49 protein-coding genes, 1 tRNA gene and 3 rRNA genes (2 of these 53 cut by a window edge) are annotated in these 57671 nt (G+C 50.9%); 28 read left to right on the top strand and 25 right to left on the bottom strand.

Going from position 1 to position 57671, the window contains the following annotated elements; translation table 11 throughout:
* From gmk to KKH3_RS20275, 7 genes are all read left to right on the top strand, one after another.
* Positions 1–592 carry the 3' portion of a guanylate kinase gene (gene gmk, locus KKH3_RS20305; RefSeq protein ID WP_039363859.1) on the top strand. It extends 32 nt beyond the left edge of the window, so only the last 592 of its 624 coding nucleotides appear in the window; its start codon lies off the left edge, out of view; the stop codon is at positions 590–592.
* A gap of 53 nt (positions 593–645) precedes the next feature.
* Positions 646–921: a DNA-directed RNA polymerase subunit omega gene (gene rpoZ, locus KKH3_RS20300; protein ID WP_005968230.1), complete on the top strand. Its 276-nt coding sequence runs from the start codon at positions 646–648 to the stop codon at positions 919–921.
* 18 nt (positions 922–939) lie between these two features.
* Positions 940–3039, top strand: coding sequence for a bifunctional GTP diphosphokinase/guanosine-3',5'-bis pyrophosphate 3'-pyrophosphohydrolase (spoT, locus tag KKH3_RS20295; RefSeq protein ID WP_010281663.1), 2100 nt, complete (start codon positions 940–942; stop codon positions 3037–3039).
* Between the two features lie 5 nt (positions 3040–3044).
* Positions 3045–3737, top strand: coding sequence for a tRNA (guanosine(18)-2'-O)-methyltransferase TrmH (trmH, locus tag KKH3_RS20290; protein ID WP_039363856.1), 693 nt, complete (start codon positions 3045–3047; stop codon positions 3735–3737).
* Positions 3737–5818, top strand: coding sequence for an ATP-dependent DNA helicase RecG (recG, locus tag KKH3_RS20285; RefSeq protein WP_039363853.1), 2082 nt, complete (start codon positions 3737–3739; stop codon positions 5816–5818). The genes trmH and recG overlap by 1 nt, the downstream gene beginning before the upstream one ends.
* Before the next feature lie 207 nt (positions 5819–6025).
* Positions 6026–7414: a nucleobase:cation symporter-2 family protein gene (locus KKH3_RS20280; RefSeq protein WP_039363850.1), complete on the top strand. Its 1389-nt coding sequence runs from the start codon at positions 6026–6028 to the stop codon at positions 7412–7414.
* Positions 7415–7571: 157 nt separating this feature from the next.
* Positions 7572–9263 (top strand): AsmA family protein, encoded by a 1692-nt coding sequence (locus KKH3_RS20275; RefSeq protein WP_039363846.1) that lies wholly within the window; start codon positions 7572–7574, stop codon positions 9261–9263.
* Between the two features lie 288 nt (positions 9264–9551).
* Here the strand turns inward: KKH3_RS20275 and fabY are convergent, their stop codons facing one another.
* The 4 genes from fabY to typA form a co-directional block, all read right to left on the bottom strand.
* Positions 9552–10493: a fatty acid biosynthesis protein FabY gene (gene fabY / locus KKH3_RS20270; RefSeq protein WP_039363843.1), complete on the bottom strand. Its 942-nt coding sequence runs from the start codon at positions 10491–10493 to the stop codon at positions 9552–9554.
* A gap of 138 nt (positions 10494–10631) precedes the next feature.
* On the bottom strand, positions 10632–11069 hold the full coding sequence (gene dtd / locus KKH3_RS20265) for a D-aminoacyl-tRNA deacylase (RefSeq protein ID WP_010281657.1): 438 nt from the start codon (positions 11067–11069) through the stop codon (positions 10632–10634).
* A gap of 64 nt (positions 11070–11133) precedes the next feature.
* Complete coding sequence (gene yihX / locus KKH3_RS20260) at positions 11134–11745, bottom strand: glucose-1-phosphatase (protein ID WP_039363840.1); 612 nt, start codon at positions 11743–11745, stop codon at positions 11134–11136.
* A gap of 162 nt (positions 11746–11907) precedes the next feature.
* Positions 11908–13731, bottom strand: a complete 1824-nt coding sequence (typA, locus tag KKH3_RS20255) for a ribosome-dependent GTPase TypA (protein ID WP_039349771.1) — start codon at positions 13729–13731, stop codon at positions 11908–11910.
* 369 nt (positions 13732–14100) lie between these two features.
* Here typA and glnA point away from each other — a divergent pair, with 369 nt between their 5' ends.
* The 4 genes from glnA (at position 14101) to KKH3_RS22375 (ending at position 18447) form a co-directional block, all read left to right on the top strand.
* The gene (gene glnA / locus KKH3_RS20250) at positions 14101–15510 is read left to right on the top strand and encodes a glutamate--ammonia ligase (RefSeq protein ID WP_039363837.1); all 1410 of its coding nucleotides are present in this window, start codon (positions 14101–14103) and stop codon (positions 15508–15510) included.
* 201 nt (positions 15511–15711) lie between these two features.
* On the top strand, positions 15712–16761 hold the full coding sequence (gene glnL / locus KKH3_RS20245) for a nitrogen regulation protein NR(II) (RefSeq protein ID WP_039364392.1): 1050 nt from the start codon (positions 15712–15714) through the stop codon (positions 16759–16761).
* A gap of 7 nt (positions 16762–16768) precedes the next feature.
* Positions 16769–18181 carry a nitrogen regulation protein NR(I) gene (gene glnG / locus KKH3_RS20240; protein ID WP_010298133.1) on the top strand — a complete coding sequence of 471 codons (1413 nt, stop codon included), beginning with the start codon at positions 16769–16771 and terminating at the stop codon, positions 18179–18181.
* A gap of 143 nt (positions 18182–18324) precedes the next feature.
* Positions 18325–18447, top strand: a complete 123-nt coding sequence (locus KKH3_RS22375) for a YshB family small membrane protein (protein WP_015842303.1) — start codon at positions 18325–18327, stop codon at positions 18445–18447.
* A 57-nt stretch (positions 18448–18504) separates the two neighbouring features.
* On the opposite strand, the gene hemN is transcribed toward KKH3_RS22375, so the two are convergent.
* The 3 genes from hemN to yihI all read right to left on the bottom strand — a co-directional run bounded on the left by hemN (position 18505) and on the right by yihI (position 20759).
* Positions 18505–19878 carry an oxygen-independent coproporphyrinogen III oxidase gene (gene hemN, locus KKH3_RS20235; RefSeq protein ID WP_039363835.1) on the bottom strand — a complete coding sequence of 458 codons (1374 nt, stop codon included), beginning with the start codon at positions 19876–19878 and terminating at the stop codon, positions 18505–18507.
* 146 nt (positions 19879–20024) lie between these two features.
* On the bottom strand, positions 20025–20201 hold the full coding sequence (locus KKH3_RS22370; protein ID WP_167371727.1) for a hypothetical protein: 177 nt from the start codon (positions 20199–20201) through the stop codon (positions 20025–20027).
* Between the two features lie 3 nt (positions 20202–20204).
* A complete protein-coding gene (yihI, locus tag KKH3_RS20230) occupies positions 20205–20759 on the bottom strand; it encodes a Der GTPase-activating protein YihI (protein ID WP_039363832.1) in 555 nt (184 codons plus the stop codon).
* A gap of 203 nt (positions 20760–20962) precedes the next feature.
* Here yihI and yihA point away from each other — a divergent pair, with 203 nt between their 5' ends.
* On the top strand, positions 20963–21598 hold the full coding sequence (yihA, locus tag KKH3_RS20220; protein WP_072034578.1) for a ribosome biogenesis GTP-binding protein YihA/YsxC: 636 nt from the start codon (positions 20963–20965) through the stop codon (positions 21596–21598).
* 197 nt (positions 21599–21795) lie between these two features.
* Here yihA and spfP read toward each other — a convergent pair whose 3' ends face one another.
* From spfP to KKH3_RS20200, 5 genes are all read right to left on the bottom strand, one after another.
* Complete coding sequence (gene spfP, locus KKH3_RS22645; protein WP_071892919.1) at positions 21796–21843, bottom strand: small protein SpfP; 48 nt, start codon at positions 21841–21843, stop codon at positions 21796–21798.
* Between the two features lie 162 nt (positions 21844–22005).
* Positions 22006–24795 (bottom strand): DNA polymerase I, encoded by a 2790-nt coding sequence (polA, locus tag KKH3_RS20215; protein ID WP_039363826.1) that lies wholly within the window; start codon positions 24793–24795, stop codon positions 22006–22008.
* 377 nt (positions 24796–25172) lie between these two features.
* Complete coding sequence (dsbA, locus tag KKH3_RS20210) at positions 25173–25796, bottom strand: thiol:disulfide interchange protein DsbA (RefSeq protein ID WP_039363823.1); 624 nt, start codon at positions 25794–25796, stop codon at positions 25173–25175.
* A gap of 24 nt (positions 25797–25820) precedes the next feature.
* Positions 25821–26807, bottom strand: a complete 987-nt coding sequence (locus tag KKH3_RS20205) for a serine/threonine protein kinase (protein WP_039363820.1) — start codon at positions 26805–26807, stop codon at positions 25821–25823.
* 78 nt (positions 26808–26885) lie between these two features.
* Positions 26886–27155 (bottom strand): YihD family protein, encoded by a 270-nt coding sequence (locus tag KKH3_RS20200; protein ID WP_005968263.1) that lies wholly within the window; start codon positions 27153–27155, stop codon positions 26886–26888.
* A gap of 212 nt (positions 27156–27367) precedes the next feature.
* Between KKH3_RS20200 and mobA the strand changes: the two genes are divergently transcribed.
* Both mobA and mobB read left to right on the top strand, forming a co-directional pair.
* A complete protein-coding gene (mobA, locus tag KKH3_RS20195) occupies positions 27368–27946 on the top strand; it encodes a molybdenum cofactor guanylyltransferase MobA (RefSeq protein ID WP_039363817.1) in 579 nt (192 codons plus the stop codon).
* Positions 27936–28457 carry a molybdopterin-guanine dinucleotide biosynthesis protein MobB gene (gene mobB / locus KKH3_RS20190; RefSeq protein ID WP_039363814.1) on the top strand — a complete coding sequence of 174 codons (522 nt, stop codon included), beginning with the start codon at positions 27936–27938 and terminating at the stop codon, positions 28455–28457. Before mobA ends, mobB begins: the two co-directional genes overlap by 11 nt.
* Before the next feature lie 190 nt (positions 28458–28647).
* Here the strand turns inward: mobB and rrf are convergent.
* The 11 genes from rrf to KKH3_RS20135 all read right to left on the bottom strand — a co-directional run bounded on the left by rrf (position 28648) and on the right by KKH3_RS20135 (position 40614).
* Positions 28648–28763 (bottom strand): 5S ribosomal RNA (gene rrf, locus KKH3_RS20185).
* Between the two features lie 124 nt (positions 28764–28887).
* A 23S ribosomal RNA gene (locus tag KKH3_RS20180) occupies positions 28888–31789 on the bottom strand.
* A 227-nt stretch (positions 31790–32016) separates the two neighbouring features.
* Positions 32017–32091 (bottom strand) — tRNA-Glu (locus KKH3_RS20175).
* A 140-nt stretch (positions 32092–32231) separates the two neighbouring features.
* Positions 32232–33769, bottom strand: a 16S ribosomal RNA gene (locus KKH3_RS20170).
* The 16S, 23S and 5S rRNA genes sit together here with 1 tRNA gene alongside, the layout of an rRNA operon.
* A 426-nt stretch (positions 33770–34195) precedes the next feature.
* Entirely contained in the window at positions 34196–35191 is a 996-nt protein-coding gene (rbsR, locus tag KKH3_RS20165) for a ribose operon transcriptional repressor RbsR (protein ID WP_039363811.1), read from the bottom strand.
* A 3-nt stretch (positions 35192–35194) separates the two neighbouring features.
* A complete protein-coding gene (rbsK, locus tag KKH3_RS20160; protein WP_039363807.1) occupies positions 35195–36121 on the bottom strand; it encodes a ribokinase in 927 nt (308 codons plus the stop codon).
* Between the two features lie 71 nt (positions 36122–36192).
* Positions 36193–37080, bottom strand: a complete 888-nt coding sequence (gene rbsB, locus KKH3_RS20155) for a ribose ABC transporter substrate-binding protein RbsB (protein ID WP_005976509.1) — start codon at positions 37078–37080, stop codon at positions 36193–36195.
* 25 nt (positions 37081–37105) lie between these two features.
* Positions 37106–38074: a ribose ABC transporter permease gene (rbsC, locus tag KKH3_RS20150; protein ID WP_039363804.1), complete on the bottom strand. Its 969-nt coding sequence runs from the start codon at positions 38072–38074 to the stop codon at positions 37106–37108.
* A 7-nt stretch (positions 38075–38081) separates the two neighbouring features.
* Positions 38082–39587, bottom strand: a complete 1506-nt coding sequence (rbsA, locus tag KKH3_RS20145; RefSeq protein WP_039363802.1) for a ribose ABC transporter ATP-binding protein RbsA — start codon at positions 39585–39587, stop codon at positions 38082–38084.
* Positions 39588–39594: 7 nt separating this feature from the next.
* Entirely contained in the window at positions 39595–40014 is a 420-nt protein-coding gene (gene rbsD / locus KKH3_RS20140; RefSeq protein ID WP_039363799.1) for a D-ribose pyranase, read from the bottom strand.
* Positions 40015–40218: 204 nt separating this feature from the next.
* Positions 40219–40614, bottom strand: a complete 396-nt coding sequence (locus tag KKH3_RS20135; RefSeq protein WP_039363796.1) for a YgiW/YdeI family stress tolerance OB fold protein — start codon at positions 40612–40614, stop codon at positions 40219–40221.
* Positions 40615–40872: 258 nt separating this feature from the next.
* Between KKH3_RS20135 and qseB the strand changes: the two genes are divergently transcribed.
* Entirely contained in the window at positions 40873–41535 is a 663-nt protein-coding gene (gene qseB / locus KKH3_RS20130; protein ID WP_039363793.1) for a quorum sensing response regulator transcription factor QseB, read from the top strand.
* The gene (qseC, locus tag KKH3_RS20125; RefSeq protein ID WP_039363790.1) at positions 41532–42881 is read left to right on the top strand and encodes a quorum sensing histidine kinase QseC; all 1350 of its coding nucleotides are present in this window, start codon (positions 41532–41534) and stop codon (positions 42879–42881) included. Before qseB ends, qseC begins: the two co-directional genes overlap by 4 nt.
* Before the next feature lie 151 nt (positions 42882–43032).
* On the opposite strand, the gene kup is transcribed toward qseC, so the two are convergent.
* Positions 43033–44901, bottom strand: a complete 1869-nt coding sequence (gene kup, locus KKH3_RS20120) for a low affinity potassium transporter Kup (protein WP_039363787.1) — start codon at positions 44899–44901, stop codon at positions 43033–43035.
* Positions 44902–45432: 531 nt separating this feature from the next.
* On the opposite strand from kup, the gene ravA reads away from it, so the two are divergent.
* Both ravA and viaA read left to right on the top strand, forming a co-directional pair.
* Positions 45433–46932: an ATPase RavA gene (gene ravA / locus KKH3_RS20115; protein WP_039363784.1), complete on the top strand. Its 1500-nt coding sequence runs from the start codon at positions 45433–45435 to the stop codon at positions 46930–46932.
* Positions 46933–46937: 5 nt separating this feature from the next.
* On the top strand, positions 46938–48416 hold the full coding sequence (gene viaA, locus KKH3_RS20110) for an ATPase RavA stimulator ViaA (RefSeq protein WP_039363781.1): 1479 nt from the start codon (positions 46938–46940) through the stop codon (positions 48414–48416).
* Here the strand turns inward: viaA and asnA are convergent.
* Positions 48413–49405 (bottom strand): aspartate--ammonia ligase, encoded by a 993-nt coding sequence (gene asnA, locus KKH3_RS20105; RefSeq protein ID WP_039363778.1) that lies wholly within the window; start codon positions 49403–49405, stop codon positions 48413–48415. The genes viaA and asnA overlap by 4 nt on opposite strands.
* 152 nt (positions 49406–49557) lie before the next feature.
* On the opposite strand from asnA, the gene asnC reads away from it, so the two are divergent.
* The 10 genes from asnC to atpA all read left to right on the top strand — a co-directional run.
* The gene (gene asnC / locus KKH3_RS20100) at positions 49558–50019 is read left to right on the top strand and encodes a transcriptional regulator AsnC (protein WP_039363775.1); all 462 of its coding nucleotides are present in this window, start codon (positions 49558–49560) and stop codon (positions 50017–50019) included.
* Between the two features lie 89 nt (positions 50020–50108).
* Positions 50109–50552, top strand: a complete 444-nt coding sequence (gene mioC / locus KKH3_RS20095) for an FMN-binding protein MioC (protein ID WP_039363773.1) — start codon at positions 50109–50111, stop codon at positions 50550–50552.
* A 390-nt stretch (positions 50553–50942) separates the two neighbouring features.
* On the top strand, positions 50943–52832 hold the full coding sequence (mnmG, locus tag KKH3_RS20090) for a tRNA uridine-5-carboxymethylaminomethyl(34) synthesis enzyme MnmG (protein WP_039363768.1): 1890 nt from the start codon (positions 50943–50945) through the stop codon (positions 52830–52832).
* 82 nt (positions 52833–52914) lie between these two features.
* Entirely contained in the window at positions 52915–53535 is a 621-nt protein-coding gene (gene rsmG / locus KKH3_RS20085) for a 16S rRNA (guanine(527)-N(7))-methyltransferase RsmG (RefSeq protein ID WP_039363764.1), read from the top strand.
* A gap of 624 nt (positions 53536–54159) precedes the next feature.
* A complete protein-coding gene (atpI, locus tag KKH3_RS20080; RefSeq protein ID WP_039363760.1) occupies positions 54160–54543 on the top strand; it encodes a F0F1 ATP synthase subunit I in 384 nt (127 codons plus the stop codon).
* A 22-nt stretch (positions 54544–54565) separates the two neighbouring features.
* The gene (gene atpB, locus KKH3_RS20075; RefSeq protein ID WP_039363757.1) at positions 54566–55366 is read left to right on the top strand and encodes a F0F1 ATP synthase subunit A; all 801 of its coding nucleotides are present in this window, start codon (positions 54566–54568) and stop codon (positions 55364–55366) included.
* A gap of 49 nt (positions 55367–55415) precedes the next feature.
* Entirely contained in the window at positions 55416–55655 is a 240-nt protein-coding gene (atpE, locus tag KKH3_RS20070) for a F0F1 ATP synthase subunit C (RefSeq protein WP_005976545.1), read from the top strand.
* 63 nt (positions 55656–55718) lie between these two features.
* On the top strand, positions 55719–56189 hold the full coding sequence (atpF, locus tag KKH3_RS20065) for a F0F1 ATP synthase subunit B (RefSeq protein WP_010681466.1): 471 nt from the start codon (positions 55719–55721) through the stop codon (positions 56187–56189).
* Positions 56190–56203: 14 nt separating this feature from the next.
* Entirely contained in the window at positions 56204–56737 is a 534-nt protein-coding gene (gene atpH, locus KKH3_RS20060) for a F0F1 ATP synthase subunit delta (protein ID WP_039363754.1), read from the top strand.
* A 12-nt stretch (positions 56738–56749) separates the two neighbouring features.
* Positions 56750–57671, top strand: the 5' portion of a protein-coding gene (gene atpA / locus KKH3_RS20055) for a F0F1 ATP synthase subunit alpha (protein WP_005976551.1). The gene runs 620 nt beyond the window's last position; the window shows 922 of its 1542 coding nt (coding positions 1–922); the start codon lies at positions 56750–56752; its stop codon lies off the right edge, out of view.

Here is a 57671-nt window from a genome sequence, read left to right as displayed (position 1 = left end):
TCCCAGTGGAGCCGGGAAATCCAGCCTGATTCAGGCGTTATTAAAAACTCAGCCGCTTTACGACACTCAGGTATCGATTTCGCATACCACGCGAGCTAAACGACCGGGAGAAAACCACGGCGAACACTATTTCTTCGTCGAAGTCGATGAATTTAAGCGTATGATTCAGGATAACGAGTTTCTGGAACACGCTGAAGTTTTTGGCAATTACTACGGTACGTCCCGACCGGCCATTGAGCAGGTATTAGCGACGGGCGTTGATGTTTTTCTGGATATCGACTGGCAAGGAGCCAAGCAAATCCGCGCCCAAATGACGCACGCGCGCAGTATCTTCATTCTGCCGCCGTCAAAAGAAGAGCTGGCTCGCCGCCTACGTGGCCGTGGACAGGACAGCGATGAAGTTATTGCCCGTCGTATGTCTCAGGCGGTGGCTGAAATGACGCACTACGGCGAGTATGATTACCTGATTGTGAATGATGATTTCGATCTGGCGCTGCTCGATCTAAAAACCATTATTCGCGCCGAACGTCTGCATTTGAGCAGGCAAAAGGTTCGGCATGATGCATTAATCACCAAACTATTGGCAGACTGACGCCTCTTTCAGTATGATGCCCAGTCATTTTATTTCCTGTGGAGTAGCACATTATGGCACGCGTAACTGTTCAAGACGCTGTAGAGAAAATTGGTAACCGTTTTGACCTGGTGTTGGTCGCTGCTCGTCGCGCCCGTCAAATCCAGACTGGCGGCAAAGATCCGTTGGTTCCTGAAGAAAACGATAAGTACACCGTGATCGCACTGCGTGAAATCGAAGAAGGTCTGATCAACAACCAGATTCTGGATGTTCGTGACCGTCAGGAACAGCAAGAGCAGGAAGCCGCAGAGATTCAGGCGGTCACCGCGATTGCTGAAGGCCGCCGTTAATCACATCACGAGTCGCCCTTGTACATTTTTGAAAGCCTTAATCTGCTGATTCAACGTTATCTGCCAGAAGATCAGATCAAACGTTTACAGCAGGCTTACTTAGTTGCACGTGATGCTCACGAGGGGCAGACTCGCTCCAGCGGTGAACCCTACATCACACACCCTGTTGCCGTCGCCTGTATTCTGGCGGAGATGCGTCTCGATTACGAAACGCTGATGGCAGCACTGCTGCATGATGTCATAGAAGACACCCCCGCCACCTATCAGGACATGGAACAGCTTTTCGGTAAAAGCGTTGCTGAACTGGTAGAGGGCGTGTCCAAGCTGGACAAGTTGAAGTTCCGCGATAAGAAAGAAGCGCAGGCTGAAAACTTTCGCAAAATGATCATGGCGATGGTGCAAGATATTCGCGTCATCCTGATCAAACTCGCAGACCGTACCCATAATATGCGCACACTGGGCTCATTGCGCCCGGACAAGCGCCGCCGCATTGCCCGCGAAACGCTGGAAATATACAGCCCGCTGGCACATCGCTTGGGTATCCATCACCTCAAAACCGAGCTGGAAGAGCTCGGTTTTGAGGCGCTGTATCCGAACCGTTATCGCGTCATTAAAGAGGTCGTCAAGGCCGCTCGCGGTAACCGCAAGGAAATGATTCAGAAAATCCTGTCGGAAATCGAAGGGCGTTTGACTGAGGCCGGGATTGCCTGCCGCGTCAGCGGTCGCGAAAAACACCTGTATTCCATCTATTGCAAAATGCACCTGAAAGAGCAGCGTTTTCATTCCATTATGGATATCTACGCGTTTCGGGTCATTGTGAAAGAGTTGGACACCTGCTATCGCGTGCTCGGCCAGGTTCACAGCCTGTATAAGCCGCGCCCGGGTCGAGTGAAAGACTACATTGCCATTCCCAAAGCCAACGGCTATCAGTCACTGCACACGTCTCTGATTGGCCCGCACGGCGTGCCGGTCGAAGTACAAATTCGCACTGACGACATGGATCAAATGGCGGAAATGGGTGTTGCTGCGCACTGGGCCTATAAAGAAGGCGAGAGCAGTACTACCGCACAGGTACGCGCCCAGCGCTGGATGCAAAGCCTGCTGGAACTCCAGCAAAGTGCCGGTAGCTCATTCGAATTTATCGAAAGCGTGAAGTCCGATCTCTTCCCTGACGAGATGTACGTATTTACGCCGGAAGGCCGTATTGTGGAACTCCCCGCAGGTGCGACGCCCGTCGATTTCGCCTACGCGGTACACACCGATATTGGGCATGCCTGCGTCGGTGCTCGCGTCGATCGCCAACCTTACCCACTGTCGCAGTCGCTCACCAGCGGCCAAACCGTTGAAATCATTACTGCGCCAGGTGCCAGACCGAATGCCGCGTGGCTTAACTTCGTGGTCAGCTCCAGAGCACGTTCCAAAATTCGCCAGATGCTGAAAAACCTCAAGCGTGATGATTCCGTGAGTCTCGGTCGCCGTTTGCTGAACCACGCATTGGGCAACGGCCGCAAACTCTCCGACATTCCTGAAAAGTCGATTCAGCTTGAGCTTGAGCGCATGAAGCTCGCTACACTGGACGATCTGATGGCGGAGATTGGTATGGGTAATGCCATGAGCGTCGTTGTGGCGAAAAATCTGCTAAACGAACAATCTGAGCTGGGAACAACCGGGCTGCGCAAGTTGCCGATCAAAGGCGCAGATGGCGTGATGATCTCCTTTGCCAAATGCTGCCGCCCTATCCCTGGCGACCCGATCATCGCCCACGTCAGCCCCGGTAAGGGGTTGGTTATTCACCATGAATCCTGTCGCAATATTCGCGGCTATCAGAAAGAACCTGAAAAATTCATGGCGGTAGAGTGGGATAAGGTGACGGAACAAGAGTTCATCGCCGAAATCAAAGTCGATATGTTCAACCATCAGGGCGCGCTGGCAAACCTGACGGCAGCGATCAACGCCGCGAACTCCAATATTCAGAGTATCAACACGGAAGAGAAGGATGGCCGCGTGTACAGCGCCTTTATCCGTCTCACTACTCTCGACCGCGTTCATCTGGCCAATATTATGCGTAAAATTCGCGTGATGCCGGATGTCATTAAAGTTAACCGTAACCGAAATTAATCGTCATGACCCCTCAACGTTATGCACGTATAAAAGAAATGCTCAACTGTCGTCAGCCCGATCTGACGATTTGCATGGAGCAGGTGCATAAACCTCATAACGTTTCTGCGGTTATCCGTACTGCGGATGCTGTCGGTGTGCATGAAATCCATGCGATTTGGCCCACCAGCCGGATGAAAACACTGGTCTCCTCCGCCGCAGGTAGTAATAGCTGGGTGCAGGTTAAAACCCATCGCAACATAGGTGATGCGGTTGGTCACCTGAAGGCCGAAGGCATGCAGGTTTTGGCGACCAATTTGTCTGAACACGCAGTCGACTTTCGGGAAATTGATTACACCCGCCCGACCTGTATTCTGCTCGGACAAGAAAAAACCGGTATTACAGCCGAAGCGCTCAAACTGGCCGATCGGGATATCATCATTCCGATGATCGGCATGGTACAGTCGTTGAATGTCTCCGTGGCCTCGGCGTTGATTCTGTATGAGGCACAGCGCCAACGCCAGATCGCTGGCATGTACCAGCGTGAAGACAGCCCGCTGAATGAGGAAGAGCAGCAGCGCCTGCTTTTTGAAGGGGGCTACCCAGTCTTGGCTCGCGTCGCAAAACGTAAAGGGCTGCCGCGCCCCCATATCGACCATCAGGGTCAGATTGTCGCGGATACCCCGTGGTGGGCCGCGATGCAATCGTCGGAGTGCTGATGAAAGGCCGCCTGCTGAACACCCAACCGCTGAGTACACTTACCGGCGTGGGTGCAAGTCAGGCAGCGAAGCTCGCGCGACTCGGGCTGGAAACCGTGCAGGATCTCCTGCTGCACTTACCTCTTCGCTACGAAGATCGCACGCATCTTTATCCTATTGGCGACCTCCTTCCTGGTATGTATGCCACCGTGGAAGGTGAAATCCTACGCAACGACATCACCTTTGGCAGCCGTCGCATGTTGACCTGCCAAATCAGCGACGGCAGCGGCATGCTGACCATGCGCTTCTTCAATTTCAGCGCCGCGATGAAAAACAGCCTCGCACCGGGACAGCGCGTTACCGCTTATGGCGAAATCAAGCGCGGTAAAATCGGTGCGGAGATTATCCATCCTGAATATCGTGTTCAGGGAGAGAGTACGCAGGTCGAGTTACAAGAATCGCTTACTCCGGTTTACCCCTCCACAGAGGGCGTTCGTCAGGCCACGCTCCGCAAACTTACCGATCAGGCTCTGGCACTGCTCGATGCCAACCACATTGATGAGTTGCTACCTGAATCCCTGAGCCACTCGCTTATTAGCTTGCCGGATGCGCTGCGCACGTTACATCGTCCCCCACCGGATATGCAGCTTAGCGAGCTTGAACACGGCAAGCACCCAGCGCAGCAGCGGCTGATTATGGAAGAACTGCTGGCGCATAACCTCAGTATGCTCGCCGTGCGGGCTGGGGAACAGCGGCATAAAGCCTCGCCGCTACAGGCGCAGGACAGCCTGAAGCAACGACTGCTCTCCGCTCTGCCGTTTAAACCCACACAGGCGCAAGATCGTGTTGTGGCGGAGATTGAAGTGGATATGGCGAAAGATTTCCCGATGATGCGTCTGGTACAAGGCGATGTGGGGTCTGGGAAAACGCTGGTCGCCGCGCTGGCGGCATTACGTGCCATTGCCAACGGCAAACAGGTCGCGCTGATGGCACCAACAGAGTTATTAGCCGAGCAGCACGCCCATAACTTCCGTCAGTGGTTTGAACCGCTAGGGCTTGAAGTGGGCTGGCTGGCTGGCAAACAAAAAGGGAAAGCACGTCAGGCGCAGCAGGATGCCATCGCCAGCGGTCAGGTTTCCATGGTGGTCGGGACGCACGCCATTTTCCAGCAGCAGGTTAAATTCAACGGGCTGGCATTGGTCATTATTGATGAACAGCACCGTTTTGGCGTGCATCAACGCCTTGCGCTGTGGGAAAAAGGCGAAGAACAAGGCTTTCATCCTCATCAACTAATTATGACCGCCACACCAATTCCTCGAACGCTGGCAATGACAGCCTATGCCGATCTGGATACGTCCGTCATTGATGAATTGCCGCCGGGCAGAACGCCCGTCACCACGGTCGCCATACCAGATTCACGCCGCAGCGACATTATCGAACGCGTGAATAACGCCTGTCAGCAGGAAGGGCGGCAGGCCTACTGGGTGTGTACGCTGATCGAAGAATCCGACTTGCTGGAAGCGCAGGCAGCAGAAGCCACCAGCGAGGAGTTGAAGACTGCTCTGCCGAACCTCAAGGTTGGATTGGTTCACGGCCGCATGAAAGCACAGGAAAAGCAGGCGGTGATGCAGGCCTTCAAACAAGGCGAACTGCAACTGCTGGTGGCGACCACCGTCATCGAGGTCGGTGTGGATGTACCCAATGCCAGCCTGATGATCATTGAAAACCCGGAGCGTCTGGGTCTGGCACAGCTACACCAGCTGCGCGGGCGCGTTGGGCGCGGCGCGGTAGCATCCCACTGCGTGCTGCTCTACAAAACGCCGATGAGCAAGACCGCACAAAAACGGCTTCAGGTTCTACGCGATAGCAACGATGGCTTTGTCATCGCTCAGCGCGATCTGGAAATTCGCGGGCCGGGCGAATTATTAGGTACGCGCCAGACGGGCAATGCCGAGTTCAAAGTGGCCGATCTCCTGCGCGATCAGGACCTAATTCCACAGGTACAGCGCGTTGCTCGCCATCTTCATGAGCACTATCCCGAGCATGCCATTGCACTAATTGAGCGCTGGCTACCAGAGCGCGCACGCTACACCAACGCTTAATCACGCCAACGTATTCTTCATTTTCCCTAAAATCTCACCGCCAACGTACCTGCCGCTGAAGTATGACGTTGTATATCCCCTTAAATAATAAGCTCTTGCCCATTCAGACAAAACTCATATCGAAGAGATGAGTTAGCAAACGTTTGCTTTCAGCAAAGAGATCATTAAAATGCGCTCTTTGTCGTTTCAGGAACGCCAACTTACATCATGACTACCACCACGGAAACGTCCCAAACAGAAGCCACTGCCGCGCCTCAACGTAGTGAACTCATCTATCGTCTTGAAGACAGGCCACCGCTGCCGCAAACGCTATTCGCGGCCAGCCAACACCTGCTTGCCATGTTTGTTGCAGTGATTACCCCCGCGCTACTGATCTGTCAGGCATTAGGTTTACCCGCTCAGGACACGCAGCGCATCATCAGCATGTCGCTTTTCGCTTCCGGTCTGGCTTCAATTCTACAAATTAAAACCTGGGGTCCTGTTGGTTCTGGTCTGCTGTCGATTCAGGGCACCAGCTTTAACTTCGTGACACCGCTGATTATGGGCGGACTGGCGCTGAAAAATGGCGGCGCGGATGTTCCCACGATGATGGCAGCATTATTCGGTACGCTGATGGTCGCTTCCTTTACCGAAATCATTCTTTCACGCTTCCTACATTTAACCCGCCGCATCATTACCCCGCTGGTTTCCGGCATTGTGGTGATGATCATTGGTCTGTCGCTGATTCAGGTCGGCCTGACTTCTATCGGCGGCGGCTATGCCGCAATGGGGAATAACACCTTCGGCGCGCCTAAGAATTTACTGCTGGCAGGAGTGGTGTTGCTGGTTATCATTCTGCTGAATCGCCAGCGTAACCCCTACCTGCGTGTTGCCTCGCTGGTGATTGCCATGGCGGTGGGTTATCTGGGTGCGTGGATGATGGGAATGCTGCCGGAAAATACGTCTTCGCAACACGATACGGCCATCATGGTACCCACGCCGCTGTATTACGGTTTAGGCTTTGACTGGAACCTGCTGATCCCTCTGATGCTGGTCTTCATGGTGACATCGTTAGAAACCATCGGTGACATCACCGCAACCTCCGACGTTTCAGAACAGCCGGTCAAAGGCTCGCTGTATATGAAACGCTTAAAAGGCGGCGTGCTGGCAAACGGTCTGAACTCGTGTCTTTCTGCCGTATTCAACACCTTCCCTAACTCTTGCTTTGGCCAGAATAACGGCGTCATCCAGCTTACCGGGGTTGCCAGCCGCTATGTGGGTTTCGTCGTTTCGCTGATGCTGATCGCTCTGGGGTTGTTCCCTGCCGTTAGCGGATTTGTGCAGCACATTCCAGAGCCGGTTCTGGGCGGTGCCACTATCGTGATGTTTGGTACGATCGCCGCTTCTGGTGTGCGCATTGTGTCCCGTGAGCCACTGAATCGTCGTGCGATCATGATTATTGCGCTGTCGCTGGCTGTGGGTCTTGGTGTATCGCAACAGCCGCTGATTCTGCAATTCGCACCGGATTGGATTAAAACATTACTGTCTTCCGGTATCGCCGCAGGCGGGATTACGGCAATCGTGTTGAATATCGTCTTCCCACACGAAGAAAAATAGCGCCAGCCCGCAATAATTTCTGTTGAGTTCATGTAAAAGCGAGCAGTGATGCAACACCGCTCGCTTTTTACTGTCTGTAACAGCATTACCTATTGAGCCTTCAGGTAAATTGCGGCATAAGAACAGTTCTCCCTGACGATTGGCATGGACCGACACGATGAAATTTATCGGGAAATTATTGCTGACCCTACTGCTGCTGGCCTTTTTAGCGCTGGTAGTCGTATACGTATTATTGCAAACCAGTTGGGCAGCAGGCTGGGTGAGTAATTGGGTAAACCAAAACACCGATTACCAGTTGTCACTGGGCAAGATCAATCATGACTGGTCAACAGCCGATCATATTCAATTCACCGACGTCAGTTTCGGTCAGAAAAACCAGCCGCCGACACTCGCTGCAAAGCGGGTTTCAGCCGGGTTTAGCGTGCGCCAGATTACCGATCCGCACCATTTCGCCAGTCTGGAGCTGGAAGGGGGTACGCTAAATCTTTCCTCACAGGCCGCCACACTCCCTATCGAAGCCGATGTGCTACAGCTGCGTGCAATGGCGTTGCAGGCAAAGGACGGCGATTGGCGTCTGAATGGTCAACAGATCAACGGCGGAATGATGCCGTGGCAACCCGAGGCAGGCTATCTACTGGGTAAACAGGGACAGTTCCAGCTCAGCGCTCGCTCACTCGAGCTCAACGATATCCCCGCCAGTCAGGTCTTGGTTCAGGGCGAAATCAACCACAACCAGCTGATTCTGAGCAATTTCGGTGCCGATGTCGCTCAAGGGCAGCTAACGGGCAATGCCAGCCGCGCAGAAGACGGCAGTTGGCAGATCGGTAACCTCCGGCTCAGCAATGTCCGTTTGCAAACACAGAGAACGCCAGAAACCTTCTGGCAGCCCATTACCGAGCTGCCTTCCGTTACGGTTGACCGCTTTGATCTGATTGATGCCCGTATCGAAGGGCCGGGATGGGCGTTTATCGACCTGGATGTTGCCCTGCAAAATGTCACGTTTAAGCAGAATGACTGGCAGAGCGAAGGCGGAACACTGTCGTTTAATGCGACCGATATTGTGAACGGCAACATGCACCTTATCGACCCTATCGTGAATCTGGATTTGTCACCGGCGGGCGTTAACATCAAGCAATTCTCTACGCGCTGGGAAGGTGGTTTGCTGCGAACCAACGGCAGTTGGCAGCGTAGCAACCGACGTTTACAACTGAATGAATTTGTTGTCGCAGGGATGGAGTACACACTCCCAGGCGACTGGCGTCAGCGGTGGCAAGCGACGCTGCCATCCTGGCTGGCAGAAGTGAATGTGCAAAAATTCACGGCTAATCGCAACCTGCTGATCGATATCAACCCTGATTTCCCTTTCCAACTGACCGCGCTGGATGGCTACGGCAGTAATCTGTTGCTGGCTCGCAACCACCAGTGGGGAATGTGGACAGGATCGTTGAATCTTAATGCCAGCGACGCGACCTTCAATAAAGTCGATGTGCGCCGTCCTTCGATGGCACTGGTAGCCGACGATAACCAGATAGCGATTAACGAACTCAGCGCATTTACGCAAAATGGCATGCTGGATGCGAAGGCAACGATCAACCAGCAACCAGCACGCAATTTTTCCCTGTCACTGACAGGACGCGCCGTACCGTTGGACGTTCTGACGCGTTGGGGATGGCCAGAACCGGCAACCGCACCGACGGGCAACACGAATCTGCAATTGCAGTTGAATGGACGGCTTGGCGCTGATACACCGCTCAAGCCGACGCTAAACGGTACGCTACAAGGAGTGGATAGCAACGACCACCCAATAAGACAGCAAATGCATCAGGGAACCGTGACAGAAACACCATAACTATTACGTTTTCAAAACACCGGGCCAGACCGCTGACAAACCAATTTACCGGATGGAAACGGGAGTAACGGAATAGAAGAGTAAAGCGTTTGCGCCAGGGATGGCGCAATCCGAGCTTACATGGACGTACTCGCAGCGTCTTTACGATCTATCCGTTACTCCCGCTCGATGGACTTTTTCAGCAACATCACCCAGTGAGAATCACGGGTATTATTATGGCGAAGTGCTGCTGACTAACTTGTAACGTGATGTATTGATGGGAAGAACGTTATCATGCTTAGCCGCGGGCTAATCCACTACTGACCCGCCCTCTTCCAGCGGCGCATCCGGTTGAGCAGGTAGCACGATATAAACCCCTTCGAACAACGCCCCTTTATTGTCATCACCGAAGAGTTCAACATTAAGCTGCACACGCGCCTTACGCCCACGCGCGAGACGATCCAGATCGCCACTCAGCGACCCTAAATCAGCAATGGCGTTCGGTCGGCCACTTACTGGCGTACTGTAACGAATGTGCGCATCCGCCAGAATGATCGTCCCACCGAGGTGCCGTTCACGCAACAACAACCAGATTAACCCCCACCCAGTGAGCGTCGCGAGAGAGAACATGCTGCCGGCAAAAAGTGTATGGTGCGGATTCTGGTTACCCGTTTCAGGCATGGTGGTAATAAATTGCTTTCCGGTGTACTGGCTTATCCGCACGCCCATTTTTTCACTTAGGGGAATATGCTCGTACCAGGCCTGCTGAAGCTGTCCGCACCAATCAGGGCGATGCAAAATATCATCCAGCGTCGCCACCGGTTTAATCATCAGGAAGTGCCGCACGGGTGTAGTCTGTGGCGCGGTGATCTCCCCCTGATTCACAAAACCTAGTTTGGAAAAGAAATCCATTGCGTCTTCACGGGCGCTACAGACCACGCGCTTGACGCCCTCCTGACGCGCGACAGACTCCAGGGTAATCGCAAGCAACGTTCCTAACCCTTTCCCGCGTACGTCGGGGTGAACAGCTAAAAAACGAATTGCCGCTTCATTATCCGCATTGATAGAAAGACGCCCAATCGCAACCAACCTTCCCTGTTCATCAACCACAGTTTGGTGATGTGCCAGAGCATCATAGGCATCACGCTCGGAGCCCAGCGGTTGGCGTAGAGGTTTACGCAGCATTTCCCAGCGGAATTGATAGTACGCATCCAGTTCTTCCGCGCTTTCAGGTACTCTCAAATGATACATAACCCTTCCTCTATACCGAGATGCCTGATTGCATCAGGATTCATAAAATCTGACTGTCGACGCACATTTATACGCGGAACGGCAACGGTGATAGCTCGTTACAACACCATGACATTGCAGCGCTATGACGTTAAAACCCTATGTCTGTAGCCAAAATGTCACCGGGCCGTCATTTACCAGTGCCACTTTCATATCCGCCGCAAACTGCCCTGTTTCCGTATGAACGCCTTGTTCACGACACTGTCCGACAAAATACTGATAGAGGCGATCGGCCTCTGAGGGATGCGCACCGCGAGAAAATCCAGGGCGCATGCCACGCTGCGTATCGGCAACGAGCGTAAACTGTGAAACCACCAGCACATTGCCGCCAGCCTGGCGAACATTGAGATTCATTTTCCCATCATCGTCACCGAATATGCGGTAACCCAATACGCGTTCGCAGAGTCGCGTGGCTTTTTGTTCGTCATCGCCCTGCTCAACGCCCAGCAAAATCAGTAGACCTTTATCGATTTCCCCAACCACACTGCCTTCTACCGTAACGCTGGCGCTGGATACTCGCTGAATTAGCGCAATCATAAAACCCAACTACTCCTGATGTTATCATTCCCAATAGGGACTGTGTCCGCCCCTGCGATATAAATCATGCTTTGGTCGTCGTCGCCTGCATGGCGAAAAAATCCGGCACCACGTGACGATCGGTCACCAGAATGCTGTGAATGCCGAGGCTTTGTGCGGCATCGACATTCGCGGCATTATCGTCAAAAAAGACGGCTTGCGCAGGCGGAACGCCTTCCTCTGTCAGGACATATTGATAAATTGCCCATTCCGGCTTACGTAATCCAATATCTTGCGACAGATAGAGCCTGTCGGCTGCCGTTGCCACTTCAGGGAATAGCGCAGGCCAGTGTGAACAGTGGAGGCGATTGGTATTCGACAGAATTACCACGCGGTGCCCTTCCTGACGCAGACGCTGCATGATGTCGATAACCTCAGGACGCAACGCGACAAAAATAGCCTGCCAGCCTGCGGTGAATTGTTCGAAGCTCAGGGCGATGCCCATTTCCTGGCACAGTCTGGTGGCAAACTCCTCGTCGCTGATCTCACCCCGCTCATGCTGTTCAAACGCTTCGCCCATGACAAAACGCTCTTGCAACGTCGCGAGCGGCGCGCTGCTCAGATTACTCCACACACCCAATACTCTATTGAAATCAATATCTATGACGACATTGCCTAAATCAAAGATATACAGCATGGCAGTGACCTCCTGACGTAATCGTAGGATTTTCACTGTAGCGGGAAATGGTGAAACTGAACAGGGAGGAAATATCAAGGAAAGGTTAAAGTGGAAGAAAGCGCATAAAATTCAGGGCACCCGAAGGTGCCCTGTTGCGTAACAAGACAAATCCGTCTGAAATTAGACGTCTTTGCTGCCGCGGCTGGCGCGTTTACGATCGTTTTCGGTCAGGTGACGCTTACGAATACGGATAGACTGCGGCGTAACTTCAACCAGTTCGTCGTCATCAATGAACTCCAGCGCTTGCTCCAGAGACATTTTGATCGCCGGAACCAGCGTGGTTGCTTCATCGGTACCCGATGCACGCATGTTAGTCAGTTTCTTACCGGTCAGACAGTTTACTGTCAGATCGTTAGAGCGTGAGTGAATACCGATGATCTGGCCTTCATACACTTCTGCACCGTGTCCGAGGAACAGCTTACCGCGATCCTGCAAGCTAAACAGCGCAAACGCGACCGCTTTACCCTGACCGTTAGAGATCAGTACGCCGTTCTGACGCTGGCCGATTTCACCCGGACGCACGTCATCGTAGTGGCTGAACGTGGAGTACAGCAGACCCGTACCAGACGTCATAGTCATGAATTCGGTACGGAAACCGATCAGGCCACGAGCAGGAATCAGGTAATCCAGACGGATACGACCTTTGCCATCTGGGATCATGTCTTTCACATCACCTTTACGCTCACCCATGGCTTGCATGACTGAACCCTGGTGCTGTTCTTCGATGTCCAGCGTCACGTTTTCAAACGGCTCTTGGTTACGACCGTCAATAACACGGTTGATAACTTTCGGACGTGATACGGCCAGCTCAAAGCCTTCACGACGCATGTTTTCGATCAGAACTGACAGGTGCAATTCACCACGGCCAGAAACGCGGAACGCATCAGCGTCTTCGGTTTCGTCAACGCGCAGGGCAACGTTATGCACCAGCTCTTTGTTCAGACGCTCCAGAATCTGGCGCGACGTTACATACTTACCTTCTTTACCGCAGAAAGGTGAAGTATTGACGTTGAAGAACATGGTAACGGTAGGTTCATCAACGCTCAGTGCTGGCAGCGCTTCGACATTCTGCGGATCGCAGATGGTGTCGGAAATGTTCAGCTCGCCCAGACCGGTGATTGCGATGATATCGCCAGCTTCCGCTTCAGCCGCGTCGATACGCTCCAGACCCAGGTGAGTCAGAACTTTACCGACTTTACCGTTACGGGTTTTGCCTTCGCTATCAACAATAGTCACTTGTTGGTTAGGCTTAACTTTACCGCGCTTGATACGGCCGATACCGATAACGCCAACATAGTTGTTGTAGTCCAGCTGAGAGATCTGCATCTGGAACGGCGCATCCATCTCAACCTGAGGCGGAGAAACGTGATCGACAATCGCCTGATACAGCGGAGTCATATCTTCCGCCATGTCGGTATGGTCGAGACCCGCGATACCATTCAGCGCAGAAGCATAAATGATTGGGAAATCCAGCTGTTCGTCAGTCGCATCCAGGTTCACGAACAGGTCGAATACCTGATCGACAACCCAGTCAGGACGCGCACCAGGACGGTCAACTTTGTTGATAACCACAATTGGCTTCAGACCGTTGGCAAATGCTTTTTTGGTCACGAAACGCGTTTGCGGCATCGGGCCATCCATCGCATCAACAACCAGCAGTACCGAGTCAACCATCGACATTACACGTTCAACCTCGCCGCCGAAGTCGGCGTGTCCCGGGGTATCTACGATGTTAATACGGTAGTCTTTCCAATTAATGGCGGTATTTTTTGCGAGGATGGTAATTCCACGCTCTTTCTCCAAATCGTTGGAGTCCATTACACGCTCGGTTGCTTCGACACGTTCACCGAACGTTCCGGATTGTTGCAACAGCTTGTCAACCAGGGTGGTTTTCCCATGGTCAACGTGCGCAATAATGGCGATGTTACGCAAATTTTCGATCACAGCTTTGCCTCAGGCATTTAGAAATAGCGCGCTATTGTACACGTATTAATCGAGGGACTAAACAAGATCACAAGCATCTATGATAAACAACCTAGAGCTGCGTGCTTTGTGATCCCTTTCACGGTGCAAAAGCGCTACAAGCGAACATGAATGCACTAAATAGGTGCAATAATTCACACATGGAGCACCGTTTTGGTGCTTTAGACTATAATGGTGCAGTGGGTTTACGTGAGAAAGCCCCAAGGAGCAACACATTGCACACATTTAAAAAGTTGGCACACTTTTAGCTTTAGTCTACTCACGGCAACAACATCAATCCACAACGATATTCGTTCCACGACGATAAATGACCAATCGGGAGAACCAAGTATGTCCGCAGAACATGTTTTGACGATGCTGAATGAGCACGAAGTGAAGTTTGTTGATTTACGCTTCACGGATACTAAAGGTAAAGAGCAGCACGTCACCATTCCGGCTCATCAAGTCAATGCCGACTTCTTCGAAGAAGGTAAAATGTTTGATGGTTCCTCGATTGGCGGCTGGAAAGGTATTAACGAGTCAGACATGGTTCTGATGCCTGATGCCAGCACGGCAATGATCGATCCGTTCTTCGAAGATTCTACACTGATCATTCGTTGTGACATCCTTGAACCAGGCACGATGCAAGGCTATGACCGCGACCCGCGTTCTATCGCGAAACGTGCGGAAGATTTCCTGCGTTCTTCCGGCATTGCCGATACCGTACTGTTCGGGCCTGAGCCAGAATTCTTCCTGTTCGATGACATCCGTTTCGGCAGCAGCACTTCTGGTTCTCACGTTGCTATCGACGACATCGAAGCTTACTGGAACTCTGGTAAAGAATACGAAGGCGGTAACAAAGGTCACCGTCCAGGTCTGAAAGGCGGCTACTTCCCTGTTCCACCAGTCGATTCATCACAGGACATCCGTTCTGCTATGTGTCTGACTATGGAGCAAATGGGTCTGGTTGTTGAAGCTCACCACCACGAAGTGGCTACCGCTGGTCAGAACGAAGTGGCTACCCGCTTCAACACCATGACCAAAAAAGCTGACGAAATTCAGATCTACAAATATGTTGTACATAACGTCGCTCACGCCTACGGCAAAACCGCGACCTTCATGCCAAAACCTATGTTCGGTGATAACGGTTCAGGTATGCACTGCCACATGTCTCTGTCTAAAGACGGCACTAACCTGTTCGCTGGCGACAAATACGGCGGCCTGTCTGAATTGGCGCTGTTCTACATCGGCGGTGTTATCAAACACGCTAAAGCTATCAACGCCCTGGCGAACCCGACCACCAACTCATACAAGCGTCTGGTCCCAGGCTACGAAGCACCTGTTATGCTGGCTTACTCTGCCCGTAACCGTTCTGCTTCAATCCGTATCCCAGTGGTTGCTAGCCCGAAAGCACGTCGTATCGAAGCGCGCTTCCCGGATCCAGCAGCTAACCCATACCTGTGCTTCGCTGCACTGCTGATGGCTGGCCTCGACGGCATCATCAACAAGATCCACCCTGGCGATGCGATGGATAAAAACCTGTACGACCTGCCGCCGGAAGAAGAAGCAGAGATTCCAAAAGTTGCAGGTTCTCTGGATGAGGCTCTGGCTGCACTGAGCGAAGACCGTGAGTTCCTGACTCGTGGTGGCGTGTTCACCGACGATGCTATCGAAGCGTACATCGAGCTGCGTAAATCTGAGATTGACCGCATTCGTATGACGCCGCACCCAGTTGAGTTCGAACTGTATTACAGCGTTTAATATCTACCTCGGCGTGGTTGGGTGTGCTGATACCCAGCCATGACCGATAAACAACAGAATACTAAGAAGTTTGTTTTTGTTGCCGTGGAAACGCTTCAGCCCATCTTCGGATGGGCTTTTTTCACCATCGGCATTGGCCGTTGCGACGTAACATCCATCATCCACACTACAATGCACCGTGACGGTGCGGGAGTCTGCGTTATGGCAACAGGCACGCTGCCCGATGCTGGGCAGATCCTAAATTCCCTGATAAACAGCATCTTATTGCTGGATAACGATCTGGCGATTCACTATTCCAACCCAGCAGCACAGCAATTACTGGCACAAAGCTCGCGTAAATTATCCGGCACACCGCTGCCCGATTTGCTGGGATATTTTTCTCTGAATATCGATTTACTACGTGAAAGTCTGGATTCAGGGCAAGGTTTTACGGATAACGAAGTGACCATCGTCGTGGATGGTAAAGCGCACATCATGTCGCTCACCGCTCAGCGGGTACAACACGATTTTATTCTACTGGAAATGGCGCCGATGGATAACCAACGTCGCCTCAGTCAGGAACAGCTCCAACATGCACAGCAGCAGGCCGCCCGTGATTTGGTCCGAGGCCTGGCGCATGAAATAAAAAATCCGCTTGGCGGGTTACGTGGTGCCGCACAACTGCTTGCCAAAGCACTGCCCGATCCGGCGTTGACGGAATACACCAAGGTCATCATCGAACAGGCGGATCGCCTGCGTAATTTGGTTGATCGCCTGCTTGGACCACAGCAACCCGGCTTGCACGTTACCCAAAGCATCCATCAGGTCGCTGAACGCGTTTGCCAGCTTGTCTCACTGGAAAAGCCAGATAACGTAACGCTGGTGAAAGACTATGACCCGAGCCTGCCGGAGCTGACGCACGACCCCGATCAGATTGAACAGGTAATGCTGAATATTACCCGCAATGCGCTACAGGCGCTGGGCGAGGAAGGCGGGACGATTACGATACGTACCCGCACGGCTTTTCAGCTAACGTTACACGGTGTGCGCTATCGTCTAGCCGCTCGTATTGACGTGGAAGATGACGGCCCCGGCGTACCCGCTCAACTTCAGGACACGCTGTTTTACCCGATGGTGAGCGGACGCGAAGGAGGCACCGGTTTAGGGCTTTCCATCGCTCGCAGTCTTATCGACCAGCACTCCGGTAAAATTGAATTTAACAGTTGGCCAGGACACACCGAATTCTCGGTTTATCTGCCTATTCGCCAGTGAGGTTACAATGCAACGAGGGATAGTCTGGATTGTCGATGACGATAGCTCCATCCGTTGGGTGCTTGAGCGCGCACTTGCTGGTGCGGGTTTAACCTGCGCAACGTTTGAGAACGGAAATCAGGTACTGCATGCGCTGGCGACACAAACGCCTGATGTTCTGCTGTCCGACATCCGTATGCCAGGGATGGATGGATTAGCGCTCTTACAGCAAATCAAACAACGCCACCCCATGCTCCCGGTCATCATTATGACGGCACATTCCGATTTGGATGCCGCCGTTAGCGCTTATCAACAGGGTGCGTTCGACTATTTGCCGAAGCCATTCGATATTGATGAAGCGGTTGCGCTGGTTGAGCGTGCGATCAGCCATTATCTGGAACAGCAGCAGCCGGTACGTAACCAACCGATCAACGGTCCAACAACGGATATTATCGGTGAAGCCCCTGCAATGCAGGATGTCTTTCGCATCATCGGTCGCCTGTCTCGCTCGTCGATCAGCGTACTGATTAATGGCGAATCAGGAACCGGTAAAGAGTTGGTAGCACACGCGCTGCATCGCCACAGTCCGCGTACCAAAGCCCCTTTTATCGCTCTGAATATGGCTGCCATTCCCAAAGATCTGATCGAATCAGAGCTGTTCGGCCATGAAAAAGGCGCGTTTACGGGTGCGAACCAGATTCGTCAGGGCCGCTTTGAGCAAGCCGATGGCGGTACGCTGTTTCTGGATGAGATCGGCGATATGCCGCTAGACGTACAAACACGTCTATTGCGCGTATTGGCAGACGGACAGTTTTATCGCGTTGGCGGCTATGCGGCAGTGAAAGTGGATGTCCGCATTATCGCGGCAACGCACCAAAATCTTGAACAACGCGTGCAGGAAGGCAAGTTCCGTGAGGATCTGTTCCACCGCCTGAATGTGATCCGCGTCCATCTGCCGCCGCTGCGTGAACGTCGGGAAGATATCCCCCGCCTGGCGCGTTATTTCTTGCAGGCGACGGCCAAAGAACTGGGCGTCGAGCCGAAGAATTTGCACCCAGAAGCGGAAACCGCGCTAACCCGTTTACCGTGGCCTGGCAACGTGCGTCAATTGGAAAACACCTGTCGCTGGTTGACCGTCATGGCCGCGGGTCAGGAAGTACTCATTCAGGATCTGCCGCCTGAACTGTTCGAGACCACTGCACCGGATTCCACCGTGCATATTCTGCCGGACAGCTGGGCTACGCTGTTGGCACAATGGGCCGATCGCGCGCTGCGTTCCGGGCATCAAAACCTGCTAGCGGAAGCACAGCCGGAAATGGAAAGAACGCTGCTTACGACAGCATTGCGGCATACGCAGGGGCATAAACAGGAAGCGGCAAGGTTGCTGGGATGGGGCAGAAATACCCTGACGCGTAAATTAAAAGAGCTGGGAATGGAGTAGCAAGATTGCTTTTTTATTGCTCAATTGTTAACAAAGAAACGGGTGATAAAAAATACAATCTGGCGCACGAAATTGTCATTAATTTGTCCTTTACTTGCCTCGGGTCAGCAGTATGATCGTGTCGCTGATTCGGGAGGAACACCATGCTGGACTCATTGATTTCCGTTGCAACACACGGCGCTGAAATTGGCTCCGCGGCAAGCCATTCGCCGCAGGCTGCTATTGCCGCCGTTTTGTGTGCCGCACTGATTAACTTCTTTAGTTGATCATAAAAAACACGAGAACAGCCAGTCGATGCTAACATCGACTGGCTATTTTTTTGGTTAAATCACGCGGGAAAATTGCTGTGTTCTGAGTTTGTTACGTAGATAGACATCAAAGCACATACAGACATTGCGGATCAGCAAACGCCCTTTCGGCGTCACTACCAGCCCGTCTTCCTGACGATCGACCAGCCCATCGGCCACCAGTGGAGCCAGCAGCGCTAAATCCTGCTCAAAGTAGGTTTTAAAATCGATAGCATATTCCGCTTCAATGGGCGCATAGCTGAGTTGGAAATTACAAATGAGCGTCTTAATCACATCGCGGCGCAGGCAGTCATCACGCGTCAGCTGTAACCCGCGCCACAGGCCATTTCCTTTATCTTTGACCTGCGCATAATACTGCTTCAGCTCTTTCTGGTTTTGAGCATAACTATCACCGATCATACTAATCGCCGAAACGCCCATACCGAGAAGATCGCTATCGCCCTGCGTCGTATAGCCCTGGAAATTGCGATGCAACTTCCCTTCACGCTGTGCCACCGCCAGTTCGTCGTCCGGGCGGGCAAAGTGATCCATACCGATAAACTGATAGCCCGATTGCGTCAGCGACCCAATCGTCTGTTGCAGAATATCCAGCTTTTGCTCCGCGCTCGGTAAATCCGCTTCTTTAATCTTACGCTGCGCGGCGAACAGGCTGGGTAAATGCGCATAGTTAAAGACGCTAAGCCGGTGCGGGCTTAATTCCGCAACGCGCTGTAGCGTAAAGGCAAAGCTTTCCGGCGTTTGTTTCGGCAGGCCGTAAATCAAATCGATATTGGTTGAGGTAAAGCCAAGCGCCTTTGCTCGCTCAATAAGGGCAAAAATAAAGTCTTCATCCTGCTCACGATTGACCAGCTTCTGCACGTCTTTATTAAAATCCTGCACACCCATGCTAAGGCGATTGAACCCTTCGGCCCGCAGATGATCGAGAACATCCAGCTCAATTTCTCGCGGATCGACTTCAAGCGATAGCTCAGCCTGATCGGAAAAAGAGAACAGCTCGCGCAGCAGCGACATCAGCCGGCTGATTTGTACTTTATTCAGGTAGGTTGGTGTACCGCCGCCCCAATGCAATTGCGTCACCGTTCGTCCAGCGAATAGCGGCGCACGCTGGCGAATTTCCAGCTCCAACACATCAAGGTATTCATCCGCTTTATGCTGCTGACGTGTAACCAGCTTATTACAGCCGCAGAAATAGCACAGCCGATGGCAAAAAGGGATGTGGATATATAGCGACAGCGGTCGCTGAGGATAACGTGTGATGGCATGCTGAAACGCAGGCTCATCGTAAACTTCACTGAATTCTAACGCTGTGGGATAAGACGTATAACGCGGCCCAGAATAGTTATATTTTTGAATCAGGGCCAGATCCCAGTCAACGGACGGTATCGACATATTCGCTCACTCCTTCCAGTTTTTACTCGGTGGGTTATCCTTCCCCTCCTTCAGATCACAAAAAATGGCGTTCAAAAACGCTCCCGGCGTTTTGTTACTCGTCTCATCCCTGAGACTCGCCCTAAAGGGTCGTCACCTTGTGACGTTCAAAAACGCTCCCGGCGTTTTTGTCTTGGGCGTTGAGGTTGAACCTGATTCATGCGCCCGTTAAACAGGGCGCGATGCAACCGGTGCTTACGCTTCGACAACAGCCACAGTTTACTGAACAGACAGAGCAGATAAAACGCAACCAGCAATATCAGGAACAGAAACAGCCATTTCATTGATTAGAACGCGTCTTTCGGGTTATTACGTTTCAAAAGCTGCAACATATCTTCCTGCTGCTCTTCTTCGTCATCATCACCCAGCTCGATTCCAAGCTCTTCCATCAGTATGTCGATACGATCCAGCGTTTCATCAACCCATGACTGATCTTTGGCGCTCAACGTCTCGCCGCTATCCAGACGATCCAACAAGGCATCCAGACGCGTATCGTTTTCTAACATTTCCAGCTCTTCTTCCGGTGACATGGTCGGCTTGGCAGCAACGACTTTCTCCACAGGCTCAGAAGGCTTCGGCTTAGACTTCGGTTTAGCCACAGCGCTATCTAACACACCAAGCTGTACAGGCTTTTTGCTGCCGATACGCGGATCGGCGACTTTACGCTGACCAGAACGCTGATCGGTGGACGCTTTTTCCTGAGTTCGGCTACCCGACGCGTTGCCACGATGCTTTTTATCTTTCTTCCGCTCACGCGCTTCGCGCTCGAGTTCTTCGCGAGTTTTTCTTTTTACTTTGGGTTTCCCTGCCTTATCGGCAGCCCCTTTGACAGGTCGGTTCATAATATTGTTCTCAGGTACACAGATATAAGGGAAGTGCGGCGGAATCTAGCAGAAAGCCCGAGAATAAAAAAGCGTCCACATCAGACAGCTGAGCTTTTCTTTTCGTATCAGTCTGCTGCATTTCGAGACAGATAAAGCCGCCTTTATTGTCAGTTACAGGTATAATCCCCAACCAGACAGAGATCCAGATAGAGATAACCATCGTGACCCAGCAATATAACTACCACATGACGCGTTTTATCATCAGCGCCCCGGATATTCGCCATCTGGCAACAGATAGCGGTATTGAAGTGGCCTTTGCTGGGCGCTCTAATGCCGGAAAATCCAGCGCGCTGAACACGCTGACCAACCAGAAAAACCTGGCACGAACCAGTAAAACGCCGGGCCGTACTCAGTTGATTAACCTGTTCCAAGTGGCAGACGGCGTGCGTTTGGTCGATCTTCCCGGCTACGGCTATGCCGAAGTGCCGGAGCAAATGAAGATCAAATGGCAACGTGCGCTCGGTGAATACCTGCAAAAGCGTAACAGCCTCAAGGGTCTGGTTGTGCTGATGGATATTCGCCATCCGCTGAAAGATCTCGATCAACAAATGATTCAGTGGGCAGTTGATGTCGAGCTTCCCGTTTTAGTGCTGCTGACCAAAGCCGATAAGTTGGCTTCAGGCGCACGTAAGACACAGTTGAATAGGGTTCGCGAGGCTGTCTTGCCATTTATGGGTGATATTCAGGTCGAAGCATTTTCATCACTGAAAAAACTTGGCGTCGATAAACTACAGCAGAAATTAGACAACTGGTTCAGCACGCTGCCACACGCTGAAGAAGAACAAGCAGCGGAATAATCCTTTCGCGTGGTGCAAAGTCGCATCACGCCCCCCACCTTCCGCGATAATCATCCACCAGAGACTTTCTTTCCACACCCGAACCCGTGCTGACATGCTGCTGGCTATATCTGGCAGTTACTTGCGTTTTAAGGGTAAAAACCTGGATAAAGCCCATAAAAAACGCCCCGCTCAAAACTGAGCGGGGCGGCTAATATTCAGCCAAATCCGATTACGTGAAGTAAAAGGTCTGAAAGATAGAACATCTTACCTCTGTACCCTACGTCTTTAACTCTACCCTATTTTTTCACGGGAACAAAGGCTTTTTTGTTGTTTACTTTCATAGAAAATGGTTATCGATTACACAAAGTTAAACCAGGTCACATAATCCTGTTATTTAATTACAGAAATAGCGCAATAATCGGCCATTAATGTGCTTCATCCCAGTTCATACCTGTGCCGATGTCTACCTGTAACGGAACATTCAATTGCATACAACCTTCCATTAATGCTTTGATTTTACTAATGGATTCTTCAATAACCGAATCATGAATCTCGAAAACCAATTCATCGTGAACCTGCATGATCATCTTCACCTTCGGCGCGTCTTTCTGTAGCCAATCGTCAATCGCGATCATCGCTTTCTTAATAATATCAGCAGCGGTGCCCTGCATTGGGGCATTAATCGCCGCACGTTCCGCACCTTTACGCGCCATCGCATTACGAGAATGGATGTCAGGCAGATAGAGACGACGACCATCCAATGTGGAGACATAGCCATGTTCTGCGGCCTGTTGACGCGTTCGCTCCATGTAATCCTGCACTCCGGGATAACGCTCAAAATACAGGTTCATGTATTTCTGCGATTCGCTACGGGGAATATTCAACTGACGTGACAAGCCAAACGCGCTCATGCCGTAGATCAAACCAAAGTTGATCGCTTTCGCACTGCGACGCTGTTCTGATGTCACCTTATCCAGCGCGGTACCAAACACTTCTGATGCCGTTGCCCGGTGGATATCCAGCCCGTTCGCGAACGCATTCAACAGCCCTTTATCACCCGATAAGTGCGCCATAATGCGTAGTTCGATCTGCGAGTAGTCAGCCGCAACAATGCTATAGCCCTTAGACGCAATGAATGCCTGACGAATACGGCGTCCTTCGTCATTACGCACCGGGATATTTTGCAGGTTCGGATCGCTGGAAGACAAACGCCCGGTCGCAGTTACAGCCTGATGATAAGACGTATGCACCCGCTTCGTCGCTGGATTGATCATCAACGGTAGCTTATCGGTGTAAGTCGATTTCAATTTGGCCAACCCACGGTATTCTAGGATTAGCTTCGGCAAAGGGTAGTTCAGTGCCAACTCTTCCAGTACTTCTTCATTGGTTGACGGCGCACCTTTCGGCGTTTTCTTCAGAATTGGCAACTTCTGCTTTTCATACAGAATGCCTTGTAACTGCTTGGTGGATGAGAGGTTGAACTCTTCACCCGCCAGCTCATACGCTTGCGTTTCCAGCTCAGCCAGACGTGCTGTTAGCTCTTTTGAGTGTTCTGCCAGAATAGCGGGATCGATCAGCACGCCCGTACGCTCAATCCGGGATAAAACCGGCACCAGCGGCATATCGATAGTCTGGAAGACCTGGCACAGATCGGCATGCGGCTGGAGTTTCCCCCAGAGCTTCTGGTGCAGATGCAGCGTAACATCCGCATCCTCAGCCGCATAAGGCCCGGCCTGTTCCAATGCGATCTGATTAAACGTCAGCTGATTTTTGCCTTTACCTGCGATCTCTTCAAAGGTAATGGTTTTGTGATTCAGATAGCGTTCGGCCAGGCTATCCATATCATGACGACCCGCCACGCTGTCGAGCACGTAAGATTCCAGCATGGTATCAAACGCGATGCCGCGTAAATCGATGTCGTACCGCTGCATCACGCCTTTATCAAATTTGAGATTCTGGCCAATCTTAAGCAGCTTCTCATCTTCCAGCAGCGGTTTGAACAAGGCCAACACCTTGGTGCGATCCAACTGTTCGGGCGCATCCAGATAGTCATGCGCCAACGGCAGATAAGCCGCTTCACCCGGTTTAATCGCAAATGACAGGCCAATCAGATTAGCGGTAAGCGTATCCAATCCATCGGTTTCTGTATCAAAAGCGAAAACTTCAGCCTGTTTTAAACACTCAACCCAATCGAGCAGCGTTTTCTCATCAAGAATCGTGACATAACCGTCAGCAGAAAGCGTAGGCGCGTTATCTTCTTCAGCAACTTGCTCAACCACCGCGTTACTAACAGCCTGAACAGGCTGGCTGCTCTTTTTACCCTGCATCCAGATGCCTGATTCAACATCTGATAACCAGCGTTTAAATTCATAACGGGAAAAGAGACGATGCAGTTCATCCACATCCAGCTCATTAACGGTGAGCTGATCGCAGCTAAGCTCCAGTTCGACATCCGTTTTAATAGTGGCTAGCTGATAAGAGAGGTAGGCCACTTCTTTGTGCTGCTCCAGCTTCGGCGCCATGGTTTTCGCACCACGGAAGGAAAGCCCGGCAATTTTATCAAGATTAGCATATAGCGAATCCAACCCACCGAGCCCTTGCAATAGCGCCTGAGCCGTTTTTTCACCCACACCAGGTACACCGGGAATGTTATCCGATGCATCCCCCATCAGCGCGAGGAAATCGATAATCAGCTCAGGAGGGATACCGTACTTATCACACACTTCCTGTGGGCCAAGAATCGAGTTATTCATGGTATTAATGAGTGTCACATTCGGCGTAACCAGCTGTGCCATATCTTTATCGCCGGTACTAATCAGCACCGACTTACCCGCTTTTTCCGCCTGCACCGCGAGCGTACCAATCACATCGTCCGCCTCTACGCCGGAAACGGCCAGAAGCGGCAATCCCATCGCTTTCACCATCTTATGCAGCGGCTCTATCTGTTCGCGTAGATCCTCCGGCATAGGTGGACGGTGAGCCTTATAGTTCTCGAACAGTTCGTCGCGAAACGTTTTCCCTTTCGCATCAAAAACGACGGCGACATGGCTGGGATGATATTGCAGCAGCAAACTGCGTAGCATATTCAGTACGCCATACATTGCACCGGTTGCTTCTCCCGCGCTGTTTGTTAACGGTGGGAAAGCGTGATAAGCGCGGTACAAATAGGATGAACCGTCTACCAGTATTAAAGGGTTTTCTGCAATCTGAGCCATAGCCTGCCATGATCGTTGTTGTCTGCCATAGCGCTAAGCATGCCATAGGTCAGGGAAAGAGACGATCCTTAACATGAGATATTGGCTGATTTTGCATAGATCCTCGCAAGATCAGCCTGTGGATAACTTTGTGAATAGTTTTATCCGCTTAATTATTAAATTCTCCCGTTATCTCAAGGGATTTTTTTATATTCATTAATTTCATGTGGTTATAATATAAATTGTTTATTTTTGAGGCATGGCAAACTGTCATCCAATTTGTGGATATAAACCAAAAGATAAATAGCTATTGCGGATTAGGGAGATATAAAGATAAGAAGATGAACCGCGGGCTGGTATAAAGTCATGCGGTTTTACCCGCATGACTTATTAAATAATTATTTCTTGGTAATGAGGAACTTCACTACCTCAGCGTACTGTTTTACATATCCATCCATTGAACTGGTATCAAGACCATCATTCTTGATCATATATTTACCGTTAACGAACATGGCTGGAACACCGCGTAATTGTAAATCTGCCGCCGCTTTTTCCTGCTGGGCAACCAGAGATTTCACAACAAAACTATTCAGGGCACCATCAAACTCTTCCGCACTCACGCCAGCTTTCACAAAGACTTCGCGAATATCTTCTGGTTTTTGTACGGTCTGTGTTTTCTGAACGGCATCAAACATCAGCGGGGTAATTTTATCTTCGACGCCCAGCGCCATAGCGACAGCCCATGCCTGCGTCAGGTTTTTACCCAATGGGCCCAAGAAGTCCACGTGATAACGTGTCATCTTCGTACCCTCTGGCAACGCTTTTTTCACTGCATCTGGAACGTGGTAAACCTGTTCAAATTGATAGCAGTGCGGGCAATAGAATGAGAAGAACTCAAGAACCTGAGGCTCTTGGGTTGCAGGTTTATCTAATTCTACATATTGCTTGCCGTCAGAAAACTCTGCAGCAGAAGCACTAAATGCCAGAACAACACCAATCAGCGCAAGCCATAATTTTTTCATAAATTTCACTCTCTCCATTTAATTTCAGTACATTGGCATTAGCTGTAGAGGAGGCTCCTGCAACAGCTGAGTTTGCCCAATAAATATTGCCGTTTGCTTCAACCAGAAATCAGCATCCGTCATCCAGGGGAAATTTTTCGGAAACGCGGGATCTTCCCAGCGACGAGCAACCCAGGCCAAATAATAAACCTGCCGCATCGCACGAAGAGGCTCAATCAGCGCGAGCTCTTTCTCCTGAAACTCTGCAAATTCGCTATAGGCTTCTAACAAGATATCCAGTTGAATACGTTGTTCACGACGGTCGCCATGCAACAGCATCCATAAATCCTGTATTGCCGGACCATTGCGGGCATCATCCAAATCCACAAAGAGCGGGCCATCACGCCACAAAATATTGCCAGGATGACAATCCCCATGCAGACGCAGTGGCCGCCAGTCGTTATGCCAATAAGTTTCAACTGTATCAATCAGTTGATGGGTCGCCTGTAAAAAATCATGTCGATGTATTTTCGGTATTAGCGGACATGTCTCCAACAGCCGATAAGGTTCATGCAAATATTCATTTACCCCAATCGTCGGGCGCTCGGTGAATAACGATTTCTGCCCCGTCTGGTGAATCCGGCCGAGAAAACGACCGACCCACTCTAGATGATCTTCATTATCCATTTCATACTGCCGCCCGCCCACGCTGGGGAATACGGCAAAATGAAATCCTTCATAGATATTCAGCGTTTGCCCATTAAGCAAGACGGGAGCGACAATAGGAACTTCATCTTGTGCTAATTGCTGGGCAAAAATATGCTCTTCCTGAATCTGCGCCGCGCTCCACCGTTCTGGGCGATAAAATTTCACCACGAATCGCTTACGATCTTCATCTGCAAACTGGTACACCCGATTCTCATAACTGTTTAATGCCGTCAAACCAGAATCAACGCGCAGCCCAACATCCAACAAGGCATCCACAATCAGATCTGGGAATAGCGTTTGGAAATTAAATATCGAACTATTCATCAAGGCCACAAATGGTTAGAGGCGACGTAAGAGACATGCGTGTAATAGTTAGCATCATGAACGTGTTATTCCTTTCCACTAGTCTTTAATAACTCCCCGAGCACGAAGCAAGGCTGTCTTAAAATCTTCTTCATAGTCTTTCTTCAAACCGGGAATGACTTGTTCTTTATCTGCATCACGCATTTTTAGATGGTAAATCAGGATATCATCAGTCAGCTCATTTAACTGCCCCTCGAACCCCGCCTCCTGTGCAAGGTTTTGTAAAAATTGCACCAGATTTAAATCGGGCTCTTTTTGCCAGGCTGGGTGTAACAGTTCAATAAGCTCATTAACGCGATGACATTTCATTTTTTTCTCCTTAAAAGCGGTTTGTACTCAATAATTTTCAATATGCAGGAAGCTGCTTGAAAGATATTGAGCATATAGTGATAAAAATAACAGCCTTGCGCACACGAGGAAAGAACTTGGTCTTCTGAGAAAGTTTTCAGAGAATAGCGCATGGTTTATCCCCCACAATTTTCGGTACAGAGGAAAGTGGGCATCGATAATTGGAAAGTGAAATGATTACAGGCGTTATTCTCGCAGGCGGACGGGCAACACGAATGGGCGGGCACGATAAAGGTCTGATAGCACTGAACGGTGTGCCGCTATATCTGCACGTTCTGTCTCGGCTTAAAGCACAGGTCGATGAGGTAATTATTAGCGCTAACCGCAATCAGGCTGTGTATGCGCAAAGTGGCTGCCGCATCATTGGTGACTCTGATACAAGCTTTCCAGGCCCGTTGGCAGGTATTCTGAGTGGGTTATATGCCTCGCCATCCGAATGGGTCGCATTCGTCCCTTGCGATGTTCCCGCACTCCCCCTCGATTTGGTACACCGATTGTGGCAAGCACGCGGGGAGGCAAATGCGGCTTATGCCACAGACGGAGAACGTCCACATCCCACATTACTCTTGATCAATAGAAACCTTATTGAGCCGTTGGAAGCTTATCTGCATCTCGGAAATCGTAAGTTAATGCTATTTATGGAACAAGTAGGAGCAAAAACCGTTTCATTTAGCGATCAGCCTGAAGCCTTTCGCAATATGAATTCGCCTGAAGATTTATCCAATTGGGAGGGGCAACACCGTGAACCCTAATCGTATCCCTTTGCTCGCGGTTACAGCTTATAGTGGTACAGGTAAAACGACACTGCTTAAACACGTCATTCCTCTGCTGGCTCAGCATGGCGTTCGAGTCGGACTCATTAAACATACGCATCATCAAATGGATATTGATACGCCAGGTAAAGACAGCTATGAGCTACGTAAGGCAGGCGCAGCACAAACCATTGTTGCCAGCAGCCAAAGATGGGCACTGATGACGGAGACACCTAAGCAGGAAGAGCCAAACATTTACGATCTGGTAGGAGAAATGGATGCATCTACTCTCGATCTAGTGCTGGTTGAGGGTTTTAAACACGAGAAGATCGCTAAAATAGCCTTGTTTCGCCAATCATTGAGTAGGGAATTAAGTGATTTGATCGATGAATATGTCATCGCGATTGCAGCGGATACAGAGATAAACACTCGACTTCCGGTGCTTGATATCAATCAACCAGAGCAGGTTGCTACTTTTATCCACCAGTGGCTCAAAAATAACCGTCTTTAGTTCAGACCAGAACGCCATTCACACTAGGCCATTAGGTAATACCTGGTAGAAAATAGACTTCTAAATCCAAACACCAAACTGTCCCATGCCTCATATCCATCATGCGGGCAGCTGGCTCTCATCAGAAACTCACCAAACGCCCATAGCAAAAAGCCCCTGTCTCTCGACAGGGGCTTTCCACTCGTTTGATGCCTGGCAGTTCCCTACTCTCACATGGGGAAGCCCCACACTACCATCGGCGCTACGGCGTTTCACTTCTGAGTTCGGCATGGGGTCAGGTGGGACCACCGCGCTATCGCCGCCAGGCAAATTCTGTTTCATTCCAACCGTCATGTCTCACTTTTTTGTGTCACATAACCACCAGAACCAATCCTAGAACAAGCTGAGTATCGTTTTTTATGAGTCACTCACAAAACACCTTCGGTGTTGTAAGGTTAAGCCTCTCGGGTCATTAGTACTGGTCAGCTCAACGTATCGCTACGCTTACACACCCAGCCTATCTACGTCGTCGTCTTCAACGGCCCTTCAGGGACATCAAGTGTCCAGGGAAGACTCATCTCGAGGCAAGTTTCCCGCTTAGATGCTTTCAGCGGTTATCTCTTCCGCACTTAGCTACCGGGCAATGCAATTGGCATCACAACCCGTACACCAGTGGTGCGTTCACTCCGGTCCTCTCGTACTAGGAGCAACCCCTCTCAATCTTCCAACGCCCACGGCAGATAGGGACCGAACTGTCTCACGACGTTCTAAACCCAGCTCGCGTACCACTTTAAATGGCGAACAGCCATACCCTTGGGACCTACTTCAGCCCCAGGATGTGATGAGCCGACATCGAGGTGCCAAACACCGCCGTCGATATGAACTCTTGGGCGGTATCAGCCTGTTATCCCCGGAGTACCTTTTATCCGTTGAGCGATGGCCCTTCCATTCAGAACCACCGGATCACTAAGACCTGCTTTCGCACCTGCTCGAGCTGTCACTCTCGCAGTCAAGCTAGCTTATGCCTTTGCACTAACCTCCTGATGTCCGACCAGGATTAGCTAACCTTCGTGCTCCTCCGTTACGCTTTGGGAGGAGACCGCCCCAGTCAAACTACCCACCAGACACTGTCCGCAACCCGGATTACGGGTCCACGTTAGAACATCAAACATTAAAGGGTGGTATTTCAAGGTTGGCTCCATGCAGACTGGCGTCCACACTTCAAAGCCTCCCACCTATCCTACACATCAAGGCTCAAGGTTCAGTGTCAAGCTATAGTAAAGGTTCACGGGGTCTTTCCGTCTTGCCGCGGGTACACTGCATCTTCACAGCGAGTTCAATTTCACTGAGTCTCGGGTGGAGACAGCCTGGCCATCATTACGCCATTCGTGCAGGTCGGAACTTACCCGACAAGGAATTTCGCTACCTTAGGACCGTTATAGTTACGGCCGCCGTTTACCGGGGCTTCGATCAAGAGCTTCGCCTTGCGGCTGACCCCATCAATTAACCTTCCGGCACCGGGCAGGCGTCACACCGTATACGTCCACTTTCGTGTTTGCACAGTGCTGTGTTTTTATTAAACAGTTGCAGCCAGCTGGTATCTTCGACTGGTTTCAGCTCCATCCGCAAGGGACTTCACCTACACACCAGCGTGCCTTCTCCCGAAGTTACGGCACCATTTTGCCTAGTTCCTTCACCCGAGTTCTCTCAAGCGCCTGAGTATTCTCTACCTGACCACCTGTGTCGGTTTGGGGTACGATTTGATGTTACCTGGAGCTTAGAGGCTTTTCCTGGAAGCGTAGCATTGGTTACTTCATCACCGTAGTGACTCGTCATCACGCCTCAGTGTTAACAATGACCCGGATTTACCAAAGTCATCCACCTTCACGCTTAAACCGGGACAACCGTCGCCCGGATAACCTAGCTTTCTCCGTCCCCCCTTCGCAGTAACACCGAGTACAGGAATATTAACCTGTTTCCCATCGACTACGCTTTTCAGCCTCGCCTTAGGGGTCGACTCACCCTGCCCCGATTAACGTTGGACAGGAACCCTTGGTCTTCCGGCGTGCGGGTTTTTCACCCGCATTATCGTTACTTATGTCAGCATTCGCACTTCTGATACCTCCAGCAGCCCTCACAGACCACCTTCGACGGCTTACAGAACGCTCCCCTACCCAACAACACCTAAGTGTCGCTGCCGCAGCTTCGGTGCATGGTTTAGCCCCGTTACATCTTCCGCGCAGGCCGACTCGACCAGTGAGCTATTACGCTTTCTTTAAATGATGGCTGCTTCTAAGCCAACATCCTGGCTGTCTATGCCTTCCCACATCGTTTCCCACTTAACCATGACTTTGGGACCTTAGCTGGCGGTCTGGGTTGTTTCCCTCTTCACGACGAACGTTAGCACCCGCCGTGTGTCTCCCGTGATAACATTCTTCGGTATTCGTAGTTTGCATCGGGTTGGTAAGTCGGATGACCCCTAGCCGAAACAGTGCTCTACCCCCGAAGATGAGTTCACGAGGCGCTACCTAAATAGCTTTCGGGGAGAACCAGCTATCTCCCGGTTTGATTGGCCTTTCACCCCCAGCCACAAGTCATCCGCTAATTTTTCAACATTAGTCGGTTCGGTCCTCCAGTTAGTGTTACCCAACCTTCAACCTGCCCATGGCTAGATCACCGGTTTCGGGTCTATACCTGCAACTTAACGCCCAGTTAAGACTCGGTTTCCCTGTGGCTCCCCTAAACGGTTAACCTTGCTACAGAATATAAGTCGCTGACCCATTATACAAAAGGTACGCAGTCACCTAACAAGTAGGCTCCCACTGCTTGTACGTACACGGTTTCAGGTTCTATTTCACTCCCCTCGCCGGGGTTCTTTTCGCCTTCCTCACGGTACTGGTTCACTATCGGTCAGTCAGGAGTATTTAGCCTTGGAGGATGGTCCCCCCATATTCAGACAGGATGTCACGTGTCCCGCCCTACTCATCGAACTCACAGCCTGTGCATTTTTGTGTACGGGACTATCACCCTTTACTGTGCGACTTTCCAGACGCTTCCACTAACACACAAACTGATTCAGGTTCTGGGCTCCTCCCCGTTCGCTCGCCGCTACTGGGGGAATCTCGGTTGATTTCTTTTCCTCGGGGTACTGAGATGTTTCAGTTCCCCCGGTTCGCCTCATGACACTATGGATTCATGTCATGATAGTGTGTCGAAACACACTGGGTTTCCCCATTCGGGTATCGTCGGGTATAACGCTTCATATCAGCTTACCGACGCTTATCGCAGATTAGCACGCCCTTCATCGCCTCTGACTGCCTAGGCATCCACCGTGTACGCTTAGTCGCTTAACCTCACAACCCGAAGGTGTCTTGAAAGACACTATCGCGCTGCGATTATTTGAGAGACTCATTGACAGACTGACGCATCACTCACACCACATTACTGTGTGTCAGTATGTTCAGCTGTCATGTTTCAATTTTCAGCTTGTTCCAGATTGTTAAAGAGCAATATCGTAAACATGACTCCGAAGAATCATCTTTAAGATATTCATGATAATGTCTTTCACTCATTATCGGATTGGCGTCCCCAAGGGGATTCGAACCCCTGTTACAGCCGTGAAAGGGCAGTGTCCTAGGCTCTAGACGATGGGGACACGAAAAATCCGTACCGAATCAGAAATCCGGCACTATCGCGTCAGCATGAGTTTACACTCATCGCATCAACAGGTGCGCTTGCTCAGTATTTTCATCAGACAATCTGTGTGAGCACTTCACTCAACACACATCTTCTTGGTAAGGAGGTGATCCAACCGCAGGTTCCCCTACGGTTACCTTGTTACGACTTCACCCCAGTCATGAATCACAAAGTGGTAAGCGCCCCCGAAGGTTAAGCTACCTACTTCTTTTGCAACCCACTCCCATGGTGTGACGGGCGGTGTGTACAAGGCCGGGAACGTATTCACCGTAGCATTCTGATCTACGATTACTAGCGATTCCGACTTCATGGAGTCGAGTTGCAGACTCCAATCCGGACTACGACGTACTTTATGAGGTCCGCTTGCTCTCGCGAGGTCGCTTCTCTTTGTATACGCCATTGTAGCACGTGTGTAGCCCTACTCGTAAGGGCCATGATGACTTGACGTCATCCCCACCTTCCTCCGGTTTATCACCGGCAGTCTCCTTTGAGTTCCCGACCGAATCGCTGGCAACAAAGGATAAGGGTTGCGCTCGTTGCGGGACTTAACCCAACATTTCACAACACGAGCTGACGACAGCCATGCAGCACCTGTCTCACAGTTCCCGAAGGCACTAAGGTATCTCTACCGAATTCTGTGGATGTCAAGAGTAGGTAAGGTTCTTCGCGTTGCATCGAATTAAACCACATGCTCCACCGCTTGTGCGGGCCCCCGTCAATCATTTTGAGTTTTAACCTTGCGGCCGTACTCCCCAGGCGGTCGATTTAACGCGTTAGCTCCGGAAGCCACACCTCAAGGGCACAACCTCCAAATCGACATCGTTTACAGCGTGGACTACCAGGGTATCTAATCCTGTTTGCTCCCCACGCTTTCGCACCTGAGCGTCAGTCTTTGTCCAGGGGCCGCCTTCGCCACCGGTATTCCTCCAGATCTCTACGCATTTCACCGCTACACCTGGAATTCTACCCCCTCTACAAGACTCTAGCCTGTCAGTTTTGAATGCAGTTCCCAGGTTAAGCCCGGGATTTCACATCCAACTTAACAGACCGCCTGCGTGCGCTTTACGCCCAGTCATTCCGATTAACGCTTGCACCCTCCGTATTACCGCGGCTGCTGGCACGGAGTTAGCCGGTGCTTCTTCTGCGGGTAACGTCAATCGATGAGGTTATTAACCTCACCGCCTTCCTCCCCGCTGAAAGTGCTTTACAACCCGAAGGCCTTCTTCACACACGCGGCATGGCTGCATCAGGCTTGCGCCCATTGTGCAATATTCCCCACTGCTGCCTCCCGTAGGAGTCTGGACCGTGTCTCAGTTCCAGTGTGGCTGGTCATCCTCTCAGACCAGCTAGGGATCGTCGCCTAGGTGAGCCATTACCTCACCTACTAGCTAATCCCATCTGGGCACATCTGATGGCAAGAGGCCCGAAGGTCCCCCTCTTTGGTCCGAAGACATTATGCGGTATTAGCTACCGTTTCCAGTAGTTATCCCCCGCCATCAGGCAGTTTCCCAGACATTACTCACCCGTCCGCCGCTCGTCAGCCCCAGAGAGCAAGCTCTCCTGTGCTACCGCTCGACTTGCATGTGTTAGGCCTGCCGCCAGCGTTCAATCTGAGCCATGATCAAACTCTTCAATTTAAGATTTGTTTGATTTGCTGAACTCGTCAGCGATGCTCAAAGAATTAAAACTGTTTATTCGTAATGAATTTACTGTTGTTCACTCTTCAAGACTTTTTATATCGTTAAGATACGGTCTTGTGAGTGCCCACACAGATTGTCTGATTATATTGTTAAAGAGCAGTGCCACTTCATCGGTGGCGCGGGCTGCATATACTATGCTAATCCGCTTTAAAGTCAAGTCATTACTGACTGCTTTCGTAAATCTTTTTCCTGTCACCACAACTGCGTGTCGCTGTTGCCGTGTCAGTGGAGGCGCATTATAGGGACTTCTCGGCGGCTGACAAGTGCTAAATGCAAAATAATTATCGAGTGAGGATTTTTTCAGCAAAGCGAATTAAAAGACAGCGTTATGCCGGATTTTTCACCGCTAATTGGGCGAAAAACTCACCGTACAGACTGACGTACCATTAGTTCCGGCGTCAGCACTAACACATTCGGCTCGGTATTAGGGTGTTCTAAACGATGCAAAAGTGTATCAACCGCCAGTTCGCCAAGTTCATCCTTCGGTTGGTGCACAGTAGTAAGAGGTGGAGACATATAGCGAGCCAGCTCAATATCATCGTAACCAATAACCGCCATATCCTGGGGGATCGAAAGTCCAGCCTGATAAAGCGCATGGTAAACGCCAACGGCCATCGCATCGTTACCGGTGAACACGGCTTCAGGCTTATCTTCCAGCGCTAATAACTGCTGCATGGCTCGATACCCCGCTTCAAACTCAAAATCACCGAAAATTTCATAATCCGTGGGAACGAATAGCCCAGCGAGCTGCATCGCCTGTCGATAACCTTCTAATCGGTTATAGGCTGTCGTCTTATCTTTCGGACCTGCAATGCAGGCTATCTTTTTATAACCACGAGCAATGAGGTAATTGGTCGCGATCTCTCCACCGAGTAGAGAGTTATCTTTAATGACATCCATAACGCCTTCAAAGGGTGCCCAATCCATCATGACCATAGGTATAGAAGGATAGCGGCTCATCATTTCAGGCAAAGGGCGATGACTTTCGGTGCACATAAGCAGTACGCCGTCGACCCGCTTTTGCAGCAGCGTTTCGAGACTATGGCTCATTCTGTCGTGATCGCCTTCCGTGTTGCATAGAATCAGACTGTAGCCTCGCTCATAGCAACAGCGCTCGACGCCACGAACCACTTCGGCATAAAAGGGGTTATTACTGGCAGTGAGTAACATGCCGATGGTGCGGGTCTGGTTTATTTTCAGACTTCTGGCCAGCGCAGACGGCGCATAGTTGAGATCCTCAACGGCCTTCATTACTTTTTCGCGAATGGTATCGCTGACAAAGCGATTGTTATTAATGACGTGAGATACGGTAGAAGTAGAAACGCCCGCAAGACGGGCGACATCTTTCATGGTGGCCAAAGATCACCCCTGGGTTTGCAAAAATGCGTCGATCTCTTCACGCCACGGGACAGAGGGCTGAGCGCCTCGGCGAGTAACGGCTATCGCAGCTGCCGCATGGGCAAATTTTACTGCGGAGGACATGGGTTTATTTTCCAGCAATGCAGTCACTAACGCACCATTAAAGGTGTCTCCAGCGGCGATAGTATCCACGGCTTTTACGCGATATCCCGGAATACGAATCCCCTGACCGTTTTCACTTAACCATACGCCACGGCTACCCAATGTGATGAGAACCGTTTCGATACCTTTATCGTGCAAAACCTGTGCTGCGCGAGCCGCATCGTCTTCCGTCTCAACGGTAATTCCCGTCAGGAACTGTGCTTCAGTTTCATTCGGCGTGATCATATCGACCAGCGATAGCAGTTCGTCGGGCAGTTCACGGGCAGGCGCGGGGTTAAGAATCACTTTCGTTTGGTGCTCATGCGCCAGTTTAGCGGCTGCAATAACCGTTTCCAACGGCGACTCAAGCTGCATAAGCAACGCAGAAGCATCAATAATGTGTTGCTGATGACGATGAAGGTAATCAAGCGACACCGCAGCATTCGCGCCTGCGTTAATCGCGATCATATTCTCGGCATCGGCGTTAACAAAAATCAGCGCAACGCCGGTTGTTTCCCCAGAGATAGCCTCAACGGCGGAAACATCAATATTATCCTTGGATAGCTGCTGGCAAATACGGGTACCGATATCGTCTTCTCCGACGCAGGCAATAAAAGCGATGTCTGCACCGCTTCGGCCAGCGGCAACGGCCTGATTAGCGCCTTTCCCACCGAAAGCAACGCTATATTGCTCACCGATCACCGTTTCGCCCGGACGGGGAAATTGCTCAAGATTGAGAATATGGTCAGCATTAATACTGCCCAGCACCACCAGCTTACCCGTTTTCATTATGTCGAATCCCGCTACGTTAATAATGCGCCACCACAAACGGGTGGCGCGAGCCCTGCTTTACTCTTTAATTATTTTGCTACCAGCTTCAGGTCAACCGGAATGATGGCCTGCGTTTTTTCACCTTTCAGCACTTTCGCAGCCGTTTCGATACCGATCACACCGATCTGATCAGGACGCTGAGCAACGGTTGCAGCCAGTTTGCCTGACTCAACGGCCTTCACGCCATCCTGAGTACCGTCAAAGCCCACAACCAGCACATCTGTTTTACCTGCGGTTTGCAGTGCACGCAGTGCACCCAATGCCATTTCATCATTCTGAGCAAATACGGCCTGAACGTCAGGGTGCGCGGTCAGCAGGTTTTGCATCACGTTCAGCCCTTTAGTACGGTCGAAGTCAGCCGGTTGGCTGGCCAGCATAGCGAATTTATTTTTCTCAGCAGATTTCATGAAGCCCGCCCCACGCTCACGCGCGGCAGACGTTCCAGCGATCCCTTCCAACTGAATCACCTTGGCACCTTCACCCAATTTCTTGGCAATGAAGTCACCGGCAACTTTACCACCGAAGGCGTTATCAGAAGCAACGTGGCTCACCACTTCACCACTGCTGGCAACGCGGTCCAGCGTAATAACAGGGATCTTGGCTTGGTTAGCCATTTTGATCGCATTACCTACCGCATCAGAATCGGTCGGGTTGATCAGCAGAACTTTGGTTCCACGCACCGTCAAATCCTGAACGTTAGCCAGTTCTTTTGCTGGGTTATTCTGGGAATCCAGCACAATCAGCTCGTAACCCAGTTTGTCGGCTTCTTTCTGTGCACCCTCTTTCATTGAAACAAAGAACGGGTTATTCAGCGTAGAAACCACCAGAGCAACCGTATCTTTGGCCAAGGCATTAGCACTGACAGTCGCGCTTAGCGCAACAGCGGAAACCAGAGTAGCCAGCTTTTTCATATTCATAACTCAATTCCTGTGTGAATGAAGGTTATTTACTGCTTTTGTTATCTACCAGAACCGCCAGCAAAATGACGACTGCTTTAACGATCATTTGGTAGTAAGAAGAAACACCTAATAAATTCAGTCCGTTGTTGAGGAAGCCAAGGATAAGTGCGCCAATCAGCGTGCCAACGATACGCCCTTTACCTCCAGCCAGACTGGTGCCGCCCAATACTACAGCCGCGATAGCATCCAGTTCATACCCTGTACCCGCCGTAGGCTGTGCAGAGGACAAACGTGCGACTTCGATAATTCCCGCCAGAGCAGACAGCAGCCCACACAGGGAATAGACAATAATCTTGATTTTATCAACGCTGATACCGGACAAACGGGTTGCAGACTCATTGCCGCCCAGCGCATAGATATAGCGTCCCAGTCGCGTATGGTGCAGCATGTACCAGGCCGCCGCAAACACGATAGCCATGATCCAGATTGGCGTCGGAATCCCCAGCGGACGACCGATACCGAACCAGCCAAACGCATCTGCCACATCGGAAAAGCCAGTATTCACCGGGCTACCGTTGGTGTAGACCATCGTCACACCGCGCAGTAATAGCATCATGACTAACGTAGCAATAAATGCCTGCACTTTGCCTTTGGATACAATGACTCCCGTACCCGCACCAATCAGCGCCCCCAGCGCCAATGCGCCAAACACCGCCACCAGCGCATTGACTTCAAGCCCGACGATGGAAGCCGCTACGGCACCAGTCAATGCCAGCAGTGAACCCACCGACAAATCAATGCCCGAGGTCAGAATCACCAGCGTCATGCCCACAGCCATGATGGCATTTACCGAGGTCTGCTGAAGGATATTGAACAGATTGTTCAGGGTGAAAAAGTTAGGACTCATAGCGGAAACAATCGCAATAAGGATCAGGAGCGCGATCAGCGATTTCTGCTCCAGTAACCACTCTTTGCTGAACCAGCGTTTTGCCGCGATAGATTGAGAACTCATGTCTGACTTACTCCTGCTTTGCGCCGTATTGCTTACCAACGGCCGCAGCCATCAGTGCTTCCTGGGTTGCTTGCTCAATAGGGAAATCACCGCTCAAGCGCCCTTCATGCATCACAATGATGCGATCGCTCATTCCCAAGACTTCGGGCATTTCGGATGACACCAATATGATGCTCAGCCCTTCTTCTTTGAATTGATTGATTAACTGATAAATTTCTTTCTTCGCCCCAACATCGACGCCACGCGTCGGTTCATCAAGGATCAGGACATTCGGGCGCGTCATCAGGCCACGGGCAATCGCCACTTTCTGCTGATTACCGCCGGAAAGCAGACCGATAGGCTGCTCCATTGAAGGTGTTTTCACGTTGAACAGACGAATAAAATCGGCAACCGTCAGTTGCTCTTCGGCGTGTTTCAGGCGACCGCCCGCATGGCTGAAATAGCGCAGTGCGGTTAACGACATGTTTTCTTTTACCGACATGCCCAGCACCAGACCATCGCGTTTGCGATCTTCCGATATATAAACAATGCCGTTCGCCAAACCATCCTGCGGTTTACGGGTCACGACGTCGCGGCCATCCAGCGTCACATTGCCGCCCGTACGCGGCAATGCACCGTAGAGAATCTTCATCAGTTCGGTACGACCCGCGCCCATCAGTCCTGCGACGCCCAGGATCTCGCCTTTTCGCACCGTAAAGTTGACGCTATCGACGCCCGGCCCGGACAGATTTTGCACCTTAAGGCGGATCTCTCCCGGCACTTTACTCGAACGTGGGTACTGATCTTCAAGCTTACGGCCCACCATCATTTCAATCAGCGTATCTTCCTGTAAGTCACTGACCGGACGCTCACCGATAAACTGACCATCGCGGAAAACGGTAATGTCATCGCAGATTTCAAAGATTTCTTTCAGACGGTGGGAAATATAGACAATGCCGCATCCCTGAGATTGCAGCTCTTTGATCACGCTGAAAAGCGATGCGGTTTCGGTATCCGTCAGCGCATCGGTAGGTTCATCCATGATGATGACTTTCGATTCAAAGCTCAGCACCTTGGCAATTTCTACCATTTGCTGATCGCCAATCGATAAATCCCCGACCATACGGCGGCTGTCGTAGCGTAGGTTAAGGCGCTTCAGCAGCTTATCGGCTTCCGCATACATCTTGTTCCAGTCGATACGGCCGAAACGGTTGGTAAATTCACGACCAAGGAAGATATTCTCGGCAATCGTGAGTTGAGGAATCAGGTTAAGCTCCTGATGGATAATACCGATACCGGCTTCCTGAGACGCTTTCGGCCCGTTGAAATCCACCTCCTGCCCCAGAAAATGGATGCTGCCCGCATCTTTACGGTAGATCCCGGTCAGGACTTTCATCATGGTGGACTTGCCCGCACCATTTTCACCCACCAGCGCCATCACTTTTCCCGGATAGACGTTGAGTGCCGCACCAGACAGCGCTTTAACGCCGGGAAAAGATTTCGTGATGCCTTGCAGTTGCAATAAAGGTTGCATGGATGCCTCAGAACGTTACGCCAGCACAAAGGATGACATTGGCATACGGAGAACACTCTCCGCTGCGAATGATCGCTCGGCTTTTGCCGCTTTGGGTTTTAAATTCTTCATGGCTGACATAGTGCAATGCAATTGAGTTTCCCTGATGTTGTTCAAGTTGCTTCAATTGTTCGAGTAATGCGTCATGGACTGCGGGGTTCTTTTCAATAATCTCTTCCGCCAAAATAGCGGCCTCGACCTGCATTTCGCTGGTGACAACGCTAACGACCTGTAAAAACGTCGGCACGTTATGCGTCAACGCCAGATCGATACGGGTCGTTGTTTCAGGAATAGGTAAACCGGCATCACCAATAACCAGGCTATCGGTATGCCCCAGTCGAGAAATCACGGAAGAAATATCTGAATTCAATAATGCTGCTTTTTTCATCTTATCACCCCACCAGCGAAACGTTTCGCTGATGACATTCTAGAAAAAGAAGAGAGAAAGGCAATGAAGAGATAAAAAAAATGTGATCGCTATCGAAACGTTTCGCTAACAAAAAAATAAAGATAAAACGATGTCGTTATAGAAAATTGATAAATAGAGAAATGGCGGGCAACGGCCCGCCAACAGAGAGTGGATGGGAGTGCTTTAGAGTTTACGAATCTGCTTCACATCCAACTCAACGGAGTTGAAGTCTTTATCCAGTTCACCCTGAATTTCCACTTTATCGGTGGGTGAAACCATCTGACCATTCCAGCGCTTGTGATCTATTTCGACTTCCATCGTGCCCGTCGAATCGCGGAACAGGTAGTTCTCATCACCAATCCGTTTTTCAATATTACCGCTCAGCGTAACCCAACTGTCGTCACGCAGTTCTTTAGCCTTATTAACCGTGGTGAGGGAACTCTGCGCATCAATGAATCCCCCTTTATGTGTGCCAACCGCTGGCGTTTCTGGGTTGACGAAACCACCGCCACTTTGTGCGGCAAATACCGGTGCGGAAACCAGAGCGGTAATGGCGAGTAACGCAGCTGCTTTTTTCATATTTACCTTCCTTATTTTGCCTGTCGTTTCACAGTCAACTATTTCGCAGTCAACCTGCGGGAGTAATCGGTCTTCGGGAAGGATTAAAACAAACCGTTCTTAACAGAATCTTAAGGAGTCAGCTTCTGCATTTTTATTTTTTTATATTGCCTAAATCGCCCGATTTCAGCGATTTGCCCTGTACACGTCCCCCTTCGATTTCGTATAAAACCGAAAAAGGCGCAAACGCGACAACGGTAACTATCCTGCGAGGCAGCCATGAGAATATTGTTAATCGAAGACGATCGTCTGATTGGTGACGGCCTGAAAGCAGGGCTTATCAAACTGGGATTTAATATTGACTGGTTTACAGAAGGGAGAGCAGGTGCAGCCGCATTGAAGGCCGCCCCTTATGATGCGGTTGTGCTCGATCTCAGCCTGCCGGGCATGGATGGCATGGATATCCTGCGCCAGTGGCGTCAGGCGGGACATGACGAACCGGTGCTGATTTTGACCGCCCGCGATGCGTTGGAACAGCGTGTAGAAGGGTTGCAGCAGGGTGCAGATGATTATTTATGTAAGCCTTTTGCGCTGACAGAAGTGGCCGCTCGCCTTCAGGCGCTGATTCGCCGTCGTCACGGCCAACTTCAACCGACATTAACGCACGGTGCGGTTTCCCTTGAGCCGGGATCGCGGAGCGTCACCCTTAACAACGAACCACTGATACTCAAATCTCGCGAACTGGCGTTACTGGAGCTGTTTTTGCTCAACCCGAACCGCGTGCTCACGCGCGCGCAATTGGAAGAAAAGCTCTATGGGTGGGACGATGACGTCTCCAGCAATGCGGTAGAAGTACATATCCACCACCTGCGCAAAAAGCTGGGGGGTGGATTTATCCGTACCGTGCATGGCGTTGGTTACATTCTGGGAGATGCGCCATGAACCAACTCAGCCTGCGCTTACGCCTGATTGCAGGTTTTACGCTGCTGACGCTGATTTGCTGGGGTGTGGCCAGTCTGCTTTCGTGGTATCAAACGCGTCATAACATCAACGAGCTATTTGATACCCAGCAAATGCTGTTTGCCAAACGTCTTGCCACCATGAATCCCGATGAATTGCGAGTCCAGTCAGCCTCTCTACCCAAAACCAAGAGCCTGGTACACAAGAACCGAGGCAAACAGGAAGACGATGCGCTGGCCTTCGCCATTTTTACCCGCGATGGAAAAATGGTGTTGAACGATGGTGAGAACGGCAAAGATTTCATCTTTGATTACCAGCGAAACGGCTTCACTGACGGCAAATTGCGCGATGACAACGACGCGTGGCGCATCGTTTGGCTAACGACAGCGGATAATCGCTACGCGATCGCCGTCGGTCAGGAATGGGAATACCGTCAGGACATGACGCTGGATATTGTAAAAACCAACCTGATGCCCTGGTTTTTTGCGCTCCCGATCATGCTGGCGCTGCTGTTCTGGCTGGTAACGCGTGAACTCTCGCCTCTAAAACGCATTACCGCCGAACTTCAACAGCGTTCACCGGACGAACGTACACCGCTGGCGACACAGCACGTCCCACAGGAAGTCCGCCCGCTGGTCAACGCGCTGAACCACCTGTTTTCCCGCATCAGCGACATGCTGGTCCGAGAACGTCGTTTTACCTCTGATGCCGCTCACGAACTGCGTAGCCCGCTGGCAGCATTGAAGGTTCAAACCGAAGTCGCGCAGCTCGCACATGACGATGAAGCTATGCTGCACCATGCACTCGTCAATCTGGACAAAGGTATTGATCGAGCCACACGGCTGGTGGATCAGCTCCTGACGCTGTCGCGGCTGGATGCCGAATCCTCCCCCGAAGGCATGCAGCCTGTTCAATTTAATGACTTATTGCAGCAGGCGGTGATCGCGCATTACCACACGGCGCAAACTGAGGGGATCGAACTGACGCTGGATTTACCGGATACGCCGGTTATCCGGCAAGGCCATCCGCTGCTGCTAACCCTGCTGGTGCGCAATCTGCTGGATAACGCCATTCGCTACAGCCATGAAGGTGGAACGGTAAGCCTGGCGCTGACAGAGCGCGGCTTCAACGTTGTCGATAACGGACCGGGGATCAGCGAGGAAGCGTTGGCAAGAATCGGCGAACGCTTTTATCGCCCGCCAGGGCAGGAGAAATCCGGCAGCGGTTTGGGGATTTCCATCGTGAACAACATCGCCACGCTACACCACATGCGAGTCACGTTCACTAACCAGCCCGAAGGCGGGCTGGTTGTGTCGGTGAATTGGTAACGGTTGTAAGACGTTACGTTGGGGTAAGATCGAGATACACGGTCGACCACGGGGCGAGGTATCCCTGCGGGAACCTCATCCCCGTGTTTCCCTAATAACAAACAACGAATCGCTATCAGTATGTTAACGATAGATAATTTAGTGGGATCGCTTAAATCTCGACCTGTATCCCCAGCTCAATCAGCCGGTTCGGCGGTATTTCAAATTGATCCGCCGCCCGCAGCGCATTGCGGCTGAGCATCATGAATAGCTTACCGCGCAAGCGCAGATACCACGGACGTTCACCGATAATCAGCGACTCGTTGGACATAAAGAAAGACGTTTCCATCATTTGGCAGGTTAACCCATCCTGCCAACAGCGCTGAAAGACCTCTTCTACATCCGGCGTCTCACGCCAGCCATAGTTGGCAATCACTCGCCAAAAGGTCGGCGAAAGCTGTTCAACCGTCACGCGTCGGGCATTCAGCACATAGGGCGCATCCTCTGTTCGCATGGTCAACAGCACCACGCGCTCGTGCAGGATCTTGTTATGTTTGAGGTTATGTAACAGCGCGAACGGGATCACGCGCGTCGCACGCGAGAAATACACGGCGGTCCCTGGTACACGCGTCGGCGGCGTTTTCTCCAGCGAGGCAATCATGGCATCCAGCGAGTTACCATGCTCATGCAACCGGCGCAGCAGCCTGAAGCGCTCGCTTTTCCATGTGGTCATGATGATAAACATCACCATACCCAGCGCCAGCGGCAGCCAGCCACCGGACAGAATCTTGACCACGTTCGCCAAAAACATCGGCACGTCAATAATCAGCAGGCCTGCCAGCAAAACCCACGCCAGATAGCGATTCCAGAGCCAATTCTTCACCGCCACGGTACAGAACAGAATACTGGTAATCACCATCGTACCCGTTACCGCAATCCCGTAAGCCGCAGCGAGATTGCTCGAATGCTCAAAGCTGACAATCACGATGACAACGGCGATATAGAGCATCCAGTTAATGGCGGGAATATAAATCTGACCGGATTCCATATCTGACGTGTGTACGATACGCATCGGCGGTAAATAGCCCAGCCGCACTGCCTGACGGGTCAGGGAGAACACGCCGGAAATCACCGCCTGCGAGGCAATGATTGTTGCCAACGTGGCCAATATCATCAGTGGAATCAGCGCCCAATCAGGCGCCAGCAGGAAGAACGGGTTTTTGATGGCTTCCGGGTCTTTTAACAGCAACGCGCCCTGGCCGAAGTAATTTAATACCAGCGACGGCAACACCACCGTAAACCAGGCAAGACGAATGGGGAATTTACCAAAGTGCCCCATGTCGGCATACAGCGCCTCGACCCCGGTAATGGCTAGCACCACCGCCCCCAGCGCGAAGAATGACACCGCTTTATACTCGATAAAGAAGTGCACAGCGTACATCGGGTTCAACGCCTGTAAGACTTCGGGATTAGCGATAATGCTGCGCGCGCCCAGCACGCCAAGCGTTAAAAACCAAATCAGCATCACGGGTGCAAACAGCTTGCCGACGCTGCCCGTACCGTGTTTTTGAATGATAAATAGTAACGTCAGGACGACAATCGAGAGCGGAACGATATAGCTGTCCATTGACGGCGCGGCGATTTCCAACCCTTCCATCGCCGACATCACTGAGATGGCTGGCGTGATGACCACTTCCCCATAAAAGAAGCTGCCGCCAATCAACCCCATGATGACCAGAACGGACGTCGTGCGATCGGAAGTATTGCGACCGGCTAGCGACATTAACGTCAGAATCCCGCCTTCGCCTGCGTTATCGGCACGCATCACATAGGTCAGATATTTCAGCGAAACAACGAGGACCAATAGCCAAAAGATCAGTGAAAGAAAGCCAAAGACCGAGTCAGGCTCGACCCCAAAACCAAACTGCCCTGATAAACATTCCCTTAACGTATAAAGAGGGCTGGTTCCTATATCTCCATAAACCACCCCGATGGCCGCCAGCGTAACAGCCGGAAGCGAACGTTTATGTTCTGAGCTCATAAACCTATCTTCTGTTGTTAATCAGTCCGCGAAGCGCGTCATTCACAGCAACTCGTCCAAAAGCGCACAGTATGCACAAATCAGGGTAAAAACCCATTTTTATTGTGCGGTCACCCTCTACCCCTAAATAATTCGGGTTGCAGGAAGGCGGCAAGCGAGGGACAAATTCGTCGGGAACGAATTTGATCAGCCAGCGGCTGGCCTTCGGTGAGAGACAGGATGTCTCTCATTTCATCCCGATGAGCTTACTCAAGTAAGTTATTCGGGTGAGTGAACGCAGCCAACACACCTGCAGCTTGAAGTATGACGGGTGTATACGAAACATCCTGTAAAAGGTGGTTTATTGCTTACTTACCCCGTTAGGGTGAATAATCCGTAAAAGTATTCTAATAAAAATCTGTGATCTGCCGTTTATTATTACTATTGTCTTTCTGAAAGTAAGGTTTTTCTGAGACACCACTTTCAGTAGAGCAACCAAATTCAAAAATAAACGCTTTCAGTACATCACATCATGAGACTAACGGATTAATTATGCGTCAAACTGCGGCATTGGCTGAAAGAATTTCTCGCCTCAGCCATGCGCTAGAACACGGGCTCTACGAAAGGCAGCACACTATCCGGCTCTGTCTGCTGGCAGCGCTAAGCGGGGAAAGTGTTTTTTTGCTGGGGCCGCCAGGTATAGCCAAAAGTATGATCGCCCGACGTCTTAAATTCGCTTTTCGTTATGCGAACGCATTCGAGTACCTGATGACCCGCTTTTCCACCCCAGAAGAGGTATTCGGCCCCCTTTCCATTCAGGCCTTAAAAGATGAAGGCCGCTATCAGCGTCTGACCGCAGGTTACCTGCCGGAAGCCGAAATCGTGTTTCTGGATGAAATCTGGAAAGCAGGTCCCGCCATTTTGAACACCCTGCTGACGGCCATTAACGAACGGCGTTTCCGCAATGGCAACAGCGAAGATACGATCCCCATGCGCCTGCTGGTCGCGGCCTCGAATGAACTACCGGAGGCGGATGGCGGCCTGGAAGCGCTCTACGACAGGATGCTCATTCGTCTGTGGCTCGATCGCGTGCAGGAAAAACAGAATTTCCGTGCGCTGCTTGTGAATAACAGCAGCGAACGCGATAACCCCGTGCCGCCTGCTCTCAGCGTCAGCGATGAAGAGTACCGACAGTGGCAGAAGGATATCGAGCACGTCGCACTGCCGGAATCGTGCTTCGAGCTGATTTACACGCTGCGCCAGCAGCTCGATACGCTGGAACAGGCACCTTACATTTCCGATCGACGCTGGAAAAAAGCCCTGCGCCTGCTTCAGGCCAGCGCATTTTTCTGCGGTCGGGACGCCATTACGCCGGTTGATATTATTCTACTGAAAGACTGTCTCTGGCACGACCAAAGCACCTTGAAGCTCATCGAACACCAACTCGAGCTACTGATTACCGAGCACGCTTACCAGCAGAAAAGTCTGCTGTTCCGGCTGCAACAGGCGAACACCAAACGTCAGCAATACCAGCGTGAACAAAGCGAATTACAGGCATTTTCGGTAGAGAAACAGGGGCACTTCCTCGGCCGGAAATTCCATTACACCTTGCCTGACACGATCGTCGCAGAAACACTGGATCTGGTGCTGCAACGCCCGCTGATCCTGCACGATATTGAAGTCAGTCACCTGATCATTGAGAAGAGTGCTTTGCAAGGCTGGCTGCAAAAAGGAGGAGAAATCCGGGGCAAGCTCAATGGCATCGGCTTTACTCAACGTCTCGATCTGCTGGTGGACGATCGCCACCATCTGACGGTTCGCGATATCAGCCTGCAATCCTCCATTCTTTCTCTGCCGGAAAAGCGCGACTGTGCGCTGCCTGCCGATATTACCGATGAATATGAAAAGCTGAACATGCAGTTGCGCGAACAGCGCCGCTTGTTCAGCCAACATCAGCCTTGCCTGTTCGTCCCGACCGAGTGGCTAGCTAAAATAGAAGCCAGCCTGCAACAGGTTGCCGAGCAGATCCAGCAATCAGAGCAACAGGACTAACGCCGATGATCACGCTGGAATCACTGGAAATGCTACTAGCTATCGATGAAAACGAACTGCTGGACGATCTCGTCGTCACGCTGTTGGCAACGCCGCAGCTCGCTTTCTTCTTTGAAAAGTATCCCAGCCTGAAATCGGCGTTACTCAACGATCTTCCTCACTGGAAAGAAACCTTAAAACAGCGCCTGCGCACCACGCAAGTACCGCCGGAACTGGAAAAAGAATTTAGCTGCTACCAGCGTTCACAATCTATCGACAACCAGACGTTTCAGACGCGCCTGCCTGCGATTATGGATACGCTGAGCAACGTAGAGTCACCGTTTCTGACGCAGGCCTCACAGCTTATTACTTCCCCAGAGAGAACCTTAGGGCAGAAAATCACCAGCGGGCTCCACACGCTCTTTCTTCAGCGCTGGCGGCTAAGCCTCACACTGCAAACTGTTTCACTGCACCAGCAATTGATGGATCAGGAACGGGAAACCTTGCTGGATGAACTGCAACAGCGACTGACCCTCAGCGGCAAACTCGAACCAATTCTGGCCGAAAATGAAAACGCAGCCGGGCGGCTCTGGGATCTCAGCGCCGCGCAGCGTATTCACACCGATCCTCGTCCATTACTGGATTTCGGTGCTTTCTTGCAACGCCAGCCTGCATTGCAAAAACTGGCGGAACGCTTAGGCCGTAGCCGGGAGACCAAATCCATCCTCACGCACGAGGCACCACAAGAAGCCTTCCGGGTAAGAGTACGAGAACCGGCCACCGTGCCCGAGCAGGTGAGCGGCGTGCATCAGAGCGATGACATTTTACGTTTGATGCCGACGGAGCTGGCCACGTTGGGCATTAGCGAATTGGAATATGAATTCTATCGTCGCCTGCTAGAGCATCGACTGCTGACCTATCGCTTACAAGGGGAGAGCTGGCGCGAGAAAATCACCGAGCGCCCCGTTGTCCATCAGCAAAACGAACAGCAGCCGCGTGGCCCGTTTATCGTCTGCGTCGATACCTCAGGCTCCATGGGCGGCTTTAATGAACGCTGTGCCAAAGCCTTCTGTCTGGCACTGATGCGCATCGCGCTCGCCGACAATCGCCGTTGCTATATCATGCTGTTTTCTACCGGCGTGGTGAAATATGAGCTCACGTCTGCGGACGGATTAGAGCAGGCGATACGTTTTCTCAGCCAATCTTTCCGCGGCGGCACGGATATGAGCGCCTGTCTGTCAGCATTGTTGGATAAGATGGATGATGCACTCTGGCATGATGCCGACGCCGTGGTGATTTCGGATTTTATCGCCCAGCGGCTGCCGGATGAGGTGGTAAATAAGGTGAAAAGCCGTCAGAAGCAGCTACAGCATCGTTTCCATGCTGTAGCGATGTCCGATCATGGCAAACCCGGCATCATGCACATCTTTGACCATATCTGGCGCTTTGATACCGGGTTAAAAAGCCGCTTAATGCGCCGCTGGCAGCACGGCAAGGCTTATTAAAGCAAGCCAGAAACCGACTCACGTAGCGGCTGTGGCCACACCCCGCACTGAACCTGACCAATGTGTGACAATTGCAACAACAGCATAACCAGACGAGACTGACCTATTCCTCCACCGATCGTTTGCGGCATTTCACCGCGCAGCAGCGCCTGATGCCATTCCAGCTTCAGACGTTCTTCATCTTGCGTCAGAGCCAGCTGGCGGGTGAGCGCTTCTGCATCCACGCGAATGCCCATTGATGAAATCTCAAACGCATCGTTCAGAACCGGGTTCCACACGACGATATCGCCGTTCAGGCCCGCTAATTCCTGCTCGCCTGGCGTCGTCCAGTCATCATAATCCGGCGCACGCACATCGTGGGATTCCCCGCTGGACAGCTTACCGCCAATCCCAATCAGGAAGACCGCACCCAGTTCTTTAGCGATAGCTCGCTCACGCCCTTTGGCATCCAGATCGGGATAGCGCTTGAGCAAGGTTTCAGTATGCACAAAATGAATCTGTTCCGGCAGGAAAGGCTGAATGCCAAACGCCTGATGAACCGCTGCTTCCGTCGCTTTAATGCCTTGATAAATACGCGTCACCGTCGATTTCAGATACTCGGCATTGCGCTCGCCATCCCCCATTACGCGCTCCCAGTCCCACTGATCGACATAAACTGAGTGGATCGGGCTCAGACGATCTTCGTCCGGGCGCAGGGCTTTCATGTGGGTGTAGATACCTTCGCCGAAGCTAAAATCATACGCCCCCAGCGTTTTACGTTTCCATTTCGCCAGTGAGTGCACCACTTCGAATGTGGCATCCGGCAGAGCTTTAACCTTAACCTGTACCGCTTTTTCCGTGCCGGACAGATTGTCCTGCGTACCATCGCCGATACGGCTGAGAATCGGTGCCTGGACTTCAATCAATCCCAGAAGCTGCTCCAGTTGACTGGAGAAGAAAGACTTAACGAAGCTGATTTGCTGTTGTTTTTCGATGTACTGCTTTTTCATTGCCGCGTCTCTTATTCATCATATTTAGTTATTCATTAAGCAATAAAAAATGCCAGTCATTCAATAATCTTATGGATAAATTGCACTTGTGCTTTTAATCCGTCATTTTATAGCGGTATAAAATCATTATTCGTTAAAATAGGAAGCTCAAAGTGGCAGAAATTTATCAGATCGATAATCTCGATCGCGGCATCCTTTCCGCCTTAATGGAAAATGCGCGCACGCCTTATGCCGAACTGGCAAAACAGTTTTCCGTCAGTCCAGGTACAATCCACGTTCGGGTGGAAAAAATGAAGCAGGCAGGCATCATTGTTGGCACACGTCTGGATGTGAATCCAAAGCAGCTAGGCTATGACGTATGCTGTTTTATCGGCATCATTTTGAAAAGCGCCAAAGATTATCCCTCTGCGCTAGAGAAGCTGAACAATCTGGAAGAAGTGGTTGAGGCCTACTACACCACCGGGCATTACAGCATTTTTATTAAGGTCATGTGTCGCTCGATCGAGGCACTGCAACATGTGCTTATCAACAAGATCCAAACAATTGATGAAATTCAGTCCACTGAAACGCTAATCTCGCTGCAAAACCCCATCATGCGGACGATCACGCCATAATGCTTTTTTCCTATACCCATATTATCCACAGGTAGATCCCAGCCAGATCACAGCGTACAATGTCCCGTCTTTTATCAGATGGGATCGCTATGGCAGACATTACCTTGATCAGTGGCAGTACCCTTGGCAGCGCCGAATATGTTGCAGAACATTTGGCCGAACTGCTGGAGAAGGATGATTTTTCCACTGAAATTCTGCATGGCCCTACGCTTGATGCGCTGCCTGAAAGCGGTATATGGCTGGTGGTGACCTCTACGCACGGTGCTGGGGAGTTCCCTGACAACCTGAAAGCGCTGTTTGAACAGTTGGAACAGCAAAAGCCCGATCTTTCTCAGGTGAGTTTCGGTGCGGTGGGGATCGGGAGTAAAGAATACGACACGTTCTGTGGCGCGATCCAAACAGCGGATCGTGTACTGGCTCAATTAGGGGCTAAACGGATCGGTGAAGTCCTCGAGATCGACATCACTCAGCATCAGATTCCAGAAGATCCAGCGGAAGAATGGCTAGGATCGTGGGTTAATTTACTCAAATAAGATGAAATATTCGGCAGTTGAATGTGGATAACTATGCTTAATTCAGGTGTAAAAGCCGTAGTTATCCCAATAACAACCCGAGTATGTTTTTTGTCCTGTGCATAAACCCGCATAAAGATCCCAGCTTATACTGTCCAGGATCACCGATCATTCACAGGTAAGGATCAACGGCATTCTCTTGATCTTTAATATGAATAATCACTTATCCACACAACATGACGATCCTAATAAGAGATCTAATAAAGAGATCTTTAAATAAAAAGATCTTTCTTTAATTAACGAGGATCCAACGGACTTGGTCGTTGGCTCAAAGTTGAGTAGAATCCCCACCCCAGGGCAAATAACGATCGTTCGCCACTCATCATTCGCGATAATGCGAGGAGCAGTACCATGTTTTATCCAGATCCATTTGACGTCATCGTGATCGGTGGCGGTCATGCCGGAACAGAAGCTGCGATGGCTTCTGCCCGAATGGGCCAACAGACGCTTTTACTCACACACAATATTGATACGCTGGGACAAATGTCTTGTAACCCGGCGATTGGCGGTATTGGAAAAGGCCATCTGGTTAAAGAGATCGATGCCATGGGAGGGTTGATGGCGCGTGCCGTCGATCAGGCAGGTATACAGTTTAGGATACTAAACAGCAGTAAAGGCCCTGCGGTCAGAGCAACGCGCGCACAAGCGGATCGCGTGCTCTATCGTCAGGCTGTTCGCACCGCGCTGGAGAATCAGCCAAACCTGATGATCTTCCAGCAGGCTGTTGACGATCTGATTGTGGAAAACGATCGTGTCGTCGGTGCCGTTACCCAGATGGGACTAAAATTTCGTGCGAAAGCTGTTGTATTAACGGTCGGCACTTTCCTCGACGGCAAAATTCACATTGGGCTGGATAACTACAGTGGTGGACGTGCAGGCGATCCGCCTTCTATTCCACTTGCGCGTCGCCTGCGTGAGCTGCCTCTGCGCGTCAACCGCCTGAAAACCGGTACTCCGCCACGTATTGATGCCCGAACTATCGATTTTAGCGTGCTGGCCCAACAGCACGGTGACAACCCGATGCCGGTTTTCTCATTCCTGGGTAATGCAAGCCAGCATCCAGCACAAATGCCGTGCTACATCACGCATACCAACGAGAAGACCCATGATGTGATCCGTAATAATCTGGATCGCAGCCCAATGTATGCCGGGATCATCGAAGGGATCGGCCCACGCTATTGCCCATCGATCGAAGACAAGGTCATGCGCTTTGCCGATCGAAATACGCATCAGATCTTTCTTGAACCTGAAGGTCTGACCAGCAACGAAATTTATCCTAACGGGATCTCAACCAGTTTGCCATTTGATGTCCAGTGGCAGATTGTTCGGTCAATGGCAGGGATGGAAAATGCGCGTATCGTTCGTCCTGGCTATGCGATTGAGTACGATTTCTTCGATCCTCGCGATCTGAAACCTACTCTGGAAAACAAATTTATTCATGGTCTGTTCTTTGCGGGACAGATCAACGGGACAACGGGTTATGAAGAAGCCGCAGCACAGGGCATGCTGGCAGGGCTGAATGCGGCTCGATTAGCTGCCGATAAGGAAGGCTGGTCACCACGTCGCGATCAGGCCTATCTCGGTGTGCTGGTTGACGATCTCTGTACACTGGGTACGAAAGAACCCTACCGTATGTTTACGTCGCGCGCTGAATATCGCCTGATGCTGCGCGAAGATAACGCCGATCTGCGTTTGACGGAAATGGGTCGTGAGCTGGGAATGGTCGACGATCATCGCTGGGCGCGTTTCAATGAGAAGCTTGAGAACATTGAAAAAGAGCGCCAGCGCCTGCGTGACATTCACGTTCACCCGCAATCTGAGCAGTTAGAGCAAATTAACTCACTGCTGAAGACGCCGTTGTCCCGTGAAGCGAATGGTGAAGAACTGTTGCGTCGCCCAGAAGTCGATTACGTTCAGCTTACTGCACTACCGCTGTTTGCCCCGGGATTAACTGACGAGCAGGCTGCTGAACAGGTTGAAATTCAGGTCAAATACGAAGGGTATATTGCTCGTCAGCAGGATGAAATTGAAAAACAGCAGCGCAATGAAAACGCACTGCTGCCTGCCGATCTGGATTACAAACAGGTGAGTGGATTGTCCAATGAGGTTATTGCCAAGCTGAACGATCATAAACCTTCGTCTATCGGTCAGGCTTCACGAATTTCTGGCATTACGCCTGCGGCGATCTCCATTCTGCTGATCTGGCTTAAAAAACAGGGTCTGCTGCGCCGCAGCGCCTGATTTACGGTAAACTTATCCCCTAAATAGCCGGTTCTCCGGCTATTTTTATTATTAACTTCATATTTATCATCGGGATCTTATTGTGCGCAACACACTCGATAATCTGCTAAACGCGGCAGGCATTGTGATTTCAGATAAGCAAAAAAATCTTCTGATACAGTATGTTGACATGCTTAATAAGTGGAACAAAGCTTATAACCTGACGTCGGTACGCGATCCGCAGCAAATGCTTGTCCGCCACATCATGGACAGTATCGTGGTTGAGCCACATTTACACGGACAGCGTTTTATCGATGTAGGTACGGGGCCTGGATTGCCAGGAATTCCATTGGCGATCGTTCGCCCTGAGTCGCATTTTACCTTGCTGGATAGCCTGGGTAAGCGTGTACGCTTCCTGCGTCAGGTACAGCATGAACTACAGCTTGAAAATATTACGCCAGTGCAGAGCCGCGTTGAGGAATTTCCAGCAGAGCCGCCTTTTGATGGCGTAATTAGCCGGGCATTTGCTTCTTTGCAGGACATGATTAGCTGGTGTAGCCATCTTCCGGCCAGACCAACAGGCCGGTTTTATGCGCTAAAAGGCGTACTTCCTGAGGATGAATTGTCATCCTTGCCACAAGGTGTCCTATTAGATCAGGTCGTTCGCTTATCTGTTCCCGATCTGGAAGGTGAGCGCCACTTGGTTGTGCTTAAACCAAACTAATTTTGTTTTTTATCAAAAAAATCATAACTAAATATTGCGTGTCAGGATTGCCACCTCACCTATCGGTGGCGTGGTTTCAGAACGCATCGCGATCACTGAAATTTTACATCTTCGTTTTTTCAGCGTTGCCCTTTTGCTTTCGCACTGAATAATAACGAGCGAAAATAAATCATCGGCATCAAAATTTAGTTATTTTTGTGTTAATTGAGTAAAAAAACGATATCAATAATGTCAATAGTCGGTTGAAACGTTGTTTGTGGTGTTTTTTGAATGGGTGTTTTTGTAACTTATTGAAGTTAAATAAAATAAATAGCTTGTTTTGCTAAAGACAAAAAAAAACACGTTCTGTTATAAATAGTCGTAAAGCCTTTTATGTGAGTCACATCACAGATTAGAGGCCTTTAGAAATTAATTACACCAGACATGATCAGGAATGATTGTTAGTAAAAACGGGGCTTCAGAAAGAAATTTAAATAATTGTTCACCTTTTCGCTACTTATCGATTGAATTCGCAGGTATGACCCGTATAATTTGCTCGTTTTTTGCTGCTTGACTCAGTGGTGTAAAGGCAGTTTTATACGTCATTCGGTATACCTCTGAAAAGGTACGGAGAGAGCAAACGTCATGCCTGTATCCCTTTACAGCGGAAAAGTAGCCTTAAGGCTACTGTTGTTACAGTTAGTGACTTTTGCTTTGTTGAGTGCTGTTTTCAGCCTCAATAGCGTCAACGCTGCTGCTTCTGCATTAGCCGGAGGATTGGCAGCCTGGTTACCGAATGTGTTGTTTGTGCTGTTTGCCTTGCGTCACCAGTCACATAAGCCTGCTGATGGGCGTGTGGCTTGGTCATTTGCGATTGGCGAGGCGCTTAAGGTATTTATCACCATTGCACTGTTAGTGGTGGCGTTAGGCGTGTTTAAAGCGGCATTCTTTCCGCTTGGCCTGACTTATTTGTCGGTGCTGGTTATGCAGATCGTGGCACCGGCCGTAATTAATCGTTGCCGTAATTAACAACAAAAGGGTAAGAGACATCATGGCTGCTGGAGAAATCTCTACTCCGCAAGAGTATATCGGTCACCACTTGCAGCATTTGCAGGTCGGGACGGGTTTTTGGTCGATCAACGTCGATTCGATGTTTTTCTCCATCGCTCTTGGGATCCTCTTTCTGGTTATCTTTCACCGCGTAGCGAAACGTGCGACCAGTGGTGTGCCAGGTAAGCTGCAAACGGCTGTCGAACTGATTATCGGTTTCGTTGATGGCACCGTACGCGATATGTTCCATGGCAAAAGCAAACTGATTGCTCCTTTGGCGCTGACCATTTTCGTCTGGGTTTTCCTGATGAACCTGATGGACCTGCTGCCTATCGATCTGTTGCCGCAAGCCTGGGCGGGCATTTATAGCCTGTTGGGATACGATCCGGCGCATGCTTACCTGCGTGCCGTGCCGACGGCTGACGTGAACATCACGCTGTCGATGGCGCTTGGGGTGTTTATCCTGGTTCTGTTCTACAGCATCAAAATGAAGGGTCTCGGTGGTTTTGTTAAAGAACTGACCATGCAGCCGTTCAACCATCCAGTATTTATTCCTATTAACCTGATTCTTGAGGGTGTCAGCCTGCTGTCCAAACCTATTTCCTTAGGCTTGCGACTGTTTGGCAATATGTATGCGGGTGAGTTGATCTTCATCCTGATTGCCGGTCTGTTGCCGTGGTGGTCACAATGGCTGTTAAATGTGCCTTGGGCTATTTTCCACATTTTGATTATTACGCTTCAGGCTTTTATTTTCATGGTTCTGACGGTTGTTTATCTCTCGATGGCATCTGAAGAGCATTGATTTTCTTTCAACAAATAACGTTTTTAACTGAAACAAACTGGAGACTGTCATGGAAAACCTGAGTGTGGATCTGCTGTACATGGCTGCCGCGTTAATGATGGGTTTGGCGGCAATCGGTGCTGCGATCGGTATCGGCATTCTGGGTGGTAAATTCTTGGAAGGTGCTGCTCGTCAGCCTGACCTGATTCCTTTACTGCGTACACAGTTCTTTATCGTCATGGGTCTGGTTGACGCCATCCCGATGATCGCTGTTGGTCTGGGGCTGTATGTGATGTTTGCGGTGGCCTAAGCAGAATGTTTTCTGCTGAGGTTAAAACATCAACTTATTTAACTTTGAAAGAGGCATTGTGCTGTGAATATTAATGCAACAATCCTCGGCCAGGCCATTGCGTTCGTCCTGTTTGTCTGGTTCTGCATGAAGTATGTATGGCCGCCGATGATGGCAGCCATCGAGAAACGTCAGAAAGAAATTGCTGACGGTTTGGCTTCTGCTGAACGTGCCAAAAAAGATTTGAACTTGGCTCAGGCCAATGCGACAGATCAACTGAAGAAAGCCAAAGCGGATGCTCAGGTTATCATCGAGCAGGCGAACAAACGCCGTGCTCAGATCCTGGATGAGGCGAAAGCTGAAGCGGAAGCTGAACGTAACAAGATTGTGGCGCAGGCGCAGGCTGAAATCGAAGCCGAACGTAAACGTGCTCGTGAAGAGCTGCGTAAGCAAGTTGCCGTATTGGCGATTGCCGGTGCCGAGAAAATTATTGAACGTTCCGTGGATGAAGCTGCTAACAGCGACATCGTTGATAAACTGGTCGCTGAACTGTAAGGAGGGAGGGGCTGATGTCTGAATTTGTCACGGTAGCTCGCCCCTACGCCAAAGCAGCTTTTGACTTTGCGGTTGAGAATCAGGCCTTGGATCGCTGGCAGAACATGCTGGCGTTTTCAGCCGAAGTAGCGCGCAATGAGCAAATTGCCGAGCTGCTTTCTGGTGCGGTTGCACCGATTGAGCTGGCGAAAACATTTATTGCCGTTTGTGGTGATCAACTTGATGAAGCCGGTCAGAACCTGATTAGGGTGATGGCCGAGAACGGACGTTTACCAGTGCTTCCTGAAGTACTGGAACAATTTATTCAACTGCGGGCAGCACTGGAATCGACGGTTGACGTCGATGTGATTTCTGCCAACACGTTGAGTGAGCAGCAGTTGTCAAAGATTGCCGCCGCTATGGAAAAACGTCTGTCACGCAAAGTGAAGCTGAATTGCAAAATTGATAAGTCTGTCATGGCCGGCGTGGTTATTCGCGCGGGCGATATGGTGATAGATGGCAGCATTCGCGGTCGTCTGGAACGTCTGGCAGACGTCTTGCAGTCTTAAGGGGACTGGAGCATGCAACTGAATTCCACCGAAATCAGCGAACTGATCAAGCAGCGCATTGCTCAGTTCAATGTGGTGAGCGAAGCTCACAATGAAGGTACTATTGTTTCCGTCAGTGACGGAATCATCCGCGTCCACGGTCTGGCAGACGTGATGCAGGGAGAGATGATTTCTCTGCCGGGTAACCGTTATGCGATCGCACTGAACCTGGAGCGCGACTCCGTTGGTGCGGTTGTCATGGGGCCGTATGCGGATCTGGCTGAAGGCATGAAAGTAAAATGCACCGGCCGTATTCTTGAAGTTCCGGTTGGTCGTGGCCTGCTGGGTCGTGTGGTCAACACACTGGGCGCACCGATTGACGGTAAAGGCGCACTGGATCATGACGGTTTCTCTGCGGTTGAAGCGATTGCGCCTGGCGTAATCGAACGTCAGTCCGTTGATGAGCCAGTACAAACGGGCTATAAGTCTGTTGACGCCATGATTCCAATCGGTCGTGGTCAGCGTGAGCTGATTATCGGTGACCGTCAGACGGGTAAAACCGCACTGGCCATCGACGCCATCATCAACCAGCGTGATTCCGGCATCAAATGTGTGTACGTCGCTATCGGCCAGAAAGCCTCCACGATTTCTAACGTGGTACGTAAACTGGAAGAGCATGGCGCACTGGAAAACACCATTGTTGTCGTTGCTACTGCGTCCGAATCTGCTGCTCTGCAATATCTGGCACCGTATGCCGGTTGTGCTATGGGCGAGTACTTCCGCGACCGTGGTGAAGATGCGCTGATTATTTATGATGACCTGTCTAAACAGGCCGTTGCTTATCGTCAGATTTCTCTGCTGCTCCGTCGTCCGCCAGGTCGTGAAGCTTATCCTGGTGACGTTTTCTATCTCCACTCCCGTTTGCTGGAGCGTGCATCGCGTGTTAACGCCGATT

The sequence above is a fragment of the Pectobacterium actinidiae genome, from assembly GCF_000803315.1.
Lineage (GTDB): Bacteria > Pseudomonadota > Gammaproteobacteria > Enterobacterales > Enterobacteriaceae > Pectobacterium > Pectobacterium actinidiae.
Note: the sequence above shows the minus strand (reverse complement) of the source record. Positions and strands in the feature narration are given on the sequence as shown.

Bases quoted from the DNA above. Each gene is read 5' to 3' on its own strand.
- KKH3_RS20205 (WP_039363820.1), bottom strand. From the start codon at position 26,807: ATGAATAGTTCGATATTTAATTTCCAAACGCTATTCCCAGATCTGATT.
- glnA (WP_039363837.1), top strand. From the start codon at position 14,101: ATGTCCGCAGAACATGTTTTGACGATGCTGAATGAGCACGAAGTGAAG.
- dtd (WP_010281657.1), bottom strand. From the start codon at position 11,069: ATGATTGCGCTAATTCAGCGAGTATCCAGCGCCAGCGTTACGGTAGAA.
- mobA (WP_039363817.1), top strand. From the start codon at position 27,368: ATGATTACAGGCGTTATTCTCGCAGGCGGACGGGCAACACGAATGGGC.
- rbsD (WP_039363799.1), bottom strand. From the start codon at position 40,014: ATGAAAAAAGCAGCATTATTGAATTCAGATATTTCTTCCGTGATTTCT.
- qseC (WP_039363790.1), top strand. From the start codon at position 41,532: ATGAACCAACTCAGCCTGCGCTTACGCCTGATTGCAGGTTTTACGCTG.
- mioC (WP_039363773.1), top strand. From the start codon at position 50,109: ATGGCAGACATTACCTTGATCAGTGGCAGTACCCTTGGCAGCGCCGAA.
- fabY (WP_039363843.1), bottom strand. From the start codon at position 10,493: ATGTATCATTTGAGAGTACCTGAAAGCGCGGAAGAACTGGATGCGTAC.
- atpH (WP_039363754.1), top strand. From the start codon at position 56,204: ATGTCTGAATTTGTCACGGTAGCTCGCCCCTACGCCAAAGCAGCTTTT.
- atpB (WP_039363757.1), top strand. From the start codon at position 54,566: ATGGCTGCTGGAGAAATCTCTACTCCGCAAGAGTATATCGGTCACCAC.
- rbsB (WP_005976509.1), bottom strand. From the start codon at position 37,080: ATGAATATGAAAAAGCTGGCTACTCTGGTTTCCGCTGTTGCGCTAAGC.
- asnA (WP_039363778.1), bottom strand. From the start codon at position 49,405: ATGAAAAAGCAGTACATCGAAAAACAACAGCAAATCAGCTTCGTTAAG.
- rbsA (WP_039363802.1), bottom strand. From the start codon at position 39,587: ATGCAACCTTTATTGCAACTGCAAGGCATCACGAAATCTTTTCCCGGC.
- KKH3_RS22370 (WP_167371727.1), bottom strand. From the start codon at position 20,201: ATGAAATGGCTGTTTCTGTTCCTGATATTGCTGGTTGCGTTTTATCTG.
- hemN (WP_039363835.1), bottom strand. From the start codon at position 19,878: ATGTCGATACCGTCCGTTGACTGGGATCTGGCCCTGATTCAAAAATAT.
- KKH3_RS20280 (WP_039363850.1), top strand. From the start codon at position 6,026: ATGACTACCACCACGGAAACGTCCCAAACAGAAGCCACTGCCGCGCCT.
- viaA (WP_039363781.1), top strand. From the start codon at position 46,938: ATGATCACGCTGGAATCACTGGAAATGCTACTAGCTATCGATGAAAAC.
- atpI (WP_039363760.1), top strand. From the start codon at position 54,160: ATGCCTGTATCCCTTTACAGCGGAAAAGTAGCCTTAAGGCTACTGTTG.
- rbsC (WP_039363804.1), bottom strand. From the start codon at position 38,074: ATGAGTTCTCAATCTATCGCGGCAAAACGCTGGTTCAGCAAAGAGTGG.
- ravA (WP_039363784.1), top strand. From the start codon at position 45,433: ATGCGTCAAACTGCGGCATTGGCTGAAAGAATTTCTCGCCTCAGCCAT.
- rpoZ (WP_005968230.1), top strand. From the start codon at position 646: ATGGCACGCGTAACTGTTCAAGACGCTGTAGAGAAAATTGGTAACCGT.
- glnL (WP_039364392.1), top strand. From the start codon at position 15,712: ATGGCAACAGGCACGCTGCCCGATGCTGGGCAGATCCTAAATTCCCTG.
- yihI (WP_039363832.1), bottom strand. From the start codon at position 20,759: ATGAACCGACCTGTCAAAGGGGCTGCCGATAAGGCAGGGAAACCCAAA.
- polA (WP_039363826.1), bottom strand. From the start codon at position 24,795: ATGGCTCAGATTGCAGAAAACCCTTTAATACTGGTAGACGGTTCATCC.
- glnG (WP_010298133.1), top strand. From the start codon at position 16,769: ATGCAACGAGGGATAGTCTGGATTGTCGATGACGATAGCTCCATCCGT.
- KKH3_RS20200 (WP_005968263.1), bottom strand. From the start codon at position 27,155: ATGAAATGTCATCGCGTTAATGAGCTTATTGAACTGTTACACCCAGCC.
- KKH3_RS20135 (WP_039363796.1), bottom strand. From the start codon at position 40,614: ATGAAAAAAGCAGCTGCGTTACTCGCCATTACCGCTCTGGTTTCCGCA.
- KKH3_RS20275 (WP_039363846.1), top strand. From the start codon at position 7,572: ATGAAATTTATCGGGAAATTATTGCTGACCCTACTGCTGCTGGCCTTT.
- kup (WP_039363787.1), bottom strand. From the start codon at position 44,901: ATGAGCTCAGAACATAAACGTTCGCTTCCGGCTGTTACGCTGGCGGCC.
- recG (WP_039363853.1), top strand. From the start codon at position 3,737: ATGAAAGGCCGCCTGCTGAACACCCAACCGCTGAGTACACTTACCGGC.
- trmH (WP_039363856.1), top strand. From the start codon at position 3,045: ATGACCCCTCAACGTTATGCACGTATAAAAGAAATGCTCAACTGTCGT.
- dsbA (WP_039363823.1), bottom strand. From the start codon at position 25,796: ATGAAAAAATTATGGCTTGCGCTGATTGGTGTTGTTCTGGCATTTAGT.
- rbsK (WP_039363807.1), bottom strand. From the start codon at position 36,121: ATGAAAACGGGTAAGCTGGTGGTGCTGGGCAGTATTAATGCTGACCAT.
- mnmG (WP_039363768.1), top strand. From the start codon at position 50,943: ATGTTTTATCCAGATCCATTTGACGTCATCGTGATCGGTGGCGGTCAT.
- atpE (WP_005976545.1), top strand. From the start codon at position 55,416: ATGGAAAACCTGAGTGTGGATCTGCTGTACATGGCTGCCGCGTTAATG.
- KKH3_RS22375 (WP_015842303.1), top strand. From the start codon at position 18,325: ATGCTGGACTCATTGATTTCCGTTGCAACACACGGCGCTGAAATTGGC.
- yihX (WP_039363840.1), bottom strand. From the start codon at position 11,745: ATGCTGTATATCTTTGATTTAGGCAATGTCGTCATAGATATTGATTTC.
- qseB (WP_039363793.1), top strand. From the start codon at position 40,873: ATGAGAATATTGTTAATCGAAGACGATCGTCTGATTGGTGACGGCCTG.